The sequence below is a fragment of the Kitasatospora sp. NPDC001603 genome, from assembly GCF_040298365.1.
GTDB lineage: Bacteria > Actinomycetota > Actinomycetes > Streptomycetales > Streptomycetaceae > Kitasatospora.
The window spans coordinates 1-46,464 of sequence record NZ_JBEPAA010000063.1 but is presented as its reverse complement, the minus strand read 5'-3'; the positions used below and the strand labels follow the sequence as shown (position 1 = coordinate 46,464).

The window sequence follows — 46,464 nt, the reverse complement described above, 5'->3', positions numbered from 1 at the left end:
GCCTGCACCTCGTCCGCTCCCTCACCCACCGCTTCGGCACCGACCCCCGCAAGCACGGCAAGCGCGTCTGGTTCGAGCTGGACGCCGCCGCGTGAGCGCCGCCCGCCGCACCCCGATCGCGCCCGACGACCCCCGCATGCGCGACTACACCCACGCCCAGATCACCACCCTCCTCGGCGAACTCCACACCCGAGGCGCCAGGTTCGGCATCCAGTGGGGCCCTGCCACCACCGTGGGCGGCACCGTCGACGGCCGCATCCTCGTCGACTTCGGCAACGCCCCCGTGGCCACCCTCCTCAACCTCCTCCACCTGCTCCGCGACACCGAGAGGAACGAGCCGTGGGAGTCCTGATCCCCCTCGTCACCGAAGCGATCCACACCGAACGCACCACCGTCGCCTACCTCAGCGTCGAGCACGCCCCCGACGCCACCGTCCAGCTCCGCCTCGCCGTCGACCTCGACATCCACACCGGCCCCGGCGAACAGCTCGCCCTCCCCCTCACCCGGGACCAGGCCCACGAGCTCCTCCACTCCCTCGCCGCCCACCTCGGCCACCGCGTCCTGGGAATCCACCGATGAGAACCGGCACCGCCAACTTCCTCGTCGGCGCCGCCCTCCTCACCCTCCTCGCGCTCGCCCTCACCACCGTCGCCCTCGGCGTCATCACCGCCCTCAAGGTCAACGACGACCAGCACACCCTCGCGCCGAAACCCATCACCCGCCACGGACGCTGGGAACTGCGCACCCGCCCCGACGGCACCCACGAATACGCCTGGATCGCCCGCCAGGCCGGTCACTACGGCCCCGAAATCCGACAGCATCCCCCCACCCCCGGCCGACACCGCATACCCACCTAGCAGCGGCAAAGCGAAGGCCCCCGCCCACCCGGGCAGGGGCCTCGCCGCCACCGCACGGGAATTCCCGGTGCGGCGAGCCGGTTCGGACCTATCCTGCCCGCCGTGACCGACTGGAGCAGGATCGAAGCCACCGACTGTGCCGTACCCGCCGACCGGCCACTGGAGGAGCTGGTCCGCGAACTCTCCGGCGCCCTGGCGGACCCCGATCCGGACGTCCGGGACGGAGCGCCGTACGCCGTCCTCGCGACCTGGATCGAGCGCGGGGTGATCGACGGGCCCCGGCGGCTGGCGCTGGGGGACGAGATGGCCGCCCGCTTCCTCGACCCGCAGATCCAGGCCCGCACCTTCGCCCCCCTCGTCCTCGACATGCTGGTGGAGAAGGGGGACTTCGAGGCCGCCTGGGTGGACGCGTTCGAGCGGTGGTACCCGGCGGAGACGGACCTGCGCGGCCATGACGAGAAGCTCGGCTGGCTCCACGCCGTCGCGCACGGCGCGGACCTGCTGGACCGGTTCGGCCGACACCCCGAGGTGGATCCGGTGCGGATGCTTCACCTCGCCGCCGCGCGGCTGACGGCGCCCACCGACCACGTGTTCGACCAGCTGGAGGACGACCGGCTGGCGCGGGCGGTCGCCCGGGTGCTCACCCGGCCCGATCTGAGCGAGTCCGACGCGACCACGTGGCTGGACCCGGTCGCCGCCCGCTTCGGGGCCGACCGCCTCAGTACCCCGGTGCCCGCCCACCTCAGCAACTGCCTGCGCACGCTGCGTCTGCTCTACGTCCTCGCGGACCGCGGCGTGCGGGCACCGAACACCGATGCCGCACCGGAGGCCCTCCCCCACGGGGCGGCGGTCAAGGAACGCCTCGCCGCCGTCCTCGACCGGATCGTCAAGCGGTAGGCGCGGGAGCACACGGCCCGGGCGGTGGCCGGCCCGGCCGCCACGGCCCCGAGATCCGCCATCGAAGCGACCCCACCCCGGCCGGCACCGCGCCCCCGCCCGAGCCGGCACGTTGAGGCCCTCGCCCACCGGGCGAGGGCCTCTCCGGTCTTCGACCGCAGTGATCGCCGGTACTCCACGCCCGTCACCGGCCCGCGCGAAAGGTTCCGAAAACAACTCCGAACCCACCTGCAACCACCGGCCGGGATGCGCGTCTATACGGATGAAGGCACGGAGAGCGAGACCGGCGAGGCCGGGGGGCGCTACCGCTGACAGCGGGGCCGGTCGTCTTCACACACCGTCAGCACCATGACCCTGGGGAAACACGTCATGCGCAAGTCCGTTATGCCCTCCTTCGCGAAGAACGTCACCGCCACCTCCGGCCGCCGCCGGCTCGCCGCCGTCGCCGCCACCGTCGTCCTCGCCGGCTCCGTCCAGCTGATGACCGCCGAGGCCTCCTCGGCCTGCGGCTCGGGAAACACGGCCGCCGCCGAGGCCAAGCCGGTCACCCCCGCCTCCGCGCACAAGGGCGACCTCACCGCCGGGTTCCACATGACCCCCGACGGCCAGAGCATCACTGCCGGCGGCGCCAAGGCCGAGATCGGCGTGGGAGTCACCAACTTCACCGGTGCCCCGTACGAGAACGTCGGCCCCATGATCGCGATCTTCAACCCGAAGGGCGCCACCCGGCTGGAGGACTTCACCGTCGAGGCCGCCACCGCCGGCGGCTGGAAGAGGCTCTCCCTCCACCACGGCTGCGACCCCACGATCATCGCCGACACCAGCTCGCTCAAGACGAAGCAGCTCACCGACGGCCGCGCCACCCACTTCGCCTTCCGCGTCTCCGTCTCGGCCAACGCCGCAGCCGACCTGAAGAGCTTCGAGGTCTACATCGGCGGCAAGGCCGACGGCTACCCCGGGGAGCATGGCGGCACCCACACCTACACGGTCGTCCGCACCCCCGCCCCGGCCAAGCCGGCGACCACCGCCAAGCCGGCCGCCAAGCCCACGACCAGCGCCAAGCCGACCGCCAAGCCCGCCGCCCCGAAGTCGGCCGCCCCCGTCGCGCCCGTCGAGGACAAGACCCAGACCCCCGCCACCCCCAAGGCCACGCCGACCGCCTCCGCCACCACCGCCCCCGCCACCACCGCCCCGGCCACCACCGCCCCGGCCGGCACCCCCGAGCTCGCCCAGACCGGCGCCGGCACCCCCAACGGCTTCCTCGCCGCCGCCTCCGCCGCCTTCGTCGCGCTCGGCGCGGGCGTCCTGATCGCCGTGCGCCGGCTGCGTCCCCAGCGCTGACCGGCGCACGGAGCACCACAGGGGCCCTGCCCCCGCACGGCGGTGCGGAGGCAGGGCCCCTCGTCGTTCCCGGGTGACGACGGGCTCAGTCCTCGACCGGCTCCCGGTCCGCCGACGTCCGACCCGACGCCCACCCCGACACCCACCCCGAGGCCGCCGCGCTCGCCGCCAGCAACCGCAGACCGGCCTCCGACGACGAGCCGGGCACCGCGCTGAAGAGCAGCATCCGGTGCCCGGACGCCTCCGGCAGCGGCAGCGCCTCGAAGTCCAGCGCCAAGTCCCCGACCACCGGATGGTGGAACTCCTTGGTGCCGAACAGGCAGTCGTGCACCGGGTGGCGCGACCAGAGCGCCGCGAACTCCGCGCTCTTCATCGACAGCTCGCCGATCACCTCGGCCAGTTGCCGGTCCTCCTGGTGCCGCCCGGCGGCCAGCCGCAGGAAGGCGACCTGGGCCCGGGCCTCGGTCTCCCAGCCCGGGTAGAGCTCCCGGGTCCGCGGGTCGAGGAAGAGCAGCCGGGAGAGGTTGGGGCGCGCCGCCGGCGAGTCCGGCGCCGCCGCGTCCAGGTGCCCGGCCAGCAATGCGTGGCCGAGCGGGTTCCAGGCCAGCACCTCGTTGCGCAGGCCGACCACCACCGCCGGGACGTCGGCCATCGCCGCGATCAGCCGGCCCACCGCCGGCCGGACCCGCTCGAAGCGCTCGGCCGGGCGCCCCTTCGCCGTCCGGCCCGGGCGGGCCAGGTTGCGCAGGTGGGCGTGCTCGTCGCCGTCGAGGCGCAGTGCCCGGGCGATGGCGTCCAGCACCTCGTCGGAGACGTTGCGGCTCTGCCCCTGCTCCAGCCGCGTGTAGTAGGTGATGCTGACGCCCGCCAGCTGGGACAGCTCCTCGCGCCGCAGCCCGGGCACCCGGCGCCGGCTGCCGTACGTGGTCAGCCCGACGTCCTCGGGTCGCAGCCGGGCGCGGCGGGTGCGCAGGAACGCGCCCAGCTCGCTCGGCCTCTCCGCCCCCGCCGACGACGCCAAGGAGGCCGACGACGCCGAGGAGGGGGCCGGCAACGGCCTCTCCGCCGACCGGGGCTGCTGCGCTGACGGTGTCTCGGGTGCGGTCATGCCTCCAGTGAACACCGCCGGGCGGCGCCGAGCCTGTCCCTGCCAGTGCCACCCTCCGCGGGGGTCTGGGTACCCCCGGCGCGGCCCAGCAGGCTGCTGCCGTACCCGGAACACCCCGTCGAGCGAAAGGCAGCGGAGCGATGACCGCCACCCTGTCCGAAGCACCAGCCCTCCCCCGCACACCAGCCGGTATGACCGGCCGGCAGCGCCTCGTCCTGGTCGTGCTGCTGGCCGCCCAGTTCATGCTGGCCGTGGACTTCTCGATCCTGAACGTCGCCCTGCCGGTGATCGGCCAGGGTCTCGGCTTCGGGCTCGGCGGCCTGCAGTGGATCGCCACCGCCTTCGCCCTGAGCGCGGCGGGCTTCACCCTGCTGTTCGGACGGGTCGCCGACCTCTTCGGGCGGCGCCAGGTGTTCCTGATCGGTCTCGCCGTGCTCGGCGTCTCCTCGCTGGTCGGCGGGCTGGCCACCACCCCGGAGCTGCTGCTGGCCGCCCGGGTGGCGCAGGGCCTGGCCACCGCCGCCGTCACGCCGGCCGGGCTGGCGCTGCTCACCACCGCCTTCCCGGAGGGCCCGCTGCGCGAGCGGGCGCTGGGCCTGAACGGCGCGCTGATGTCGGCCGGCTTCACCTCGGGCGCGGTGCTCGGCGGGCTGCTCACCGACCTGCTGAGCTGGCGCTGGGCGTTCTTCGTCAACGTGCCGGTGGCCCTGGCCGTCCTGCTGGTGGCGCCCCGGCTGATCGCGGAGAGCCGGCCGGCCGGGAAGGTCCGGATGGACTTCCCGGGGGCGGTCACCGTCACCGGCGGTCTGCTCGCCCTGGTCCACGGACTGACGGCGGCCGGTGAGCACGGCTGGGGCGACCCGCTCGCGCTCGGCTCGCTTGGGCTGGGCGCGGCGCTGCTGGTGGCGTTCTGGTTCGTCGAGCGGACCGCCGCCTCGCCCCTCGTGCCGGTCCGGGTGCTGCGGCGGCGCACGGTGGTCTGGGGCAACGCGGCCGGCCTGCTGGCCTTCGCCACCGAGACCTCGCTGGTCTTCCTGCTGACCCTCTACCTCCAGCGGGTGCTGGGCTTCTCCGCGCTGGCCACCGGCCTGGCCTTCGGGGTCCTGGGTGCCGGCACCGTGCTCGGCGGTGTGGTCGCGCCGCGGCTGATCGGGCGGCTCGGCAGCCGGGGCGCGCTGCTCGCGGGATTCCTGGTGCAGGCCGCCGCGACCGCCGCGCTGCTCCTGCTCGGCGCCGACCGGGCCTGGCTCGGCCTGCTGCTGGCGGCGACCTTCGTCGGCGGGGTCGGCAACATGCTGGCGATCGTCGGCTTCATGGTGACGGCCACCTCGGGCCTGCCGGACGAGGAGCAGGGGCTGGCCACCGGGGTCGCCACCATGACCCAGCAGGTCGGCATCACCCTGGGCACCCCGGTGATGAGCGCGGTCGCCACCGCGGCCGCCGCGGGGACCACCGTGCTCACCGGGGTCACCTGGGCGATCGCCGTGAACACCGCGCTGGTGCTGCTCGCCGCCCTCGCCTCGGCGCTCTTCCTGCGGCGGGGATGAGGACCCCCGCCCGACCGGCGGAGTGGGAAGTCGGACCCGCCGACTTCCCACTCCGCCACTGCCGTCGGACGACGGCGTCACGAGCTGCTTCACTCACCCGGCCCGCCTCGACGATCTCGGAGATCTCGCCGGCGGAGTCCAGCACGAGCTCGACCGCGCTCCCGAGCACTGCCCGGCACCGGCTCGGAACCGCACCAGGACAGCGCCCGGCCAGCGCCCGGACAGCACCAGGCCAGCACCCGGACAGGACGACGCAGGGGCGCACCGCCGAGCGGTGCGCCCCTGGTGAAGCCGGTGTCCGTACGAGGTCAGCCGTCGATGGTCTTGCGGAACGCCTCGGCCACCGTGAGGAAGATCGAGTTGCCCTCGACCTCGCCGATCGAGATCCGGACGCCCTCCGGGAACGGGCGGACGATCACGCCGGCGTCGGCACAGGCCGCCGCGAACTCCTGGGAGCGCTCGCCGAGCGCCAGCCAGACGAAGTTGGCCTGCGAGTCCGGGATCTCCCAGCCCTGGGCACGCAGCCCGGCGACCACCCGGGTGCGCTCCTCGACCAGTGCGTCGACCCGGACCATCAGGGCCTCCTCGGCCCGCAGCGAGGCGACGGCCGCGTTCTGCGCGAGCTGGGTGACGCCGAACGGCACCGCCGTCTTGCGCAGCGCGTTCGCCACCGGCTCGTGCGCGATCGCGAAGCCGACCCGCATGCCCGCCAGGCCGTACGCCTTGGAGAAGGTCCGCAGCACGCAGACGTTGGGGCGGTCGCGGTAGAGGTCGATGCCGTTGGGGACGTCGGCGTCGCGGATGAACTCGATGTACGCCTCGTCGACGACCACCAGGATGTCGGCGGGCACCGCGTCCAGGAAGCGCTCCAGCTCGGCGCGGTGGATCACGTTGCCGGTGGGGTTGTTCGGGTTGCAGACGAAGATCAGCCGGGTGCGGTCGGTGACCGCGGCCAGCATCGCGTCCAGGTCGTGGTCGCCGCCCGCGGTGAGCGCCACCGGGACGGGGGTCGCGCCGGCGACCTGGGTGATGATCGGGTAGGCCTCGAAGGAGCGCCAGGCGAAGATCACCTCGTCGCCCGGGCCGGCCGTGGCGAGGATCAGCGACTGGGCGACGCCGACCGAGCCGGTGCCGGTGGCGATGTGCTCGGCCGGGACGTCGAAGCGCCGGGCCAGCTCGGCGGTCAGCTCGGTGACCGCCATGTCCGGGTACCGGTTGAGCGAGCCGGCCGCCGCGACCGCCGCTTCGAGCACGCCGGGCAGCGGCTCGTACGGGTTCTCGTTGGAGGACAGCTTGTAGGCGTCGGCGCCGGCGGGCTTGCCGGGCTTGTAGGTGGGGATGCCGTCCAGGCTCGACCTCAGCCGAGGCCCCTGCGCTGCCGTTCCACTCACGGTCCTTCTCCTTCTCTCTCCGTCGGGCCCACTGCGTCGGGCCCGCTGGTGCGTCCGCTCCCGCGCCGGACGGGATCGCCGCCGTGCCCGGGATCTCGCAACGCACCGGACCACCCCGGTCGGGTGCCCTGAACGATACCGACCGCGGCTCACCCGTAGGAGTGAGATGCCCGGTCGGGTTACTGGCGCAGATCAGCCATTCTGCAGGGTTCCTTTGGCACATGTCAGAGGTAAGACGGCTGGTTTCGTGCGGGTATCGAAGGGGCGCACACGGGCTCACTCTTGGAGAAACGTATCTCCAAGGACCCCCGATGCGCCGGTCACAGACCCTTGTCAGGAGCCATACGATCGGTCCGCCATGACAGCAGCAGCCAACCAGAGCGGTCGGCGACCCACCACCTCGCGGCGTCTGGAGCGGGCCGGCATCCGGGATGTGGCAGCAGCCGCAGGAGTGTCGATCACCACCGTCTCCGACGCGCTCAACGGTAAGGGCCGCCTGCCCGACGAGACCAGAAGCCGGGTGCGCGAAGTCGCCGAGCGCCTCGGCTACCGCCCCTCGGCCGCCGCCCGAACCCTGCGCACCGGGCGCTCCGGCCTGATCGGACTGACCGTCACCACCTACGGCGAAGAGCCGTTCACCTTCACCGAGTTCGCCTACTTCGCCGAGATGGCCCGCGCCGCCACCAGCGCCGCGCTCGGCCGCGGCTACGCCCTGGTGGTGCTGCCCGCCTCCTCCCGGCACGACGTCTGGGGCAACATCGCCCTGGACGGCACCGTGGTGATCGACCCGCCCGACCAGGACCCCCTGGTCAGCGAGCTGTACCGGTCCGGCGTCCCGGTGGTCAGCGACGGCAAGCCGGGCAACTGCCCGGTCACCGCCTGGGTCGACAACGACCACGAGGCCGCCGTGCTCGGCATCCTCGACCACCTCTCCGAGGCCGGCGCCCGCCGGATCGGCCTGCTCACCGGCACCAGCACCGACACCTACACCCGGCTCTCCACCGAGGCCTACCTCGGCTGGTGCGCCAAGGTCGGCCAGGAGCCGGTCTACGAGACCTACCCGGCGCACGACCCGGCCGCGGGGGCCGTCGCCGCCGACCGGCTGCTGGCCCGCCCGGACCGGCCCGACGCCGTCTACGGGCTCTTCGACCCGAACGGCACCGACCTGCTCGCCGCCGCCCGGCGGTACGGCCTGCGGGTGCCGGACGACCTGCTGCTGGTCTGCTGCAGCGAGAGCGATGTGTACGCGACCACCGAACCGCCGATCACCACGCTCTCGCTCAAGCCCCGGCGGATCGGGACGACGGTGGTCAACCTGCTCATCGACGCCATCGAGGGGGTGGACTCCGGGACGGGCGTCGACATCGCCCGGCTCTTCCCGCCCCGCTTCCGCACCGCCGGGACGGGGCCGCCGCCCGGCACGCTGATGCCCACCGAGCTGATCGTCCGCGCGTCCTCCCAACGGCGGAGTCCGCGCACCACCGTCAGCCCGCCGCGCCCGCCGGGCGAGGTGTAGGGGCCGACGCTGGTGCGCGGACCGGCCCGGGCGGTCAGGCAGCCCGCCCGAGCCGGTGCCCGGGCCGGTGCGTGGGCCGAGGACCGGTGCGGCGGCCGGTCCCGGGCTCCTGGCTCGGCATGGTCCTGTCACGGACCGGCACGCATCGCCACGGACGGCCGCAGGTGATCATCTTGCGGTCTAGACCATACCTAGCCAGGACAAAACGGACCTGACGGACCGCCCGGCTGACGCTCCGGAGGATTGGATACCCACCAGGTGACGACGCCGGGAGAGTGGTCTTCCTATGATGGGCGAATGACACCCGAGGACCGCTTCCCCGGGCCTGAACACCCCGACTCAGGCCCCCGCCACCAGCCGGACCTCGACGTGCTGCCCTTCGGCACCTACTACGAACCCGAGCCGACCGGGTACGCCGAGGCGGCCTACGAGTCGGAGACCTACAGCGGCTACGGCGGCGCCCGGTACCTCGAACAGCACTGGCCGGCCGCCGGACACCCGCAGAACACCGGTCACCCGCACGACGTCGGGCACCCGCACGCCGCGCAGACCGAGCACGGCGGGTACGAGCCGACCCTGCCGGACCGGCCCTCGCCCGCGCACCAGAACGACGACCCGCCGACCATCGAGCTCGGCCCCCCGCTGCCCGAGCCCGGCCTGCCCTACCACCCGTACCCGGCGCCCGCCCCGAACGAGCCGCCCGGCCCGCTCTACGTGGTCGGCGACGTGCACGGCTACCTCGACGAGCTGCTCGCCGAACTGCGCCACCAGGGCCTGATCGACGCCGAGGGCCACTGGGCCGCCGGGCGCTCGCGGATCTGGTTCCTCGGCGACTTCACCGACCGCGGCCCCGACGGCATCGGCGTCATCGACCTGGTCATGCAGCTCGCCGCCGAGGCCGCCGCCGCGGGCGGCTACTGCCGGGCCCTGATGGGCAATCACGAACTGCTCTTCCTGGGCGCCGCCCGGTACGGTGACGAACCCGTCCAGTCCACCGCCGGGACGGCCTCCTTCCTGGCCGCCTGGCGGCTCAACGGCGGCCAGCAGCACGACCTGGACCGCCTGGAGACGCACCACATCAGCTGGCTCTCCCGGCTGCCCGCCATCGCGCTGGAGGAGGGCCACCTGCTGCTGCACTCCGACACCACCGCGTACCTGGAGTACGGCGACTCCATCGCCGAGGTCAACGACGCCGTCCACCACCTGCTCGCGGACGAGGGCGTCGACGAGTGGTGGGACTGCTTCCGCCGGTTCACCAAGCGCTTCGCGTTCCGCGGCGACGGCGGCCCGACGGCCGCCCACGAGCTGCTCGACACCTACGGCGGCGCGCGGATCGTGCACGGCCACAGCCCCATCCCGTACCTGACCGGCGCGGTGCACGCCGACGACGGCGCGCCGCCGCACATCCCGGGCCCGTACGTCTACGCCGACGAGCTCGCCGTCGCCATGGACGGCGGGGTCACCATGGAGGGGCGACTGCTCGTCGCACGGCTGCCGATCTGACCCCCCGGCCGCCCCACCGACCCCAGGGCGAACACCCGTTCCCGGCGCCCGGGCCGTAGCGCACGCGCGGCCCGGGGCGCGAAATTCCGGAAACTTACTGTCTGCGCGGCCGTGACCACCCCTACCATCGAGGGCACACCACACCCGGCCGCCCGTGTGACGGCCCGTCTCCCTACCCGTCTCCGTGCACCGCGACGGAGCGAACGGGGTTGGCATGAACGGGGTCCCCATGAACAACGCCCCGCACCTGCTCGCCGAGGACCGCCCTGACTACGAGCGCCTCCTCGACGAAGCACTGCGTGACGGCACCGTCCTCACCGCCCTGCGCACGCCCGGCGCACTCACCGCCGACCAGTTGCGCATCAAGGCCCTGCGCGCCGCCGACGGCGTCGCGGCTGCGGCGGCCACCGAGTACACGCACTACCTCCGGCTCCGCGACAGCCTGCGGGAGACACCACCGCCCGCCCGGAGCGGCGAGCCCAGCGCGCCCGGCCTGATCACCCAGCTGCGCTCCGCCAACGGCGGCGCCGGGCTCTTCCCGGTGCTCACCGTGCTCACCCCGATCCTGGCCTGGGCCGCCGCACTCGTCCTGCTGCTGATCGGCTACACGCTGCGGGCCGCCGACCCCGAGCTGCGGCTGGCCCGCTCGCTGCTGACCGCCGGCTGGCTGGCGCTGGCGGCCGGCGTGGTCGCGATGGCGGTGGGCATCGTCGGGCTGATCCTCACCGCCCTGCGGGACGGCGCCGGCACCCCGACGCCCCCCGGCACCGACCCGGACCTCGCCGCCGAACTCGCCGACGCCCGGCGCGACTGGCAGCGCGCGCTGCGCGAGCGGGCGCTGCTGCCCTACCTGCACACCGCCCTGCGCGCCGACCCCACGACGGCGCCGGGCATACCGGGACCGGGCGCCGAACCCGACACCGCCCGCCCCGGCACCGCCCGCCCGGACACCGCCCGCCCGGACTTCAGCAGCCCCGGCTACAGCGGGCCGGGCTTCACCAGCCCCGGCGCCGAGGGGCTCACCGACCCGCAGGGCCGGGAGCCGCGCACGGCCTCCTTCAGCACCCCGGACTTCACCGGCCCCGGCTACACCGGGCCGGGCTTCACGGGGCCGGACGAGGTCTGACCCCGGGGGACGGGCGGGCCGGCCCACTCGGCGTCAGTTCGCCGGCGCGGTCACGGGACCGGCACCGCCGTCCGCCCCCGCGTCCGCCCCCGCCGCCGCGTCCGCCCCCGCGCCGGTGTCCGTCGCGGCGCGGACGAACTCCCGGACCCGCTCGGTGGTGTTGCTCTCCAACCAGACCAGCCCGCGCTCGATCGGCGACGCGTCGCGGATCGGCACGTAGGCGACGTCCGGGCGGGGGTAGTACCGCCGGGAGTGCTCACCCACCGGCAGGACGCCCCGGCTCATCGCCACCAGCGAGAGCATCTCCGAGAAGGTGTTGCCGACCGGCCCCTTGGGCACCGGCAGACCGGCCGGCGTGCGGTCCGGGGTCCGGTCCCGCTTGAACTCGACCGAGGTGACCGCCGGGTACTGCACCACCGGGTACTCGGCGAGGACTTCGAGCGAGACCGACTCCGCCCCGGCCAGCGGGTGCCCGGCGGCCACCGCCAGGACCCGCCGCTCCTCCATCAGCGCCGGCCCGCGGGCCATCCCGTCGAACGGGAAGGCCGCGATGAGGAGGTCGACGGAGCCGTCCAGCAGGCTGGCCCGGGAGTTGAACAGCTGCACCTCCCGGACCTCCACCCGGCAGCCCGGGTGGCGCTCGGTGAACAGCCGCACGGCCCTGAGCAGCACCGGCGCGGTCCACTCGCCGAGGAAGGCGACCCGCAGCTCCCCGGTCACCCCGCGCCCGGCGTCGACGGCGCGGCGCACCGACGCGTCGATCCCGGCGGCCAGCGGCGCCAGGTCCCCGGCCAGCCGCTGCCCGATCGCGGTGAGCCGCACGGTCCGGCTGGTGCGCTCGAACAGCCGGGCGCCGATCCGCCGCTCCAGCTTCCCGATCACCTGGCTGATCCGGCCGGTGCTGACTCCCAGGCGCTCGGCGGTCCGCCCGAAGTGGAGCTCCTCGGCGAGCGTCAGCAGCGCCTCGATCTCGTGGCGCTCCCACACGGCCGGCTCCCATCGTTTACTTCCGGTGAACGATCCTGGACCGATCGAGCGTTGATCCCCCGCCCGGGGCGGTCCGATCATGGAAGCACGTCAACCCGCCCGCCCCACCCCGGGAGTCCCCAGTGAGCGCCGTCCGCGTCAAGGCCTTCGACCACCTCGTCCTCAACGTCCGGGACGTCGAGCGCTCGCTGGACTTCTACGCCGGCCTGCTCGGTCTGGCCCCCGTCCGCGTCGACGAGTGGCGGGCCGGCAAGGTCTCGTTCCCCTCCGTGCGGGTCAGCCCGGAGACCATCATCGACCTGACCGCCCGCGAGCGCGGCGGCTCCAACGTCGACCACATCTGCCTCACCGTCGACCCCCTGGACTGGCAGGAGGTCATCGACTCCGGCGTGTTCACCGTCCTCGAAGGCCCCGTCCCCCGCTACGGCGCCCGCGGCAGCGCCACCTCGGTCTACGTGCAGGACCCGGACGGCAACACCGTCGAACTCCGCTGGTACCCCGAGGACGCTTCCTGAGCGCCGGACCCGGCCCACGAACAGGCCGAGGACACGCCGGTACAGGGGTCCGGCGTGCCCTCGGCCGACATCCGGCGGGGGTGCCGGAGCCGATGGCGGCCCCGGCCGTGCCGCCTCACACGTTCGGGAAGACGAAGTCGATGTCGGACTGCCCGGTGTACGCGCGGCTGAGCAGGAAGCGGGCCTCGGACGGCCGGTACACGCCGTAGGTGGTGCGGCCGGTGCCGCTCCAGTCGCCCACGATCGGCAGGTCGCCGGGCGCGCCGAAGCCGGCGGTGGAGACGCTGCCGTCGTCGTGCCGCAGCGCGAAGACACCGAGGCCCTTCAGGCCCTCGGCCGGCCGGTAGATCCCCAGCTGGGTGTGGCCGACGCCGTCCCAGTCGCCCACCACGGGCAGGTCGCCGGCGTCGCCGAAGACGGCGCTGCTGAAGCTGCCGTCGTCGTGCCGCACGATGAACGCCCCGGTGCTCGGACGGTAGACGGCCAGCTGCGCGTGACCGTTGCCGTCCCAGCGGCCCGGCACCGGGACGTCGCCCGGGTCGCCCATCGGCACGGCGGTGACGCTGCCGTCCTGGTGTCGCAGGCCGAAGGTGCTCGAACCCGGCCGGTAGATGCCCGCCTGGTCGTGCCCGGTGCCGTCCCAGTCGCCCGCGACCGGCGTGTCACCGGCCTGGCCGAGGTAGATCCGCTCGCCCTGGCCGGTCGGCGCGTTGGTGGTCAGCGGGGTCAGCGCGCCGTTGCGGTAGAACGCCACCGTGGCGGGCTGCCCGGTGGTCCAGCGGCCGGCGATCGGAGTGGCCACGGAGACCGGGTACGTGATCGAGGCCGAGCGGCCGTGGTCGTCCGTCACCGTGTGGGTGACGGTGTACGTGCCGGGCTTCGCGTAGGAGTGGCGCGCGGTGGTGGCGCTCCCCACCACCGGCGCGGTGCCGTCACCGAAGTCGAAGCTCCGGGTGGCCACCGGCCACGGGCTGACCGTCGCGGTACCGTCGGCCAGCACCTCCTGGCCGCCCGTGTTGTAGGGCGACAGCGCGAGGGCGGGCCGGACCGGGCCGGGAGCGGCGACCGTGACCCGGCTGGACGTGGTCTTCGTCAGGCCCAGGCCGTCGGTCGCCGTCAGCGTGACGGTGTAGGTCCCCGGGGCGTAGTCGTGCCGCGCCGGGAAGGTGACCGGGCCGACCGGGGCGCTGCCGTCGCCGAAGTCCAGCGTGGCGGTCGCGGGGGACCAGGGCGAATCGACCCGGCCGTTGATCACGGCGGTCAGCGGCTGGCCGGCCGGCGGGGCCGACGGGACGCTCAGCGACACGGCCAGCGGGTCCTGCGCCTCGACCGCGCCCCGGTCGTAGTAGCCGACACCCGTCCCGGTGTCGGCGACCAGCGGATTGTCGGCCCGCGGCCTGCCGCGCCCGTCGGTGGTGAGCGTGCCGGGCGCGGTGGCGTCGGCCGAGTCGACGGCGGGGGAGTCGGGCCGCAGCAGGTCCGCACGGGAGGCGGACAGGTCGTGCGCGCCCTGGCCGGAGGCCTGCTGGAACTGCGCGACCGTGGCGTACGTACGGCCCGCCCAGCTGTACGGCGTCCGCGTCAGCGTGGTGACGAGGTTGTAGTCCGCCTTGGTCCCCGCGGTCGAGCCGGCGGACACCGAGAGGTCCTCGTGTCCGGTGGACGCGCAGCCGCCCCAGCTCGGGTGGCCGTTCTCGTCCCCGTCCAGCACGTTGTTCTCGATCGTCGCGCCCGTGGACGCCCCGGCCAGCTCGACCAGCGGCCCGCAGGAGGCCTGGACGGTGTTGCCGGTGACCACCGCGTCCGGGGCGTCGGTGATCCGCACCCCGACGCCCGAGTTGGAGCTGAGGTAGTTGGTCGTCAGGACCGCGTGCCGCACTCCGGCGTCGACCTGGACGCCACCCGCGTGCGAGGCGCTGATGTCGTTGCGGCTCAGGGTGACGTCGCTGCTCGCACCGGTGATCCGCGCGCTCGGGTACCCGGTGTCGACCGTGCTGTCCCAGCCGGAGCTGTAGACGACCAGGTCGTCGATGGTGACCCGGCTGGAGTCGGTGACCAGGACGGCCTCCCGACCGGAGCGCCCGAAGAGGTGCCGGACCACGACGTCGTGGACGCCGGTGAGGGCGACGACGTTGCTGAGGCCCCCGTACTCCCCGAGGACCGTCCCCCGGCCCGCCGGGTCCTCGGTGTAGGGCGTCCCGACGAAGGTGATCGGCGCCGTCGGCGTCCCGGAGCGGGTGAGCGCGATCGGCTCGTTGTAGTCACCGCCCGCGATGTGCACGGTCTGCCCCGGCCGGACGGCGTCCGTCGCGGCACCGATGGTGCAGAAGGGCGTGCCCTGGCCCCCCGCGGTGGGCGCGGAGTCGGAGCAGGACGCGGACTTGTTGTCCACGTACAGGTCGGTGGCGTCGGCGCTCGCGGTGGCGACCGAGGTGATCGCCCCGGTGACCGACAGGACCAGAACGACTGCAGCCGGAATACGTGCTCTTCGCACGGTGGTTCCCCCATGATTCACGCGATGGCGCCAGAACGGCGGAGCACACATTCGTGTGATCAAGATGCTGCTGTCAAGTGCATTCCGCCCCGACGGCGAGCCCGGGCGACGCGATCCCGGTGCGGTCGCCCGGACGCGGAAGCGCACGGTCCGCGACTCCCCCCTTCGGGTCGCGGGAACTCGCGGGCCGTCTCCGGGTCGAGGGCCAGGTTGAACTGGTCCTCCCAGCGGAACTCGAAGCGGGCGTCGGAGAGCGCGTCGTCCCAGGCCTGGGCGCCGGGGTGGCCCTTGGCCAGGTCGGCGGCACGGACGGCGATCTTGTAGGTGATGACGCCGGTCTTCACGTCGTCCCGGTCGGGCAGGCCCGGGTTGAGTGGCTCCTCCGCCGGCGTGTGGTTCCCCGCCGCGGCCGCGCCCCGCGTGTGCGAGGCGTCCTGGGCCGTTGCCCGAGACTGCTCCGGACCGTCGGGCCAGGCCCGACCGGAGTAGCCTGGGCTTCATCCAGGGCATTCCGCATCCGGTCCCCGTTCCGGCTTCGTTCTGGGTGCAGGACAGCGCCGGGCGGCGCAGAACCGCCCGGAGGCGGGTCGGGTCGACGTCATGACCACCCAGTACGCACAGTCCGCGAGCCACGGCCTCACGGTGTCGGACGCGATGGAGCCCTACGAGTACCAGATCGCCGACGACATCACCGTCGACCGGGCCAACGAGATCTTCCGCGGTGCCCGCGTCGCCTACCTGCTGGTCCGCGACCACAACGGCCGCTGCGAGGGGCTGGTGACGCGGGCCGGTCTCGATTCGTTCCTGACCCGCTCCTGGTACGCCGAGCGGACCGCGCTGCGCGACACCGCGCACCAGCGGGGCCCGTTCGCCTGGCCCGGGATGGCCCTCGGCCTGGCGGCGCTGGCGATGAGGATCAAGTCCCTCGCGATCTGGCCGGTCATCGACGACGACGGCTACCTCCTCGGCATCCTCACCGCCGACCGCGTGGCCGGCCTGACGGCCCCCCACCCCGTCGCCTGACCGTCCGGACGGGTCGGCGCGGCGCGGTCACCCCGGCGGGCGAACTCCCCTGCCCCCGCCCCGCCGACCTCCGGAGTGACGGCCGCTCAGAGCCCGAGGATCTCGCGGATGAGGCCGAGTTTGCGCTCCGGGGAGAGGCCCCGGGGGCGGTCGGCGAGCAGACCGTTCAGGACGGTGGGGACGTCGAACCCGTCGGGTGCCTGGATCGCGTCGATGACCTGGCACCGCAGACCGTCGTCCCGCAGAAACACCCACAGCTCGTGCTCCTTGCGCGGTTCGGCGTTCTCCCTCGGCGACAGCCGCCAGGCCGGGAACCAGCCGAGACCCTCCGCCGCGAGGCTCTCGGCCACTTCGTCCAGCACGTACTTGCCGAGTCTGCGGTATCCGAGTTCCTCGCGCAGCTCTCCGAGCGTGACTCGGAGCAGGCCGCCGACGAGACGGCAGCGTTCGGCCACGGTGCCGGCGTCGCCCTTGGTCGCCGCGAGCAGCCCGCCCTGCCGATTCATTGGGTCGTTCATATGCAGGCCAACGACTCGATCCCCCGAGCGATACGTCATTTCACCACCATGGACGCGGCCAAGAGGAAAAACGGTACTGCTAAGGCGTGGAAGGCACTCAGGGGAGGATTACGACGGCATTCGGGTCCACCGGTCCCATGCGGGAACGACGTCGGACTCCGTGAGCGTAGCCGGATCCGGAGGAGCCGACCGGAGCTGAGGCCGAGACTCCGTACGCGGCGTTGAGTACGTAGACAAACGACGCGCCGGGCAGAGGTGAAGATACCCCGACGGCGCCATCGCTTCACCCTTTTGCATCTTTATTATTCTTTCCTTCTCATGTTGTTGTTGCACGGTGTACTGAGTTGGTGACGGTGCATCACCATCCCTGGCGAACTGTCGCTCTGCGGCCCTCCCGGGGTGACGCCCGTGGCGCCCCGGCGCACGTACGAGGGCTTGTGGGCCGACCAGAACTCACCATCAGCGCTCCGAAACACCTCTTTCCGGGTGACGAAGCTCAACAACGACAAGAAGGGTCCCGTCCCATGGCAGTCGATGCCATTCCGCCCGCCCCACCCGACAGCGGGCGCCGACGCTCCCGCCTCACGGGGGCGCTCGTCCTGCTCTCCGGACTCACGTTGCTGGCGACAGCAGGTCTGGTCGCGAGCCCCGCGCACGCCGCCACGGCACCGGTGACGCTGGGGACCGACACCAGCTACGCGATCCTGGCCGCCTCAACCGTCACCAACACCGGCCCCAGCGTGATCAACGGAGACCTGGGCCTCAGCCCGGGCACCAGCGTGACGGGCTTTCCGCCCGGGATCGTGAACGGCGTCCAGCACGTCAACGACGCCCAGGCCGCACAGGCCCAGTCCGACCTGGTCATCGCCTACAACGACGCCGCGGGCCGGGCCCCCACCGCCAGCCTGACCTCTCCGGGCGACATCGGCGGACTGACGCTGACGCCCGGCGTCTACAAGGCCACGTCGTCGCTCAACCTCACCGGGACCGTCACCCTCGACGCCCTGGGCGACCCCAGTGCCGTCTTCATCTTCCAGATCGCCTCCACCCTGATCACGGCGCCGTCGAGCGTCGTCAGCCTGGTCAACGGGGCGCAGCCCTGCAACGTGTTCTGGCAGGTGGGCAGCTCCGCCACCATCGACGTCAGCTCCTTCTTCAAGGGCAACATCCTCGCCATGACGTCCATCACCGTGAACCACGCCTCGGTGATCGAAGGCCGTGCCCTGGCCCGCACGGGGGCCGTCACGCTGGACGACAACACCATCACGAGGGCGGCCTGCACCGTCGGCCCGCCCGGACCGAGCGGTCCTGCTGGTCCGAGCGGCCCGCCCGGACCGAGCGGTCCTGCTGGTCCGAGCGGTCCTGCCGGTCCGAGCGGACCCACCGGTCCGACTGGACCCGCCGGTCCGGCCGGCTCGCCCGGTGCGCCCGGCCCCGACGGCGCTCCCGGCGTACCCGGCGCCCCTGGTGCACCTGGTTCGCCCGGCCCCAACGGCGCTCCCGGCGTACCCGGCGCCCCTGGTGCTCCGGGCGCCCCCGGCCCCAACGGCGCCCCAGGAGCTCCCGGTGCACCTGGTTCACCCGGCCCCAACGGCGCTCCCGGCGTACCCGGCGCCCCTGGTGCACCTGGTGCCCCCGGCCCCAACGGCGCCCCAGGAGCTCCCGGTGCGCCTGGTGCTCCGGGTGCCAATGGTTCACCCGGTGCCAACGGACTCCCCGGAGCGAACGGCTCACCCGGAGCCAACGGCTCACCCGGCGCACCCGGTTCTCCCGGCCCCGCAGGACCGGCAGGACCCGCAGGTCCGACAGGCCCGGCAGGACCGGCAGGACCGGCAGGACCGGCAGGGCCGTCCCAGTCTCCAAGCGGCCACGGCGGTCACGGCGGGCCGGGGCACGGCGACCAGGGTCACGGTGGTCATGAGCAAGGTCATCACGGGAACGACCACGGCCCTCACGGCAACGTGCCGGGCGGCTCCGTGCAGGTCGGCAACGGTCACGGCGGCAACGCATCGGGCGCTCCCGTGCAGGGCGGTCCCGTGCAGCACCCGGATGAGTCGGGGGCGGCACTCGCCGCCACCGGCTCGGGTGGATCGATCGGCCTCCTGGTCGGCTCGACGGCCGCCCTCACCCTGGGCGGTGCACTCGTCGTCCTGGTGAGGCGAAGCGGACGAGCCGCGGCCCGCCGACGGCACTGACCCCGACGAAACCCGGCAAACCCCGCGGATCTCGCGGCGACGGCGGACGACCCGGCCGGCGCCGATCGTGGCCCCCCGGGACGTCCGACGACATCCGACGACGTGAAAGCGCACCGGCCCGCGACTCCCCCCACGGGACGCGGGCCGGTGCAGTCGGTGGAGAGTCAGTCCGCGATCGGCAGGTAGACCCGGTTGCCCTGCTCGGCGAACTCCTCGGACTTGGCCCGCATGCCCGCCAGGGCCTCGGCGTCGTAGTCCGAGGCGACGGCGGAGGAGCCGTCGCCGTGCTCGGCGCGGATCTGCTGGGAGATCTTCATCGAGCAGAACTTCGGGCCGCACATCGAGCAGAAGTGGGCCGTCTTGGCGGGCTCGGCGGGGAGCGTCTCGTCGTGGAACTCGCGGGCCGTCTCCGGGTCGAGGGCCAGGTTGAACTGGTCCTCCCAGCGGAACTCGAAGCGGGCGTCGGAGAGGGCGTCGTCCCAGGCCTGGGCGCCGGGGTGACCCTTGGCCAGGTCGGCGGCGTGGGCGGCGATCTTGTAGGTGATGACGCCGGTCTTCACGTCGTCCCGGTCGGGCAGGCCCAGGTGCTCCTTGGGGGTGACGTAGCAGAGCATCGCGGTGCCCCACCAGGCGATCATCGCGGCGCCGATGCCCGAGGTGATGTGGTCGTAGCCGGGGGCGACGTCCGTGGTCAGCGGGCCGAGGGTGTAGAACGGCGCCTCGTCGCAGATCTCCTTCTGGAGATCCATGTTCTCCTTGATCTTGTTCATCGGGACGTGGCCCGGGCCCTCGATCATCACCTGGACGTCCCGCTCCCGGGCGATCCGGCCCAGCTCGCCCAGCGTCTGCAGCTCGGCGAACTGCGCCTCGTCGTTGGCGTCGGCGATCGAGCCGGGGCGCAGGCCGTCACCGAGCGAGAAGGTGACGTCGTAGCTCGCGAGGATCTCGCAGAGCTCCTCGAAGTTGGTGTAGAGGAAGTTCTCCCGGTGGTGGGCCAGGCACCAGGCCGCCATGATCGAGCCGCCGCGCGAGACGATGCCGGTCTTGCGACGGGCCGTCAGCGGCACGTACCGCAGCAGCACGCCGGCGTGCACGGTCATGTAGTCGACGCCCTGCTCGCACTGCTCGACGATGGTGTCCCGGTAGACGTCCCAGCTGAGCTCCTCGGCCCGGCCGTCGACCTTCTCCAGCGCCTGGTAGAGCGGCACCGTGCCGATCGGGACGGGGGAGTTGCGCAGGATCCACTCCCGGGTGGTGTGGATGTTGCGGCCGGTGGAGAGGTCCATGACGGTGTCGGCGCCCCAGCGGGTGGCCCAGGTCATCTTCTCCACCTCCTCCTCGATCGAGGAGGTGACGGCGGAGTTGCCGATATTGGCGTTGATCTTCACCAGGAAGTTGGTGCCGATGATCGACGGCTCCACCTCGGGGTGGTTCACGTTGACCGGGATGACGGCGCGGCCGCGCGCCACCTCGGCGCGGACGTACTCCGGGTCCAGGCCCTCGCGCAGGGCCACGAACTCCATCTCCGGCGTCACCACGCCGCGCCGGGCGTAGGCGAGCTGGGTGACGGAGGCGCCGGACCGGCCGCGCAACGGGCGGCGCGGGCGGCCGGGGAAGACGGCGTCCAGGTTGCGCAGGTTCCCGCCGCGCGGCGAAGTGTGCTTGATCCCGTCGTCCTCCGGGCGGGCCTCGCGGCCGTCGTACTCCTCGACGTCGCCGCGCTGGCGGATCCAGGCGTCCCGCAGCGGCGGCAGGCCGCGCCGCACGTCGGCCTCGTAGGCGGGGTCGGTGTACGAGCCGGAGGTGTCGTAGAGCGGGACGGTCCGGCCGTTGGTCAGTACGACCTCGCGGTACGGGACCCGCAGGTCGGGGCGGGACCCCTGGCGGTAGGCCTTGCGCCAGGCCGGGGTCGGGTAGCCGGTGGCCGCGCTTCCGGCGGCCTGGTTCCGGGCAGACTGCGGCTGTGCGTCGAACGTGGTCATCAGACCCTCTACTCCCTACGCCGGCATTACCCGGTCAGGTTCCTGCGGTCGGCGCAGCGGTCGGCACGTCCAGCGACGTTCCGGTCAGCGCCCTCTCAGCCCGGTGCTCCGAGCTCCCGTGTCCGCAGGCGGTGTTGCCTGCGCATGACGTCCAACACCGTAGCGAGCGGATCGCCGCTGGTCCAGAGGGGATCCCCGGGCGGCGGTCCGGACGACGGGGCGCCGCGGCGCTCCGGGGCGGGCAGACTGGCAGTCACGCGGGGCGGGCGGCGAAGGAGGAGCGCAGTGATCGGGAGCACGGGGCGGGTCAGCGGAGCGGTGGGCGCGGGACTGGTCGGCGAGGTGATGGTGCACGTCCCGGAGCGCCGGGGCACGGAGGCGTTCCTCGCCTATCTCGCCGTGCCGGGTGACCGGCTGTCGGTCGGCACGCCCGTGGTGGTGATCGAGTACCACCCGCCCCGGACCGTCTACGTGGCACCGATCCTGCCGTGACAGGGTTGTGACGGACGGTCATGTGCGATCCCTTCTCCTCCGGTTGTCCCGGGCGGACAATCCGAGTCGGCGCATCTCATGCGCCGAAAGGGGGAGTTGAACCATGGTGTTCGTCATCATCGGGACCGCCGCCGGGGTACTGCTGGTGGGTGTCACGCTCTTCAAGCTCATGTGGCGGGTGGCCGAGCCCAACGAGGCCCTGATCATCTCCGGCTCCCGGCACCGGACCGAGGGGGTCGGGGACGGCCTGGGCTTCCGGATCGTCACCGGGCGGGGGACCTTCGTCACGCCGGGGCTGCAGGGCGTCCGCCGGCTCTCGCTGGACCTCAACGAGGCCGAGCTGGACGTCGAATGCGTCACCACGCAGGGCATCCCGGTCCGGGTCAAGGGCGTGGTGATCTTCAAGATCGGCGACGACGACGTCTCCATCGCCAATGCCGCCCGGCGATTCCTGGACCAGCAGAAGCTGATCAGCCAGCGGGTCCACAACGTCTTCGCCGGCCACCTGCGCTCGATCGTCGGCGGGCTCACCGTCGAGGACATGATCCGGGACCGCGAGCGGCTCACCGGGGAGACCAGGGCCGCCTCCGGGCTGGAGATGGAGAAGCTCGGGCTGATCATCGACACCCTGCAGATCCAGGAGATCATCGACCCGACCGGCTACATCAAGAACCTCGCCATCCCGCACGCCGCCGCCGTCCAGCGGGACGCCCGGATCGCCCAGGCCGCGGCCGACCGGATGGCCACCGAGGCGGAGCAGGAGGCCGCCGCCCGCAAGGCCGAGGCGACCCGCAACAGCGCCATCCAGCAGTCCGCGTACCAGGCCGAACGGGACACCGCCAACGCCCGCGCCCAGCAGGCCGGGCCGCTCGCCGAGGCCGCCTCCCGGCAGGAGGTCGTCGTCCAGGAGACGAAGGTCGCCGAACTGGAGTCGCGCCGCAAGGAGCAGCAGCTGCAGATCGAGGTCCGCAAGCCGGCCGACGCCAAGGCGTACGAGACCCGCACCCGGGCGGACGCCGACCGCGACGCGCGGATCTCGGCGGCGCAGGCCCAGGCCCAGGAGACCGAGCTGAAGGCGGCCGCCGAGGCCGGCCAGGTCAGGATCGCGGCCCAGGCCGCGGCGGACGCCACCAGGCTGCGCGCCCTGGCCGAGGCCGAGGCGACCAGGGCCACCGGGCAGGCCGAGGCCGCGGCCACCGAGGCCCGCGGGCTGGCGGACGCGGAGGCCGCCAAGGCGATCGGGCTCGCCAAGGCCGCCGGCATCCAGGCCCGGGCCGCCGCCCTCGCCGAGAACCAGGACGCCGTGGTGGCACAGGAGTTGGCGGAGAAGTGGCCGGACATCGTGCTGGCCGCCGCGCAGTCCTTCGGCAACGTCGAACACATGGTGCTGCTCAACGGCGCCGACGGGGTGGGCGAGCTGTTCGCCAAGGCGCTCACCATGGGCGGGACCGGCCTCGGCCTGGCCCGCCAGCTGCTCACCACCCTGCACGGGCCGGGGCAGCCCGGCCCGGCGCCGGACACCGCGGCGCCGGGCGGAGCCGCCGTACCGGCGGTGGCCGGGACGGCCGCGGGCGGCGCGGCCGTCGTGGTGCCCGTCCAGCAGATCCCGGTCGAGGAGTGACGGCTCCCGGCCCGGTCGAGTAGCAGCCCGCGCCCACCTGAGTACCCGTACTCAGGTGGGCGCGGCGGCGCCGGCCCGGTCGGCCGCCACGTCCACTGGGACGCCACCACCGGCGACCCCGACCTGACCGGCGCCGACCTCTGGTGGTGCACTGCGCCGCGGCCGTCGCGGACCTCCCCCGGGGCTCCGCAGGCGAGGCCGGGCAGTACGCCGTGAACGTCACCGGTACCGCCCGGCTGCTGCGCGCCGCCGGCCGTCCGGTGGTCCAGGTGAGCAGCGCCAGCGTCTACGACCCCCGGATCGGCCGCTCCTGGATCATGGAGCACCACCCCACCGAGGGCGGTCACCTCAACGCCTACGGGCGCACCAAGGCGGCCGCCGAACGGCTCGCGCTGGAGGCGGGCGCCGTCGTCCTTCGCCCACGCGCCGTCTACGGGCCGGGCGATCCCCACCTCGCGCCCCAACTGCTGGCACGGGTGCGGCACGGACTGCTGCTGCTCCCCGGCGGCGACGTCCGGATCAGCCTGACCGCCGTGCAGAACCGCCGCCCGGGGCGCGTCCGCCGACGACTGACGCCCGCACCCCCGAGGGGGTACGGGCGTCCGGGACCGGCGGCTCAGCTCCTGGCGGCCTTCTTCACCAGGATCACCACGGCGGCCGCGATCCCCACCACCACCAGCAGCTTGATGACCAGGCTCAGCAGCGCGCCCACCACGCCGAAGACGAATCCGATGATGTTCCAGGCCAGGATCAGCACCAGCACCGGAACGACGATGTTGCGCACCCACGAGGGCAGCGACTTCCAGAACTCAGCCATGTCCGTTCCTTCTCTCCCCTCGGGCCGGCTGCCGTCCGGTGCCGCATCCCGCTTGCTTCGATACTTCGATCGTACGGTGACGCACGGGTCGGAACGAGGGCCGATGGCCCGGAGAGAACCCGGAGATCACCCCTACTCCGGCCCCCGGGGAGACCCGGGGGAGGGCGCCCGAAAGGGCACCCGGGAAGGCCCCCGGAACGGCTCGGGGAACGGCCCGGACGCCGGCCCCGGAGGGTCTCAGACCGGCCAGGTCTCGCCGCGCCAGGCGGCGTCCCAGAACATCCACTCGTACCGCGAGGTGGTGGTGAAGTGCTCCACCACCCGGCGGCGTTCGGCCGGGGAGATCTCCTCGCCGAGCCGGTCGGCCAGCGCGAGGACGCGGCGCACCACGGACTGGAAGGCCTCGTCGCCGTAGGTGGCGATCCACTTGGCGTACAGCGGGTCGGGGGAGCCCTCGGCCAGCAGCCGGTCACCGACCCGGGCGTAGATCCAGTAGCAGGGCAGCACGGCGCCGACCGCCTCCGCGAAGGAGCCGCCGTACACCGTGGCCAGCAGGTAGCTGGTGTAGGCCCGGGTGGTGGGCAGCACCGGCTCGGCGGCGGCCTGTTCGGCGTCGGCGCCGAAGGCCGTCATGAACTCCGCGTGCATGCCCTGCTCGGCCGCCAGCGCGCCGACCGCGTCGTCCGCGAAGGCCCGCACGTCCTCCTCGCCGGGCGCCTTGGCGGCGCAGACGGCGAGCGCGCGGGCGTAGTCGCGCAGGTAGTGCGAGTCCTGGACGACGAAGTGGCGGAACGCCTCGCGCGGCAGGGTGCCGTCGGTGAGGCCGCCGATGAAGGGGTGGTCGAGGATCTCGGCGTAGATCGGCTCGATCGCCGCCCAGAGTTCTTCCGTCAGGCTCAGGCTCATGCCCCGACCCTAGCCGGACCGCCGCGGGCCCCGGCCGTCAGTCCTCCGGCGGGGAGAACACCACCAGGACCCGCAGCTCCTCGGTGACGTGGTGGAACCGGTGCGGCACTCCCGCCGGGACGTAGACCACGGTGCCGCGGGCCACCGTGGTGGTCTCGTTCCCGACGGTCAACTCGGCCCGGCCGCTGACCACCTGGTAGATCTCGTCCTGGGCGTGCGCGGTCTGCGGGTCGGTGGCGCCGGGGGAGAGCGCGTAGAGCCCGGCGGACATCCGCGGCTCGCGCAGGAAGCGCAGATAGGCACCGTCGTTGGCGGCGCGCTCGGCGTCGAGTTCGTCCAGCCGGAACAGCTTCATCGGGGGTGCCCCTCCTCGTCCTTGGCCCGGGTCCAGGGGGCATTCAACACCAAACATGCCGGTCGGGCGCTTCCCCCGCCCCGACCGGCCTGGGACGCTGGCCCCATGAAGGGTTTCGTCATCAAGACACTTATCAACGCGGCCGCCATCTGGGTGGCCGCCTGGATCGTCTCCGGGATCACGCTGACCGGCGACGACTGGCAGAGCAAGACCCTGACGGTGATCGCCGTCGCACTGATCTTCGGCGTGGTCAACTGGCTGATCAAGCCCGTGGTCAAGCTGTTCTCGCTGCCGCTGTTCATCCTCACCCTGGGCCTGATCACCTTCGTCATCAACGCCCTGATGCTCTGGCTGACCTCCTGGGCCTCGGACAAGCTCGACCTGGACTTCCACGTCGACGGCTTCTGGGCGGCGCTGTTCGGCGCGCTCATCATCAGCCTGGTCTCCTGGGGCCTCAACCTGGCGCTCGGCGACGACGACTGAGTGACGCGCCGCCGTCCGCGTGCCCGGGCACGCGAAAGGGGCCCGCACCCGGTTCCGCACCGGGGCGGGCCCCTTCGTGCCACCGTCGCCGGCGGGCGACCGGTCACCGCTCACAGGCTCCGAGGATGTCGGCGAGCTGCGCGTCGATCTCCCCGCCGGTCAGCTCCCGGCCCCTCGGCACCAGCCGGTCGGTCCGCGCGAGGAAGGCGGTCAGCGGCGCCGCGCAGGCGCGCAACCGGGCGTGTCCTTCGGGGGAGCGCAGCAGGACGCAGACCTCCGAGAGCTCCTCGCCGACCGGGTGGACGTGCACGTCGCCCTCGCCCGTCGGCCGGTCGACCCCGTCGAACAGCAGCTCCCGGGCGAAGACCCAGGTGACCGGGGCGTCGCCGGGCAGGTGGAAGGTGAGGCGGACCGCGAACGGGTCGGCGGGGTCGTACTCCAGCTCGACCACGAGGCGGAAGGAGAGCTCGGTGGAGACCACGAGGCTCATCACCAGGTGGCCCTGGACTGTGCTGTGCTGCATGGCGCCAGTACCTCTCGTTCTGCCCGGCCGGATGGCTGGTCGCTCATCGCAGCACAGGCCGGGCGCGGCTGCAATCACTCTCCGACCGTTCGATCGGCAAATTCCTTTGGATTGAAGGTATCAATGGAGATCAGCTCGATATTTTGAAGATCAGGTGAACGCCCCGCTTGGCTATCAAAGATCCATCGGCGCTGTGAGCACGCCCCGAACGGACGCACCCGGGCAGTACGAGTTTCGGGCCGGTCGGCGTGCGGGAGAATCCCGCACAACGCTCCAGCCCCGGAGGTGGCCATGCGCACCCCGCCCCGACCCGTCGTCAAACGCACCGCGCGGGCGATCCTGCTGGAGCTGGACCCGGCCGATCCCCACGGACCGGCCTCGATCGTGCTGATCAAACGCACCCGGCCCGGCTCCCCGCACCCGTACTGGATCACCCCCGGCGGCGGGGTCGAGAGCGAGGACCGCACGGTCACCGACGCCCTGCACCGTGAGGTGGACGAGGAGCTCGGCGGCAAGGTCGTGGACCTCGTCCCCGCCTTCGTCGACACCATCAGCCACACCCACCACGACGACGGCACGCTGCTCCACCCACACGGGGTCAAGGTCCAGCACTTCTTCGTCTGCCGGCTCGCCTCGATGGACCTCGACCGCCGGCACGGGCCGGAGGTGGACGAGCCCAACGGCGAGTACGAGGTGGTCCGGGTGCCCTTCACCCGGGAGGGCGTCACCTCGGTCAACGTCGTCCCGCCCAGCCTGCGGGCGTACCTGGCGGCCAACATCGAGGGCGTCCGGGCCCTGCTCGCCCCCGACTTCGACTGAAGAGCCCAGGGCCCGGGGCCCGGGGCCCAGGGCAGGAGCCGGAGCAGGAGCCGGGCGGTCCGGCTCCCGGCTCAGCCCGCCGCCAGATCGCCGACCAGGTCGTGCCGGATCCGCTCGGGCGCCACCCCGGCCCGCAGCAGCACCCCGGCGCCGCGCCGCACCATCGCGGCCGGCCCGCCCAGAAAGGCCTCCCGGTCCGCCCACGGTCCGAACCGGCCGACCACCTCGGGCAGTTCACCGGTGAGCAGCCCGCCGCCCGGCACCGGACCACCGGCCTGCGGCCCCGGCCCGGACAGCACCGGGTGCACCGACAGCCAGCGGTGGCGCTCGGCCAGCCCGCGCAGCGCCGCCAGCTCGTAGAGTTCGGCGGCCCGCCGGGCCCCGTAGAAGACGTCCACCGCGCGGCCCGCCGCGCCGTACTCGGCCACCTCCTCCACCAGCGCCTTGATCGGGGCGATCCCGGTGCCGCCGCCGAGGCAGAGCAGGTCCGCCCCGGACGTGTGGTCGACGGTCATCGTGCCCGCCGCCGGGCCCAGCCGCAGCACCGAGCCCGGTGCGGCCCGGTGCACCAGCGCGTTGCTCACCCAGCCCGCCTGGACGGCCTTGACGTGGAGGGTCAGCAGACCGTCCGGCCGGGGCGCGGAGGCGAACGAGAAGTACCGCCAGACCCGCGGCCACCAGGGCGTCTCCAGGCTGGTGTACTGCCCGGCCCGGTACGGATAGGCCTGGTCGGGGCGGAGGGTGAGCACCGCGACGTCCGGGGTGCGCAGCTCGTGCCCGACCACCTCGGCCTGCCACCAGGGCGGCGAGGTGCGGGCGTCGTCCTCGGCGGCCTCGATCATGATCGAGGAGACCAGCCGGTAGACCCGCCGCCAGGCCAGCTCGGTCTCGGCGTCCCAGCGGCTGCCCGAGTACCGGGCCAGCGCCGCCACCAGGCACTCCCCCACCGGGCCGTAGTGACCGGTCAGGGTGCCGTACCGGCGGTGGCCGCGCCCCAGGGCGCTCAGGTAGCCGCGCAGGCCCTCCGGGTCGCCGGCACTGCGGGCGGCCATCAGCAGCGCGCGGAAGAGCCGGTCGCGCTGGACGTCCATGGCGGCCGGGAAGAGCGCGCGGACCTCGGGATGGTGCAGGAAGATCAGCGCGTAGAAGTGCGCGGTGGCCCGGTCGGCGACCGGCTCGACCACGGCCAGGCTGGCCCGGATCAGCTCGATGTCCCGGGCGGTGGGCGGCTGCTGCGCGGCGGCGGACCCGGGGCCGGACACGGCGGCGGGCACCGGCTCGGGTGCGGTCGCCCCGCCGGTCGCGGGGGCGACCGGCGGCCGGGCGGGATCGCCGCCCACGGCGGTCCAGTTGAGGCCGGGGGCCCGGGTGAACAGCGGCTCGATGGCGGGCACCGGCGGCCCGGCGGGCGTCGACGGCGCCGGGACCGCGGGCGGCCGGGCCGGGGGGTCGGGGATCGCCACCCGCGGCGCCGCGGCGGGGGCCAGGACCAGCGGAGCCACCGGCGCCGGGGCGGCGGAGACCGGCGGGAGGTCCGGCGGGTCCAGCGGCATCGGCGGGACGGCCGCCGGGGCGTGCGCCGCCGCGGTCGGCACGGTGTCCGGGGCCGGCTCCGGACCGGAGTCCGGCATCCCCGGGACGGCCGCGGCTCCCGCCGAGCCGTGTCCGGTGCGGACCAGGAGAGTTCTGCGTGACTTCACCGCAACGTTTCGAGTACCCAAGAGAATCGTTTCGCCTCCGGCCGGCCTGTGCCACCACCTGGCTTGTTCCTGCTGACGCCTAGGCAGCGTGGCACGCCCGAAGTGCTCATCCGACAAATCGCGCGAAGGCCGGACACCCGCCCCCCGTACGCGCTACTCTCGCTCGATCTGCGGTCGCCCTGGGTGTCCGGGCAGCCACCCAAGGCGACCGCCCGGACGCCGGTCACAACTGCCGCAGCAGCATGCCCGGTTGCTCGACGCAGTCCGCGACGAACCGCAGGAAGCCGCCCGCGGTACCGCCGTCGCAGACCCGGTGGTCGAAGGTGAAGGACAGCTGGGTCACCTCGCGCACCGCCAACTCGCCCTGGTGAACCCAGGGTTTGGCGACGATCCGGCCCACCCCGAGCATCGCCGCCTCGGGGTGGTTGAGGATCGGGGTGGAGCCGTCCACCCCGAACACCCCGTAGTTGTTCAGGGTGAAGGTCCCACCCGTGAGCTCGGCCGGGGTGAGCGCCCCGGTCCGAGCCGACTCGGTCAACCGCGCCAGTTCGGCGCCGAGTTGCTCGGTGCTCAGCCGCTGGGCGTCGCGCACCACCGGAACGACCAGGCCCCGCTCGCCCTGGGCGGCGAAGCCCAGGTGCACCGCGGAGTGCCGGAGGATGCCCGAACCGTCCTCGGTGACACTGGAGTTGAGTTCGGGGAAGCGGGCCAGCGCCACCGTGCAGATCCGGGCGAGCAGCGCCAGCACGCTCACCTTCGAACCGGGGGTGGCATTCAACTGCCTTCGCAGCGCCATCAGTTCGGTGGCGTCCACGTCGACCCAGCAGGTCGCCGCCGGGATCTCCCGGTGGCTGCGGGTGAGCTTCTCGGCCACCGTCCTGCGCAGACCGCGCAGCGGCACCACCTCGGCCCCGGCCGGCGCGGTCGCCCCGTTGGACACCGGCACCGCCGCCGGCGCACCGCCGGGGGCCAGCGCCGCGATCGCCCGTTCGACGTCCGCGCGCATGATCAGACCGTCCGGCCCGCTGCCGGTCAGAGCCGCCAGATCGATCCCGTGCTCCCGGGCCGACCGCCGGACCAGCGGCGAGATCACCGGCACCACCACCGGCGCGACGGCCACGGCCGGCGGAGCGGCGGGCGCCACCACGGCCACCGGCGCGGCGACGGCCGTCGGAGCAGCCGCCGGAACAGGCGCCGCAGCGGTGGCCGGAGCCCCGACCCGGCGGCGACGGCCGCCCTTGTCCGGCTCCGCGACCCCGTACCCGACCAGCGGACGCTCCACCTCGGCGGACGGGGACGGCGCGCCCACGGCGGGCGACACCGCGACCGTCACCAGCGGCGCCCCGACCGCCACCTCCTCGCCCGGCTCGCCGTACCGGGCGGTGACCACCCCGCCGTACGGGCAGGGCACCTCGACCACCGCCTTGGCGGTCTCCACCTCCACCACCGGCTGGTCCACGGCGATCACCTCACCGACCTCGACCATCCAGCGCACCACCTCCGCCCCGGTGAGCCCCTCACCGAGGTCGGGCAGCGTGAACTCGCGTACGACCGGCATCATCCTCAGGCCTCCCACTGCAGCCGGGCGACCGCGTCCAGGATCCGGTCCACCCCGGGGAGGTGGTGGTGCTCCAGCATCGGCGGCGGGTACGGGATGTCGAAGCCGGTGACCCGCAGCACCGGGGCCGCCAGGTGGTGGAAGCAGCGCTCGGTCACCCGGGCGGCGATCTCCGCACCGGTGCCGCCGAAGCCGGTCGCCTCGTGCACCACCACGGCCCGGCCGAGCGAGCGCACCACCCGGCAGACCGTCTCGTCGTCGAACGGGACCAGGGTGCGCAGATCGAGCACCGCGAGGTCCCAGCCCTCGGCCTTGGCCGCCTCGGCCGCCTCCAGGCAGACCGGCAGCGAGGGGCCGTAGGTGATCAGCACCGCCGACGTCCCGGTCCGCCGCAGGACGGCCCGTCCGATCGGCTCGACCGGCGCCGCCGGGTCGAACTCCGCCTTGCCCCAGTAGAGCCGCTTGGGCTCCAGGAAGACCACCGGGTCGTCCGAGGCGATCGAGGCCCGCAGCAGCCCGTAGGCGTCCGCCACCGTCGCCGGGGTGACCACGTGCAGCCCGGGAGTGCTGGTGTAGTAGGCCTCGGAGGCGTCGCTGTGGTGCTCGACCCCGCCGATGCCGCCGCCGTACGGGATGCGCACGGTGATCGGCAGCGGCAGCCGCCCGGCCGTGCGGTTGCGCATCTTGGCGACGTGCGAGAACAGCTGCTCCAGCGCCGGGTAGGCGAAGGCGTCGAACTGCATCTCGACCACCGGGCGCAGCCCGTACATCGCCATGCCGATCGCGGTGCCGAGGATGCCGGCCTCGGCCAGCGGGGTGTCCAGGCAGCGGTCGGCGCCGAACTCGGCGGTCAGGCCGTCGGTGATCCGGAAGACGCCGCCGAGCGCGCCGACGTCCTCGCCGAGCACGTGCACGGCCGGGTCCGCGCGCAGGGCGTCCCGCAGCGCGGAGTTGAGCGCCTGCGCCATGGTGGCGGTGCGCGGACCGGCCGGGGCGGGTCGCGCGGCGGGCCGGCCGAGGGTGGCGGCGGGCGACGGTTGGGCGGTGTTGCTCATGGGTGCTGCACCTCGGCCTCGGCGGCCAGCTCGGCGGACAACTGGGCTGCCTGCTCCCGCAGTTGCGGGGTCGGCTCGGCGTACACATGGGCGAACAGCGCCATCGGGTCCAGCTCGGCGTCGGCGTGGAACTCGGCCCGCATCCGGGCCGCCAGAGCCTCCGCCTCGTCGGCCGACTCCTGCACCAGGGCGTCGTCCAGCAGGCCGATCCGGCGCAGGTGCCGCTCCATCAGCAGGACCGGGTCGTGCTCCCGCCAGGCCGCCACCTCGGTGTCGTCCCGGTAGCGGGTGGCGTCGTCGGCGTTGGTGTGCGCCTCGACGCGGTAGGTGAGCGCCTCGACCAGGGTCGGGCCGCCACCGGTCCGGGCCCGCTCGACCGCCTCGGTCAGCACGCTGTGCACGGCGGGCGCGTCGTTGCCGTCCACCAGCCGGCCCGGCATCCCGTAGCCGACCGCCTTGTGGGCGAGCGTCGGCGCGGCGGACTGCGCGGTGAGCGGCACGGAGATCGCGTACCCGTTGTTCTGGACCAGGAAGACCACCGGGGCGTTCAGCACCGCGGCGAAGTTCAGCGCCTCGTGGAAGTCGCCCTCGCTGGTGCCGCCGTCGCCGAGCAGCGCCAGCGCGACCACCGGGTCGCCGCCGAGCCGGGCGGCGTGCGCGAGGCCGACGGCGTGCGGGGCCTGGGTGGCCAGCGGGGTGCAGAGCGGCGCCGTCCGGGTGGCCAGCGGGTCGTAGCCGGTGTGGGCGTTGCCGCGCAGCAGGGTCAGCGCCTCCAGCGGGTCGACGCCGCGGGAGACCACCGCGAGGGTGTCGCGGTAGCTCGGGAAGAGCCAGTCCTGCTCGCCGAGCGCCAGCGCGGCGGCGACCTGGCAGGCCTCCTGGCCGGTGGACGCCGGGTAGACGGCCAGCCGGCCCTGCTTGGTGAGGGTGGTGGCCTGCTGGTTGTAGCGGCGGCCGACCACCAGGCGGCGGTACAGCTCGCGGAGCAGCGCGGGGTCGTACTTCTCCAGCTCGGGGGTGCCGAGCACGCGGACCGGTGAGGCGTCCGGAAGCAACGGGGCCGGGTCGCTGCGCGGGGCGGTCGCCCCGGGCAGCCAACCGGGCACCGCCGTGTGGTGTCTGTGATCGAGAACGGTCATCTCGGGCACCTCCAGGGGTAGCGGGGGCTCCCTACCGATTGTTCGGTCGTCTGTTCATCTTGACCAGAAGCGTGACAAGGTGGTGGACAATCGGCCCGGGTGGCGGTCGACTGGTGGCAGTGCGTCCAATCCGTGGGGGTGGGGGGTCATGTCGGCTGAACAGACGTCCAGACTCGACCGTGTCGACCGGGCGATCCTGCGGCTGCTGCAGCAGGACGGTCGCGCCTCGATCCGCTCGGTGGCCGAGCGGGTGCACGTGTCCCGGGCGAATGCGTACGCCCGGATATCCAGGATGGTCGAGGACGGCGTCATTCGCGGCTTCACCGCCCGCGTGGACCACGAAAAGGCAGGTCAGGGCGCATCCGCCTACGTCACCCTGAAGATCGTGCAGAACTCCTGGCGGACGGTCCGCGAGCAGCTGCTGGAGCTGCCCGGCGTCGCGCACATCGCGCTGGTGGGCGGAGACTTCGACGTGCTGCTGCTGGTGCACACCGCCGACAACCACGCGCTGCGCGAACTGGTGCTGGGCAGCATCCAGTCCATCCCCCAGGTGCTCGGCACCCGCACCATGCTGGTCTTCGAGGAGACCGACCAGGTGCCGCCCCTTTGATCGGGCACCCGCTCGCCGCCGGGGCGCTTCGACCCGGCGCCGACGATCGTCGCTCAGTGTCCTCGCCCGCTCGCCGCCGGGGCGCTTCGACCCGGCGCCGACGGTCGTCGCTCAGTGTCCTCGCCCGCTCGCCGCCGGGGCGCTTCGACCCGGCGCCGACGGTCGTCGCTCCAACGCCCCTCGTTCCTCGGGGCGTCCTCGCTCCTCCCTTTCGGCACCGGCGCGCCCCTTTGGCTCGGGGCGCACTGGGCCGGGCTGCCGGCTGGGAGCCCGGCGGAGCGGCCCCGGGGCCCAGGTAGTGCCGGGCCGGGGTGACCCTTGGGAGCCCGGCGGAGCGTCCCCTGGGTACGGGTAGTGCCGGGGCGGGGTGACCGTTGGGGGACCGGTGGAGCGTCCCCGGGCCCGATGAGGGCCCGAGCCGGGTGCCCTTTCGGGACGGGTGGGTGGCCCTTTGGCGCGGTACCTTCCGGCCCCGGCCCCTCCCGGTGCTACCGGGCGCGGAGGCCGTCGAAGGCCAGGTGGACCACCGCGTCCGCGACGCCGTCGGCCGCCTTCACGCCGGGCCGGTACCACTCCACGATCGAGTTGATCATGCCGAAGAGCAGCCGGGTGGCCAGCCGCGGCTCGACGTCCGCCCGCAGCGAGCCGTCCGCGACGGCGGCCCTCAGCAGCTCGGCCACCTGGTGGTCGAAGTCCCGGCGGCGCTCCAGCGCCCACTGCTCGGTCACGGTGTTGCCCCGCACCCGCAGCAGCAGGGTGACGTACGGCAGCTCGGTGAGCAGCACCTCCGCGGTGCGCCGCACCACGTGCTCCAGCCGCTCCACCGCGGGGCCCTCGACCGCGCCCGGTTCGGCGAGGATGCCGAAGAGCCCGTCCAGGGCCCGCCCGACGGCCAGCCGGAGCAGCTCCTCCTTGCCGCGGACGTGGTGGTAGATCGAGGACTTGGAGATCCCGGCCGCCCGGGAGAGGTCCTCCATCGAGGTGCCGTCGTAGCCGCGCTCGTTGAAGACGTCGACGGTCACCGCGAGCAGCGACTCCACGGTGTAGGCGGTACGCGTGGTGTGATCGGCCATCCTCCGAGTATCCCCGGCCCCGCTGCGCCCGATGCGCCCGGGTCCATTGGTCCGCACCAACAGCGCGGCCGACGGCCTAGAATCTGCGGACCAGCGTCCACGGCCAGCAGGGTGGGGTCCAGTCTCATGAGCGCAATACCGGCAGTCGCCTCCGACGTGCCCGAGCAGCGCAGCGAGGAGCCGGGGGACGCGGCGCGGGCCGACTGGCGCGAGCGCGGCCGCGCCCTGGTCCTGCGCTTCGGGCCGGCCGTGTGGTGCTACGCGGTGCTCAAGCTGGTCGGCTTCACCGTCTTCATGAAGCTGCTCTCCTTCTCGGGCGACTACGTCAAGAAGCACCCGCGGTTCGGCGGCGGCGCGAACCCCTGGGACGTGCTGGCCAGCTGGGACGGCTGGTGGTACCAGCAGATCGCCCAGTTCGGCTACCACCCCGCGCTGGTCCCCGTCCCGGGCGGCCTCCCCGGCTTCACCGTCGAGCAGAACTCGGCCGCCTTCTTCCCGCTCTACCCGGGGCTGATGCGGCTGGTCTCGGACGGCACCGGGCTCGGCCTGTACGGCGCCGGGATGCTGGTCTCGGTGGTGGCCTCGCTGTTCGCGGCGGCCGGGATCTACGCGGTGGTGGACCAGCTGGCCGGCCCGCGCGCGGGCGTGATCGCGGCCGGGCTCTGGGCGATCGCCCCGGGCTCCGGCGCCGAGTGGGCGCTCTACTCCGACTCGCTGTTCGTCGCGCTGGCGTCCTGGGCCTGCTACTGCGTGATGACCAGGCAGTGGATCGCCGCCGGTGTGATCACGCTGGTCGCCGGCCTCAACCGGCCGACCTCGGCGGCCCTGATCGGCGCCGTCGGCCTGGCCGCGCTGGTCGAGCTGTACCGGCGGGGGAGCGGCGTCGCCCGCCCGGTGGCCGCGATGCTGCTGGCCCCGCTCGGCCTGCTCGGCTACGTCGGCTGGGTGGGCTGGCGGACGGGCGAGTGGGGCGGCTACTTCAAGCTCCAGCACGACGCCTGGCTGCACTACTTCGACTTCGGTCACGGCACCTTCGAGGCGATCCGCGGCGTCCTGCTGGGCCGTTCGGACTACCCGTTCGCCTGGCCGGTGACCGACCTGCTGGCCACCCTGATCGTGCTGACCCTGCCGGTGCTGATCGTGCTGCTGGTCCGGCTGCGTCCGCCGCTGGTGCTGACCGCCTACACGCTGGCCACCATCGTCTCGGTGCTGGGCAGCCTGGGGATCTTCGGCAACACCTCGCGCTACCTGCTCCCGGCCTTCCCGCTGCTGATCGCCCTGGCGGTGGCCATGCGCAGGCTGAGCTGGCCGGTGCTGGCGACGGTGCTCGGCACCGGCGCGATCGCCTCCGGCTGGTACGCCGGGTACGTCATCTTCGAGCTCGGCATCCCGTAGACCGGTACCCCGCTCCGCCCCGGGGGCGCGTCCGCTGCGGACGCGCTCCCGGGGCGTTCTCCGGATCCGATCCGCACACCCTCTTGAGCCGACCGATCGTTCGGTTACTCTGTGACGTGTCCCGTCCTCCCCTCTGAGGAGCGCACACCATGTCCGCAGCGGTCACCCACCCCCTCGTCGCCGAGCTGGTCGAACGCCACCAGGCCACCCTGGACGCCGCGCTCGCCGCCGCCGCGTCCCGCGACTACTGGTCGCCCTACCCCGAGTTCCCGAAGGCCTACGGCGAGAGCGGCGCCGCGGACGGCAAGGCCGCCTTCGAGGCGCTGCTGAACCTCCCGTTCGCCCTCGACGGCCACCCGGCCGACGGCGACCTGATCGGCGGCGAGGCGTCCCCGTACGGCGTCGAGATGGGCATCGGCTACCCGCACGCCGACGCGGACACGCTGATCGCCGCGCTGCTCGCGGCCCGGCCCGGCTGGGCCGCCGCGACCCCGCTCACCCGGGCCGCCGTCTGCCTGGAGATCCTGGCCCGGATCAACGCGCGCTCGCACGAGTTCGCGCACGCGGTGATGCACACCACCGGCCAGGCCTACGGCATGGCCTTCCAGGCCGGCGGCCCGCACGCCCAGGACCGCGGTCTGGAGGCGGTCACCTACGCCTACGCCGAGCAGACCCGGCTGCCCGCCAGCGCCGGCTGGACCAAGCCGCAGGGCAAGCGCGACCCGCTGGTGATGACCAAGGAGTTCACCGCCGTCCCGCGCGGCCTCGCGCTGCTGATCGGCTGCAACACCTTCCCCACCTGGAACGGCTACCCCGGCCTGTTCGCCTCGCTGGCCACCGGCAACCCGGTGCTGGTCAAGCCGCACCCGCGCGCCGTGCTGCCGCTCGCGCTGACCGTGCGGACCGCCCGCGAGGTGCTCGCCGAGGCCGGCTTCGACCCGAACCTGGTCTGCCTGGCCGCCGAGCACGAGGGCGGCACCGTCGCCCAGACGCTCGCCGTCCGCCCCGAGGTCAAGCTGATCGACTACACCGGCTCGACCGCCTTCGGCGACTGGCTGGAGGAGAACGCGCGCCAGGCCGAGGTGTACACCGAGAAGGCCGGCGTGAACACCGTGGTCGTCGACTCCACCGACGACTACCGGGGCATGCTGGGCAACCTGGCCTTCTCGCTCTCGCTCTACAGCGGCCAGATGTGCACCACCCCGCAGAACCTGCTGATCCCGCGCACCGGCATCGACACCGACCAGGGCGCCAAGTCCTACGACGAGGTGGTCACCGACCTCGCCGGCGCGATCGAGGGCCTGCTCTCCGACGACGCCCGCGCCACGGCCGTGCTCGGCGCCGTGGTCAACCCCGGTGTGCTGCAGCGCTCGGTGGCCGCGGCCGGCGGCGAGTACGGCGAACTCGCCCTCGCCCCGCGGGTGGTGACCTCCACGGAGTTCCCCGCCGCGACAATCCGCACCCCCGCGCTGGTCAAGCTGGACGCCGACAAGCCGGACGACCGCGCGGTCCTGCGCGACGAGTGCTTCGGCCCGGTCTCCTTCGCCGTCGCGGTGGAGTCCACCGCCGCCGCGGTCGAGCTGCTGCGCGACACCGTCCGGACCCAGGGCGCGATGACCGCCTCCGGCTACACCACCTCGCCCGAGGTCGAGGCCGCGCTGGTCGAGGCCGCGCTCGACTCCGGCGTCTCGCTCTCGCTCAACCTCACCGGCGGCGTGTACGCCAACCAGACCGCCGCCTTCTCCGACCTGCACGGCACCGGCGCCAACCCGGCCGCCAACGCCGCCTACTGCGACGGCGCCTTCGTCGCCAACCGGTTCCGCACCGTGGAGATCCGCCGCCACAGCTGAGCCGATCCGGTTCCGGGCCCCGGCGGTGCCACGCCGGGGCCCGGTTCCGTCCCGCGGGAATTCACAGCCCCGCCCGCGCCAGCGATGATGGAGGCCGGGAGGGCGCCCGGACCGGCGTCCAACCTCCGTCCGAGCACCGGGAGCTGACACATGACCGCGAAGCAGACCGTCACCGACGTCCTGATCGTCGGGGCCGGACCGACCGGCCTGCTGCTGGCCGGGGACCTCGCCACCGCCGGGATCCGGGTCACCGTCCTGGAGAAGCGCGACACCGAGTCCAACCTCACCCGGGCCTTCGCGGTGCACGCCCGCAGCCTGGAGCTGCTGGACGCCCGGGGCCTGGCCGACGACCTGATCGCCACCGGCCGCCCGCTCAGCTCTCTGCGGCTCTTCGATCGGCTCCGGGTCGACCTCGCCGCTCTGCCGAGCCGCTTCCCGTTCGTCCTGATCACCCCGCAGTACCACACCGAACGCCTCCTCCAGGAGCGCGCGCTGAAGGCCGGCGCGACCCTCCTGCGCGGCGCCGAGGTGGTCGGGCTGCGGCAGGACGCCGAGGGCGTCACGGTCGAGACCCGCCCCCGCGCCCGCGGCGGGGAGGCGCCCGCGGACGGCACCACCGAGACCCACCGGGCCGCCTACGTGGTCGGCACCGACGGCGTCCACTCCACCGTCCGCGACCTGCTCGGCATCCCCTTCCCCGGCGAGTCGGTGGTCAACTCCGTCGTCCTGGCCGACGTCCGGCTGGACCGCGCGCCCGACGAGTTGCTGACCGTCGGCGCCGGCGAGGGCGGCTTCGCCTTCCTCGCGCCGTTCGGCGACGGCTGGTACCGGGTCATCGCCTGGGACCGCGCCGAGCAGCACGCGGACGGCGCCCCGCCCTCGCTGGAGCGGATCGCCGAGATGACCCGCACCGCCCTCGGCGAGGACTACGGGCTGCACGACGCCCGGTGGAGCTCCACCTTCCACAGCGACGAGCGGCAGGTGCCGAACTACCGCTCCGGCCGGGTCTTCCTGGCCGGCGACGCCGCGCACTGCCACTCCCCGGCCGGCGGCCAGGGCATGAACACCGGCCTCCAGGACGCCGCCAACCTCTCCTGGAAGCTCGTCGCCGCCGTCCGCGGCCACGCCACCGACGCCCTGCTGGACACCTACCAGACCGAGCGGCACCCGGTCGGCAAGTCGGTGCTGCGCACCTCCGGCGCGCTGATCCGGCTCGCCCTCGCCCAGTCCGCGCCCACCAGGGTGCTGCGCGGCGCCCTCACCACGCTGGCCGACCACCTGGACGTGGTCGCCGAGCGCGGCGCCCGGACGGTGTCCGGGATCGGCATCCGCTACGCGGCGCCGAAGGACGCCCACCCGCTGGCCGGCCGGCGCGTGCCGGACCTGCGGCTGACCGCCCTGGAGGAGGCCCGGGAGGACGGGCCGGCCGCGCCCGAGCGGCTCTACGAGGCACTGCGCGCGGGTACGTTCGTGCTGGTCAGCAATGACCAGCTGCCCGCCGCCGAGCCGTGGGCGGGCCGGCTGCAGACCGTCGCGCCGGCCGACCCGCACGGCAAGCTGCGTGACACCGTGCTGCTGGTCCGCCCCGACGGCTACGCCGCCTGGGCCGCCGTCGACCCGGGCCAGGGCGAGGTCCGCGCCGCGCTGACCCAGTGGCTCGGCGCCCCCGACCAGAGCTGAGGACCGCGTGCGGGGGCGGTTCACCGCCCCCGCCGCCGACCCTAGGCGCGCGCCTTCTCGTAATGCCGGGCCGCTTTCGCGCGGTTTCCGCACACCGCCATCGAGCACCACCGCCGGCGGCCGTTCTGCGATGTGTCGAAGAAGTGCAGAATGCAGGCCTCGTGGGCACATTTCTTGATCCGGAGGGCGCCCCGGGCGAGCAGGTCGAGGAAGTCGTCGACCGCCAGCCAGGCCGCCAGCCACTGCGGCCCGTCCACCTCGACGTGCGCCGCCGGCCCCGCCGGACCGAGCTCGCGCCGCAGCCGCCCGTGTCGCAGCACCTCGTTCAGACCGGCCGCCGCGGGCGCCGTCACCTCACCCCGGGCGTCCAGGTCCCGGACCGCCGCGGCGAGCGCCTCCCGGGCCTGCCGCAGCGCCACGAGCCCCGCGTCGTCGGCCTGGCAGCGGTCCGCCAGCCCGGCGGAGGAGAGCCAGACCCCGAAGCCGTCCGGCCGGTCCAGCAGGTCGTGCACCGGGCTGCCCGCCCACCGCGTGTTGAGCAGGTCGAGCGCGAGCGGCTCGCCGGTCAGCGGGCGGGGGTCGCGCGGGTCTGCCGTCCGGTCGGTCATCGGATACTCCCTCGGTCTCGCCCGGTACCCGATTCTACGTCGCCCGCGGCCGCCGAATCGGGGCCGTCCGGAGCGTGAATTCCGGCCGTTAACTGTATGAAGACGCCTCCATTCCGTTCTCCACAGTTGACTGTTCTTTAGCAACGAATTGCTTGACCATAAGCCAATTCCCGGAACCGCTCTGTCATGTTCTAGCCAGCGTTTCACCCCAGAGACGCCCTGGCCCCTGCCGGCCCCCACATGCCGGCCAGAGGAGGATTCCGTGCGCCCTCGCTCCCTCGCCCTCGTCGCGGCACTCGCCGTCCTGCCGCTGTCCGCGGTCTCGCTCGGCGTGACCGCCGCGCAGGCCGCCCCGGCCCCCAACGCCGCCGCGCCGCGCGTCTCGCTGCCGAACACCGTCACCCCCGCGGTGGCCCGTTCCGAGAAGAAGGGCGACGTCCCCGCCGAGCAGCAGCTCTCCGTCGCGGTCAGCCTGAAGCTGCGCGACACCGCCGAGCTGGACCGCTTCCTCGCCGCGATCGCCACCCCCGGCGCCCCCGAGTTCGGCACCCACCTGACGCCGCAGCAGTTCACCGACCGGTTCGGCCCGACCCAGGCCGCCGTCGACCAGGTCCGCGGCTACCTGACCGCCCAGGGCCTGACCGTCTCCGCCGTCAGCGACAACCGCCAGGTGGTCGACGCCCACGGCACCGCCGAGCAGATCGCCAAGGCCTTCGGCACCCACGAGAGCGCCTACCTGGACCCGCAGCAGCAGCGCACCTTCTTCGCCAACGACGCGGCGGCCTCCGTGCCGGCCGACCTCGCCGGCGTGGTGCAGGGCATATCCGGCCTGAACAACCACACCGTCCGCACCACCCGCAACGTGAAGCCGTCCACGCCGGCCGCACCGAACGCGGTCACCGCCGCCCCCAGCGGCTTCGGCCCGAGCCAGTACGACGGCGCGTACAACCTGAACAAGACCGGCGCCGACGGCACCGGCGTCAGCGTCGCGCTCTGGGAGTTCGACGGCTACAGCTCCACCAACCTGAAGACCTACGACAGCCAGTACGGGCTCACCGGCCCGGCCGTCTCCACCGTGTCGGTGGACGGCGCCAACTACGACTCCTCCCCCGGCGAGGGCCAGGGCGAGGTCGAGCTGGACAGCGAGATCGTGCGCGGCGTCGCCCCCAAGGCGACCCAGCTGGTCTACGAGGCCCCCAACAGCGACCAGGGCGAGATCGACATGGCCGCCAAGATCGTCGCGGACAACCGGGTCTCGGTCATCTCCATCTCCTGGGGCTCCTGCGAGCCCGACACCACCGCCTCCTCCATGACGGCGGTCGACAACTCCTTCAAGCAGGCCGCCGCCCAGGGCATCTCGATCTTCTCGGCCTCCGGCGACGACGGCTCGCGCGACTGCACCCGCTCCACCAGCGGCTCCTCCGTCAAGGCGGTCGACTTCCCCGCGTCCAGCCCGCACCAGACCGGCGTCGGCGGGACCAACCTCAAGGTCTCCGGCAGCGCCTACTCCTCCGAGAGCGCCTGGAGCACCGCCGGCGGCGGCGTCTCCACCGTCTTCGCCAAGCCGAGCTGGCAGACCGGCACCGGGGTGAGCGGCACCATGCGCACCGTCCCGGACGTCTCCTCCAACGCCGACCCGGCCAGCGGCTTCGCCATCTACACCGCCGGCGGCTGGCAGGTCTACGGCGGCACCAGCGCGGCCGCCCCGCTCTGGTCCGGCTACGCGGCGCAGTTCAACCAGAAGGCCAAGGCGGCCGGGCAGCCCGTCCTCGGTGAGGCCAGCCCGCGGCTGTACGCCGTCGCCAACGGCAGCGGCTACGGCACCACGTTCCACGACGTGACCACCGGCAAGAACCAGGACTTCTCCACCAAGGCCGGCTACGACCAGGTCACCGGCTGGGGCAGCCCGATCGCCGACGCCCTGGACGCGGCGCTGCTCGGCGGCACCACCACGCCGCCCACCGGCGGCTGCACCGCGGCCCAGCTGATCGGCAACGGCGGCTTCGAGACCGGCACCGCCGCGCCGTGGACGGCGTCCACCGGCGTCGTCGACAACGCCTCCGGCGAGGCCGCGCACGCCGGCTCCTGGAAGGCCTGGCTGGACGGCTACGGCAGCGCCCACACCGACACCCTGGCGCAGACCGTGTCGATCCCGGCCGGCTGCAAGGCCACGCTCTCCTTCTGGGTGCACGTCGACACCGCCGAGTCCGGCTCCACCGCGTACGACAAGCTGACCGTCCAGGCCGGCTCGACCACGCTGGCGACCCTGTCCAACGCCAACGCGGCCACCGGCTTCGTCCAGAAGTCCTTCGACCTGTCGGCCTTCGCGGGCCAGACGGTGTCGGTCAAGTTCACCGGCACCGAGGACGCCTCGCTCATGACCAGCTTCGTGATCGACGACGCCGCGCTCAGCGTCTCCTGATCACCTCCGCGACCCCACGCCGTCGGGGCGGTCCGCACCGGGACCGCCCCGACTGCGTGTTTCCGTTCTGTTTCAAGATCGATAACCCTGTGGCCCACCCCTCGTGACCACTGTCATACGCACGACTGATGACGTAGCCTCTCGACCGTGCATAGGGTTCCCCACAGCTCGGTGAAGCCGTTCACGGCGCCCTCCGGCGCCGGACCGACCGCGCCGAACCCGCTTGCTGGGGAAGGTAACCGCATGGGCTCACAACACCCCCAGGACGCCCGGCTCCGGCTGGTCGGACCGCGCCCCGGCGCGCCCGCACCCGCCGCCGTGCCCCCCGCCACGACCGTCACCACCGCCGCGACCGCCACCACCGCCACCACACCCGCCGCCGCCCCGGGCGCCGGCCGGCCCGCCCCCGCCGGGGGCTTCGCCGACACCCTGCACCTGGCCATCGAGGCCAGCGGCCTGAGCCTCGACCGGATCCGCGCCGCTCTCGCCCAACGCGGGGTCAGGGTCAGCGTGACCACGCTGAGTTACTGGCGGCGCGGCCGCAGCCAGCCCGAGCGGGCCAGTTCGCTGCGCGCCGTCCACCTGCTGGAGGAACTGCTCGGCCTGCCGCACTCCACCCTCTCCGCCCTGCTCGGCCCGCCGCGCCCGCGGGGCCGCTGGGCCGCCGCCGCCAACACCGCGCACCTGCGGCTGGAGGACGTCTGGCCGGGCGAGCAGCAGATCGCCGAGGTCTTCGCCGAGCTGGACGCGCCGCCGGTCGGCGAGCTGGAGCGGCTCTCCATCCACGACTCGTACTACGTCGACGCCGAGCGCCGCGGCAACCTGCTGCGGATGCGCCAGGTGGTCCGCGCCACCGTCGGCGGCGTCGGCCGCTGCCTGGTGGTGCACAAGGCCGACGAGGAGGCCACCGGCTGCCCCGAGATCACCTCGGTCCGGCACGGCCGCCTCGGCCGGGTCCGCCGCAGGCCGAAGGCCGGCCTGGTGGTCGGCGAGCTGATGCTGGACCGCCCGCTCGGCCACGGGGACAGCACCGTCTTCGAGTACGAGGTGGAGATCCCGCCCGGCGGCCCGACCATGGAGTACAGCCGCCGGTTCGCCATCCCGGTGCGCGAGTACGTGCTCCAGGTGCACTTCGACCCGGCGGCCGTGCCCGTCCACTGCGAGCGCTACGACCGCGCTCCGGGCGAGGACGTCGACCGCCGCCGCGAGCAGCTGTGGATCGGTGCCTCGGCCAGCGCCCACGTGCTCGCCCCCGACCAGCAGCCCGGCCACGTCGGCATCCGCTGGGAGTGGGAGTAGCGGGGCGCACCCCGCGGCGGGGCGCCGGGCGGCGCCCCGCGTCAAGCGCTCACTCGTGGCTCAGCCCGCCGCCGAGGTACATCACCGCGACCCCGCCGACCACCAGCACGGCCCCGATCAGCGAGGCCGGTTTGACCGGCTCGCCGAACACGACCGCGCCGCCGACCAGCGCCCCGACCGTGCCGAGCCCGGACCAGACGGCGTACACCGGGCCCACGTTCAACGACTTCAGCGCCTGGGCCAGCAGCACGAACGCGGCGACGTAGCCGATAGCGACCACCACGCTGGGCGCGAGCCTGGTCAGTCCGTGCGAGGCCCGCAGGGCCAGTGTCGCCGTCACCTCGGCCGCGATGGCCGCTCCCACCAGCAGGTACGCCGTCATGTCCGTCCCCCGTCTCGTTTCGGATGACCTAGCTTCTGCCGCCGGCGAGGTCGACCAGCAGCTTGCGCAACTCACGGTGCAGCCCGTCGTGCGGCGGGCTGAGGTCGAGCAGGCGGGCCGACCACCAGCCGTCCACGGCCATCCGCACGAGGGTGGCCACGGCCGGGTCCAGGCCGTCCTCGACGAGCCGCCGCTGCCAGCGCTCGTAGCGGGACCGCAGCACGTCGAGCAGTTCCGGACCGCCGGCCGCGGCGAGCAGCGCCACCGGCACCTGGTCCGCCCCGCTGGTGTCCCCGGCCGGTGACTCCTCCGGGATGCTCGCCTCCAACCAGGCGAGCGCGAAGGCGCCGGGAGGCGCCTGCGGCCCGGGCAGTACGGCCTCGAACCGGTCCGCCAGCCGCTCGACGACCCCCTGGACGAGCGCCCGCTTGTTGGGGAAGTGGTGCAGCAGCCCGCCCTTGCTGACGCCGGCCTCGACGGCCACCGCGTCCAGCCGCACCGCGTCCAGACCTCCCCGCACCAGCAGCCGCTCGACAGCGTCGAGCAGATGATCACGCACCGTTCCGTCCCTCTCTCCGTGTCACGGACCGTCCAGACGGTCGGCGCCCACCCTAGCAGAACCGATGTGACTCGCCGGTAATTCCAAGTGGCCCGAAAGAGACGGGTGTTGACAGCCCGGAATGGAGCGTGCTTACGTTTCCTCGGCTGAAAACAGGCGAGATCCCAGGGGTCGCCGCCCGGCCACCTCAAGATTCATGCGCACGATGATCGAAGAAGCGGCGCCGGGATTTTCTCCGCGCCAGGGGGAACGCTGTTCGACATCCACGGGGGATCATGCGAGACATACGGATTCGACGATGTCCGCACAGGCCGGCAGCCCACGAGCACTAGCTGACAACACGTCAACAAGGCTGAGGAGTCGGCTGTTCGCGCCGCGTCAACACACCGTCGGCTCATCCGCCATGCCCGGTCGTGCTTCGACGACCACGCCCGGGGCCGCTGCGCAACGACGCGCACCGCCCCGGGGCAGGCTTCCGCACGGCCCCGTCCGATGCGGCCGGCCCGGCCATGCCCAAGCGGCGGGTATTCCGTTCAAACCAGGGTCAAAATTCGCGTGAACCGATGCGTCGAATACGCCGATCATCGAATTCGAGGGAATCTGGTGGACATTTTCTCCAAGGTATCCGACTACCGTGCTGCCCGGGATGCCATGGCGGCGGGGATCTATCCCTACTTCCTCCCGCTCACCGGCCACGAAGGCACCACGGTCACCCTGGGTGACCGCGAGCTGGTGATGTGCGGCTCCAACAACTATCTGGGTCTGACCTCCGATCCCCGGGTCAGAAAGGCGGCCGCCGACGCGCTCGACCGGTACGGCCCGTCCTGCACCGGATCCCGCTTCCTCAACGGGAACCTCGACCTGCACGACCAGTTGGAGAGCGAACTCGCCGACTTCTACGGCAAGCCCGCGGCGGCCGTGCTCTCCACGGGCTACCAGGCCAACCTCGGCACGATCAGCGCCCTGGCCGGCCGCGGCGACGTCGTCTTCGCCGACCGCGACGCGCACGCCTCCATCGTCGACGGCTGCCTGCTCAGCGGCGCCAAGCACCGGCGCTTCCGGCACAACGACGCCCGCGCGCTGGACCGCGGCCTGGCCGCCGTCCCGGCCCAGGCCGGCAAGCTGGTCGTGGTCGACGGCGTCTACTCGATGGAGGGCGACCTCTGCGCCCTGCCGGAGATCGTCGAGGTCTGCGAGCGCCACGGGGCCCGGCTGATCGTCGACGACGCGCACGGCCTCGGCGTCCTCGACCAGGGCCGGGGCACCTGCTCCCACTTCGGCCTCACCGACCGGGTCGACCTCATCACGGTCACCTTCAGCAAGTCCCTGGCCTCGCTCGGCGGAGCCGTCGTCGGCGACGACGACGTCATCCACTACATCAAGCACCACGCCCGCAGCCTGATCTTCAGCGCCTCCGCGACCCCGGCCAGCATGGCCGCCGCGCTGACCGCGCTACGCATCCTGCGCGAGGAGCCCTGGCGCCCCGAGCGGGCCCAGCAGAACGCCGACCACCTGCGGGCCGGCCTGCTCTCCCTCGGCATCAGCCCGGGCGAGAGCAGCACCCCGGTGATCCCGCTGCGCACCCGCGGGGTCGTCGACACCCTGCTGCTCTGGCGCCGGCTCATCGACAAGGGCGTCTACACCAACCCGGTGGTGCCGCCGGCCGCCTCGCCCCGACTGCGGCTCAGCCTGATGGCCACCCACACCACCGAGCACCTGAACCGGGTGCTGGACGCGCTCAGCGACGAGACGGCCATGTTCCTGCGCGACGGCGAGCCGGACGCCACCGACGAGCTGGCCGAGCTCGCGGAGCTCGCCGACTCGTCCGCCGCCCGGCCGTGAACCGGACGCCGGACCCCGCACGGGGCAGCCGGGCGGGCGCACCGGGCGGCCCGCCGGCCGGCCCCGGGGCGCCCCTGGCGCCCGGTCCCCCGACGATCGCCGCGCTGGCCGGCGGCGCGGCCGGTGCCGTCCTCGGCGCCGGCCTGCCCCCGGCCGGCGGCGGCGCGCCCGACTGGCCCTGGTGCGCCGCCGCCGCGATCGGCGCCGCGCTCACCCTGACGGCCGCCCTGCCGCGGCGCCGGACCGCGGCCGCCCTGCCGCCGGGCCCGCCCCACC

General features: G+C 73.5%; 41 protein-coding genes and 3 pseudogenes. 25 read left to right on the top strand and 19 right to left on the bottom strand.

Translation table 11 applies throughout. From position 1 onward, the window contains the following. Nucleotides 1-91 precede the first annotated feature (91 nt). From ABT263_RS29830 to ABT263_RS29810, 5 genes are all read left to right on the top strand, one after another. Nucleotides 92-352 (top strand): hypothetical protein, encoded by a 261-nt coding sequence (locus ABT263_RS29830; protein ID WP_352295041.1) that lies wholly within the window; start codon nt 92-94, stop codon nt 350-352. Beyond that, a complete protein-coding gene (locus ABT263_RS29825; protein ID WP_352295040.1) occupies nt 340-579 on the top strand; it encodes a hypothetical protein in 240 nt (79 codons plus the stop codon). The genes ABT263_RS29830 and ABT263_RS29825 overlap by 13 nt, the downstream gene beginning before the upstream one ends. After that, the gene (locus ABT263_RS29820; protein ID WP_352295038.1) at nt 576-857 is read left to right on the top strand and encodes a hypothetical protein; all 282 of its coding nucleotides are present in this window, start codon (nt 576-578) and stop codon (nt 855-857) included. Before ABT263_RS29825 ends, ABT263_RS29820 begins: the two co-directional genes overlap by 4 nt. Nucleotides 858-959: 102 nt before the next feature. Next, complete coding sequence (locus ABT263_RS29815; RefSeq protein WP_352295036.1) at nt 960-1,754, top strand: DUF2785 domain-containing protein; 795 nt, start codon at nt 960-962, stop codon at nt 1,752-1,754. 369 nt (nt 1,755-2,123) lie between these two features. Beyond that, complete coding sequence (locus tag ABT263_RS29810) at nt 2,124-3,095, top strand: hypothetical protein (RefSeq protein ID WP_352295034.1); 972 nt, start codon at nt 2,124-2,126, stop codon at nt 3,093-3,095. An 85-nt stretch (nt 3,096-3,180) separates the two neighbouring features. Here ABT263_RS29810 and ABT263_RS29805 read toward each other — a convergent pair whose 3' ends face one another. Further along, complete coding sequence (locus ABT263_RS29805) at nt 3,181-4,203, bottom strand: helix-turn-helix transcriptional regulator (protein WP_352295032.1); 1,023 nt, start codon at nt 4,201-4,203, stop codon at nt 3,181-3,183. Nucleotides 4,204-4,343: 140 nt separating this feature from the next. Here ABT263_RS29805 and ABT263_RS29800 point away from each other — a divergent pair, with 140 nt between their 5' ends. Next, entirely contained in the window at nt 4,344-5,750 is a 1,407-nt protein-coding gene (locus tag ABT263_RS29800; RefSeq protein ID WP_352295030.1) for an MFS transporter, read from the top strand. Between the two features lie 308 nt (nt 5,751-6,058). Here ABT263_RS29800 and hisC read toward each other — a convergent pair whose 3' ends face one another. Beyond that, nucleotides 6,059-7,141, bottom strand: coding sequence for a histidinol-phosphate transaminase (gene hisC, locus ABT263_RS29795; protein WP_352295028.1), 1,083 nt, complete (start codon nt 7,139-7,141; stop codon nt 6,059-6,061). A 358-nt stretch (nt 7,142-7,499) separates the two neighbouring features. Between hisC and ABT263_RS29790 the strand changes: the two genes are divergently transcribed. From ABT263_RS29790 to ABT263_RS29780, 3 genes are all read left to right on the top strand, one after another. Then, the gene (locus ABT263_RS29790) at nt 7,500-8,657 is read left to right on the top strand and encodes a LacI family DNA-binding transcriptional regulator (RefSeq protein ID WP_078879728.1); all 1,158 of its coding nucleotides are present in this window, start codon (nt 7,500-7,502) and stop codon (nt 8,655-8,657) included. Between the two features lie 297 nt (nt 8,658-8,954). After that, entirely contained in the window at nt 8,955-10,160 is a 1,206-nt protein-coding gene (locus ABT263_RS29785; RefSeq protein ID WP_329488875.1) for a metallophosphoesterase, read from the top strand. Between the two features lie 214 nt (nt 10,161-10,374). After that, entirely contained in the window at nt 10,375-11,286 is a 912-nt protein-coding gene (locus ABT263_RS29780; protein ID WP_352295026.1) for a hypothetical protein, read from the top strand. Nucleotides 11,287-11,319: 33 nt separating this feature from the next. On the opposite strand, the gene ABT263_RS29775 is transcribed toward ABT263_RS29780, so the two are convergent. After that, nucleotides 11,320-12,273 carry a LysR family transcriptional regulator gene (locus ABT263_RS29775; RefSeq protein ID WP_352295024.1) on the bottom strand — a complete coding sequence of 318 codons (954 nt, stop codon included), beginning with the start codon at nt 12,271-12,273 and terminating at the stop codon, nt 11,320-11,322. Between the two features lie 122 nt (nt 12,274-12,395). Between ABT263_RS29775 and ABT263_RS29770 the strand changes: the two genes are divergently transcribed. Then, complete coding sequence (locus ABT263_RS29770; RefSeq protein ID WP_352295022.1) at nt 12,396-12,788, top strand: VOC family protein; 393 nt, start codon at nt 12,396-12,398, stop codon at nt 12,786-12,788. Between the two features lie 115 nt (nt 12,789-12,903). Here the strand turns inward: ABT263_RS29770 and ABT263_RS29765 are convergent, their stop codons facing one another. Both ABT263_RS29765 and ABT263_RS29760 read right to left on the bottom strand, forming a co-directional pair. After that, nucleotides 12,904-15,282 carry a PKD domain-containing protein gene (locus tag ABT263_RS29765; protein WP_352295020.1) on the bottom strand — a complete coding sequence of 793 codons (2,379 nt, stop codon included), beginning with the start codon at nt 15,280-15,282 and terminating at the stop codon, nt 12,904-12,906. A 176-nt stretch (nt 15,283-15,458) separates the two neighbouring features. Continuing rightward, a pseudogene (locus tag ABT263_RS29760) lies at nt 15,459-15,683 on the bottom strand (phosphomethylpyrimidine synthase ThiC); the annotation flags it as partial. 199 nt (nt 15,684-15,882) lie between these two features. On the opposite strand from ABT263_RS29760, the gene ABT263_RS29755 reads away from it, so the two are divergent. After that, complete coding sequence (locus ABT263_RS29755) at nt 15,883-16,305, top strand: CBS domain-containing protein (RefSeq protein ID WP_352295018.1); 423 nt, start codon at nt 15,883-15,885, stop codon at nt 16,303-16,305. 86 nt (nt 16,306-16,391) lie between these two features. On the opposite strand, the gene ABT263_RS29750 is transcribed toward ABT263_RS29755, so the two are convergent. Further along, nucleotides 16,392-16,811, bottom strand: a complete 420-nt coding sequence (locus ABT263_RS29750) for a hypothetical protein (RefSeq protein ID WP_352295016.1) — start codon at nt 16,809-16,811, stop codon at nt 16,392-16,394. Between the two features lie 536 nt (nt 16,812-17,347). Here ABT263_RS29750 and ABT263_RS29745 point away from each other — a divergent pair. After that, a complete protein-coding gene (locus tag ABT263_RS29745; protein WP_352295014.1) occupies nt 17,348-19,018 on the top strand; it encodes an ice-binding family protein in 1,671 nt (556 codons plus the stop codon). Between the two features lie 164 nt (nt 19,019-19,182). Here ABT263_RS29745 and thiC read toward each other — a convergent pair whose 3' ends face one another. Beyond that, on the bottom strand, nt 19,183-21,000 hold the full coding sequence (gene thiC, locus ABT263_RS29740) for a phosphomethylpyrimidine synthase ThiC (RefSeq protein ID WP_352295012.1): 1,818 nt from the start codon (nt 20,998-21,000) through the stop codon (nt 19,183-19,185). 285 nt (nt 21,001-21,285) lie between these two features. Here thiC and ABT263_RS29735 point away from each other — a divergent pair, with 285 nt between their 5' ends. From ABT263_RS29735 to ABT263_RS29725, 3 genes and pseudogenes are all read left to right on the top strand, one after another. Next, nucleotides 21,286-21,492 (top strand): NfeD C-terminal domain-containing protein, encoded by a 207-nt coding sequence (locus ABT263_RS29735; RefSeq protein WP_329488866.1) that lies wholly within the window; start codon nt 21,286-21,288, stop codon nt 21,490-21,492. A 103-nt stretch (nt 21,493-21,595) separates the two neighbouring features. Then, complete coding sequence (locus ABT263_RS29730) at nt 21,596-23,113, top strand: SPFH domain-containing protein (protein WP_352295010.1); 1,518 nt, start codon at nt 21,596-21,598, stop codon at nt 23,111-23,113. A gap of 143 nt (nt 23,114-23,256) precedes the next feature. Continuing rightward, nucleotides 23,257-23,565, top strand: a pseudogene (locus tag ABT263_RS29725) (NAD-dependent epimerase/dehydratase family protein); the annotation flags it as partial. A gap of 164 nt (nt 23,566-23,729) precedes the next feature. Here ABT263_RS29725 and ABT263_RS29720 read toward each other — a convergent pair. The 3 genes from ABT263_RS29720 to ABT263_RS29710 all read right to left on the bottom strand — a co-directional run bounded on the left by ABT263_RS29720 (nt 23,730) and on the right by ABT263_RS29710 (nt 25,191). Next, nucleotides 23,730-23,930 carry a DUF5326 family protein gene (locus ABT263_RS29720; RefSeq protein ID WP_329488858.1) on the bottom strand — a complete coding sequence of 67 codons (201 nt, stop codon included), beginning with the start codon at nt 23,928-23,930 and terminating at the stop codon, nt 23,730-23,732. 237 nt (nt 23,931-24,167) lie between these two features. Continuing rightward, nucleotides 24,168-24,836 (bottom strand): thiaminase II, encoded by a 669-nt coding sequence (gene tenA, locus ABT263_RS29715; RefSeq protein ID WP_352295008.1) that lies wholly within the window; start codon nt 24,834-24,836, stop codon nt 24,168-24,170. Nucleotides 24,837-24,873: 37 nt separating this feature from the next. Then, nucleotides 24,874-25,191 carry a cupin domain-containing protein gene (locus ABT263_RS29710; RefSeq protein WP_329488856.1) on the bottom strand — a complete coding sequence of 106 codons (318 nt, stop codon included), beginning with the start codon at nt 25,189-25,191 and terminating at the stop codon, nt 24,874-24,876. A 105-nt stretch (nt 25,192-25,296) separates the two neighbouring features. On the opposite strand from ABT263_RS29710, the gene ABT263_RS29705 reads away from it, so the two are divergent. Beyond that, on the top strand, nt 25,297-25,674 hold the full coding sequence (locus ABT263_RS29705) for a phage holin family protein (RefSeq protein ID WP_329488855.1): 378 nt from the start codon (nt 25,297-25,299) through the stop codon (nt 25,672-25,674). 103 nt (nt 25,675-25,777) lie between these two features. Here the strand turns inward: ABT263_RS29705 and ABT263_RS29700 are convergent, their stop codons facing one another. Continuing rightward, entirely contained in the window at nt 25,778-26,197 is a 420-nt protein-coding gene (locus tag ABT263_RS29700) for an SsgA family sporulation/cell division regulator (protein ID WP_352295006.1), read from the bottom strand. 291 nt (nt 26,198-26,488) lie between these two features. Here ABT263_RS29700 and ABT263_RS29695 point away from each other — a divergent pair, with 291 nt between their 5' ends. Beyond that, entirely contained in the window at nt 26,489-27,016 is a 528-nt protein-coding gene (locus ABT263_RS29695) for an NUDIX domain-containing protein (protein WP_329488853.1), read from the top strand. A 71-nt stretch (nt 27,017-27,087) separates the two neighbouring features. Here ABT263_RS29695 and ABT263_RS29690 read toward each other — a convergent pair whose 3' ends face one another. From ABT263_RS29690 to pdhA, 4 genes are all read right to left on the bottom strand, one after another. Next, the gene (locus ABT263_RS29690; RefSeq protein WP_352295004.1) at nt 27,088-28,716 is read right to left on the bottom strand and encodes a globin domain-containing protein; all 1,629 of its coding nucleotides are present in this window, start codon (nt 28,714-28,716) and stop codon (nt 27,088-27,090) included. A gap of 223 nt (nt 28,717-28,939) precedes the next feature. After that, entirely contained in the window at nt 28,940-30,274 is a 1,335-nt protein-coding gene (locus tag ABT263_RS29685) for a dihydrolipoamide acetyltransferase family protein (RefSeq protein WP_352295043.1), read from the bottom strand. 5 nt (nt 30,275-30,279) lie between these two features. Further along, nucleotides 30,280-31,242, bottom strand: coding sequence for an alpha-ketoacid dehydrogenase subunit beta (locus ABT263_RS29680; protein WP_329492182.1), 963 nt, complete (start codon nt 31,240-31,242; stop codon nt 30,280-30,282). Nucleotides 31,243-31,325: 83 nt separating this feature from the next. Further along, a complete protein-coding gene (gene pdhA / locus ABT263_RS29675; RefSeq protein ID WP_352295002.1) occupies nt 31,326-32,468 on the bottom strand; it encodes a pyruvate dehydrogenase (acetyl-transferring) E1 component subunit alpha in 1,143 nt (380 codons plus the stop codon). Between the two features lie 148 nt (nt 32,469-32,616). Between pdhA and ABT263_RS29670 the strand changes: the two genes are divergently transcribed. Further along, nucleotides 32,617-33,078 (top strand): Lrp/AsnC family transcriptional regulator, encoded by a 462-nt coding sequence (locus ABT263_RS29670; RefSeq protein ID WP_329488850.1) that lies wholly within the window; start codon nt 32,617-32,619, stop codon nt 33,076-33,078. A 488-nt stretch (nt 33,079-33,566) separates the two neighbouring features. On the opposite strand, the gene ABT263_RS29665 is transcribed toward ABT263_RS29670, so the two are convergent. Continuing rightward, complete coding sequence (locus ABT263_RS29665) at nt 33,567-34,151, bottom strand: TetR/AcrR family transcriptional regulator (protein WP_329488849.1); 585 nt, start codon at nt 34,149-34,151, stop codon at nt 33,567-33,569. Between the two features lie 126 nt (nt 34,152-34,277). Between ABT263_RS29665 and ABT263_RS29660 the strand changes: the two genes are divergently transcribed. From ABT263_RS29660 to ABT263_RS29650, 3 genes are all read left to right on the top strand, one after another. Further along, on the top strand, nt 34,278-35,546 hold the full coding sequence (locus tag ABT263_RS29660; RefSeq protein ID WP_352295000.1) for a putative hexosyltransferase: 1,269 nt from the start codon (nt 34,278-34,280) through the stop codon (nt 35,544-35,546). 149 nt (nt 35,547-35,695) lie between these two features. Further along, nucleotides 35,696-37,396: a phenylacetic acid degradation protein PaaN gene (gene paaN, locus ABT263_RS29655; protein WP_352294998.1), complete on the top strand. Its 1,701-nt coding sequence runs from the start codon at nt 35,696-35,698 to the stop codon at nt 37,394-37,396. Between the two features lie 150 nt (nt 37,397-37,546). Next, complete coding sequence (locus tag ABT263_RS29650) at nt 37,547-39,076, top strand: FAD-dependent monooxygenase (RefSeq protein WP_352294996.1); 1,530 nt, start codon at nt 37,547-37,549, stop codon at nt 39,074-39,076. 41 nt (nt 39,077-39,117) lie between these two features. Here the strand turns inward: ABT263_RS29650 and ABT263_RS29645 are convergent, their stop codons facing one another. Further along, nucleotides 39,118-39,684: a CGNR zinc finger domain-containing protein gene (locus ABT263_RS29645; RefSeq protein WP_352294994.1), complete on the bottom strand. Its 567-nt coding sequence runs from the start codon at nt 39,682-39,684 to the stop codon at nt 39,118-39,120. A gap of 262 nt (nt 39,685-39,946) precedes the next feature. On the opposite strand from ABT263_RS29645, the gene ABT263_RS29640 reads away from it, so the two are divergent. After that, complete coding sequence (locus ABT263_RS29640) at nt 39,947-42,106, top strand: protease pro-enzyme activation domain-containing protein (RefSeq protein ID WP_352294992.1); 2,160 nt, start codon at nt 39,947-39,949, stop codon at nt 42,104-42,106. 243 nt (nt 42,107-42,349) lie between these two features. Then, nucleotides 42,350-43,405: a hypothetical protein gene (locus tag ABT263_RS29635; protein ID WP_352294990.1), complete on the top strand. Its 1,056-nt coding sequence runs from the start codon at nt 42,350-42,352 to the stop codon at nt 43,403-43,405. 49 nt (nt 43,406-43,454) lie between these two features. On the opposite strand, the gene ABT263_RS29630 is transcribed toward ABT263_RS29635, so the two are convergent. Further along, nucleotides 43,455-43,787, bottom strand: coding sequence for a DMT family transporter (locus ABT263_RS29630; RefSeq protein WP_442906829.1), 333 nt, complete (start codon nt 43,785-43,787; stop codon nt 43,455-43,457). A 28-nt stretch (nt 43,788-43,815) separates the two neighbouring features. Then, nucleotides 43,816-44,346 (bottom strand): TetR/AcrR family transcriptional regulator, encoded by a 531-nt coding sequence (locus tag ABT263_RS29625; RefSeq protein WP_329488841.1) that lies wholly within the window; start codon nt 44,344-44,346, stop codon nt 43,816-43,818. Between the two features lie 603 nt (nt 44,347-44,949). Here ABT263_RS29625 and ABT263_RS29620 point away from each other — a divergent pair. Together ABT263_RS29620 and ABT263_RS29615 are read left to right on the top strand one after the other, a co-directional pair. Beyond that, on the top strand, nt 44,950-46,188 hold the full coding sequence (locus ABT263_RS29620; RefSeq protein WP_352294988.1) for an aminotransferase class I/II-fold pyridoxal phosphate-dependent enzyme: 1,239 nt from the start codon (nt 44,950-44,952) through the stop codon (nt 46,186-46,188). Further along, nucleotides 46,185-46,464 (top strand): annotated as a pseudogene (locus ABT263_RS29615) (hypothetical protein); the annotation flags it as partial. The gene ABT263_RS29620 and the pseudogene ABT263_RS29615, both read left to right, overlap by 4 nt.

Coding starts and splice junctions, on each gene's coding strand:
- thiC (WP_352295012.1), bottom strand. CDS start 21,000: ATGACCACGTTCGACGCACAGCCGCAGTCTGCCCGGAACCAGGCCGCC.
- ABT263_RS29750 (WP_352295016.1), bottom strand. CDS start 16,811: ATGAATCGGCAGGGCGGGCTGCTCGCGGCGACCAAGGGCGACGCCGGC.
- ABT263_RS29800 (WP_352295030.1), top strand. CDS start 4,344: ATGACCGCCACCCTGTCCGAAGCACCAGCCCTCCCCCGCACACCAGCC.
- ABT263_RS29780 (WP_352295026.1), top strand. CDS start 10,375: ATGAACGGGGTCCCCATGAACAACGCCCCGCACCTGCTCGCCGAGGAC.
- pdhA (WP_352295002.1), bottom strand. CDS start 32,468: ATGACCGTTCTCGATCACAGACACCACACGGCGGTGCCCGGTTGGCTG.
- paaN (WP_352294998.1), top strand. CDS start 35,696: ATGTCCGCAGCGGTCACCCACCCCCTCGTCGCCGAGCTGGTCGAACGC.
- ABT263_RS29805 (WP_352295032.1), bottom strand. CDS start 4,203: ATGACCGCACCCGAGACACCGTCAGCGCAGCAGCCCCGGTCGGCGGAG.
- ABT263_RS29680 (WP_329492182.1), bottom strand. CDS start 31,242: ATGGCGCAGGCGCTCAACTCCGCGCTGCGGGACGCCCTGCGCGCGGAC.
- ABT263_RS29730 (WP_352295010.1), top strand. CDS start 21,596: ATGGTGTTCGTCATCATCGGGACCGCCGCCGGGGTACTGCTGGTGGGT.
- ABT263_RS29745 (WP_352295014.1), top strand. CDS start 17,348: ATGGCAGTCGATGCCATTCCGCCCGCCCCACCCGACAGCGGGCGCCGA.
- ABT263_RS29635 (WP_352294990.1), top strand. CDS start 42,350: ATGGGCTCACAACACCCCCAGGACGCCCGGCTCCGGCTGGTCGGACCG.
- ABT263_RS29790 (WP_078879728.1), top strand. CDS start 7,500: ATGACAGCAGCAGCCAACCAGAGCGGTCGGCGACCCACCACCTCGCGG.
- ABT263_RS29630 (WP_442906829.1), bottom strand. CDS start 43,787: ATGACGGCGTACCTGCTGGTGGGAGCGGCCATCGCGGCCGAGGTGACG.
- ABT263_RS29685 (WP_352295043.1), bottom strand. CDS start 30,274: ATGCCGGTCGTACGCGAGTTCACGCTGCCCGACCTCGGTGAGGGGCTC.
- ABT263_RS29650 (WP_352294996.1), top strand. CDS start 37,547: ATGACCGCGAAGCAGACCGTCACCGACGTCCTGATCGTCGGGGCCGGA.
- ABT263_RS29700 (WP_352295006.1), bottom strand. CDS start 26,197: ATGCAGCACAGCACAGTCCAGGGCCACCTGGTGATGAGCCTCGTGGTC.
- ABT263_RS29710 (WP_329488856.1), bottom strand. CDS start 25,191: ATGAAGCTGTTCCGGCTGGACGAACTCGACGCCGAGCGCGCCGCCAAC.
- ABT263_RS29665 (WP_329488849.1), bottom strand. CDS start 34,151: ATGGCCGATCACACCACGCGTACCGCCTACACCGTGGAGTCGCTGCTC.
- ABT263_RS29660 (WP_352295000.1), top strand. CDS start 34,278: ATGAGCGCAATACCGGCAGTCGCCTCCGACGTGCCCGAGCAGCGCAGC.
- tenA (WP_352295008.1), bottom strand. CDS start 24,836: ATGAGCCTGAGCCTGACGGAAGAACTCTGGGCGGCGATCGAGCCGATC.
- ABT263_RS29705 (WP_329488855.1), top strand. CDS start 25,297: ATGAAGGGTTTCGTCATCAAGACACTTATCAACGCGGCCGCCATCTGG.
- ABT263_RS29755 (WP_352295018.1), top strand. CDS start 15,883: ATGACCACCCAGTACGCACAGTCCGCGAGCCACGGCCTCACGGTGTCG.
- ABT263_RS29810 (WP_352295034.1), top strand. CDS start 2,124: ATGCGCAAGTCCGTTATGCCCTCCTTCGCGAAGAACGTCACCGCCACC.
- ABT263_RS29670 (WP_329488850.1), top strand. CDS start 32,617: ATGTCGGCTGAACAGACGTCCAGACTCGACCGTGTCGACCGGGCGATC.
- ABT263_RS29720 (WP_329488858.1), bottom strand. CDS start 23,930: ATGGCTGAGTTCTGGAAGTCGCTGCCCTCGTGGGTGCGCAACATCGTC.
- ABT263_RS29695 (WP_329488853.1), top strand. CDS start 26,489: ATGCGCACCCCGCCCCGACCCGTCGTCAAACGCACCGCGCGGGCGATC.
- ABT263_RS29820 (WP_352295038.1), top strand. CDS start 576: ATGAGAACCGGCACCGCCAACTTCCTCGTCGGCGCCGCCCTCCTCACC.
- ABT263_RS29645 (WP_352294994.1), bottom strand. CDS start 39,684: ATGACCGACCGGACGGCAGACCCGCGCGACCCCCGCCCGCTGACCGGC.
- ABT263_RS29785 (WP_329488875.1), top strand. CDS start 8,955: ATGACACCCGAGGACCGCTTCCCCGGGCCTGAACACCCCGACTCAGGC.